This is a genomic window from Polymorphobacter multimanifer (assembly GCF_014205635.1).
GTDB lineage: Bacteria > Pseudomonadota > Alphaproteobacteria > Sphingomonadales > Sphingomonadaceae > Sandarakinorhabdus > Sandarakinorhabdus multimanifer.
The window spans coordinates 1-45888 of the sequence record NZ_JACIIV010000029.1 but is presented as its reverse complement, the minus strand read 5'-3'; the positions used below and the strand labels follow the sequence as shown (position 1 = coordinate 45888).

Below are 45888 nucleotides of genomic sequence, written 5' to 3'. Positions count from 1 at the left end.
CAAAGGGACAAGCCTAACCAATGGCCGGGTTTTACACCGCCCTCATCGACACGCCGCCGACGATCCAATGGCCTGGTTTGTCACCGCCGTGCACAGGTCAGCGTGTCCCAGGGCTCACCCGCCTTGGGAAATCGTGCAAACGTAAGCACATAAGTCTCCACCCAGGCCACCGTCCCGGTCTCGTCGAACTCATAATGGATGTTGCACAAATAATGCCCCATGGTGCCGGCACCGGCCAGCCGGGCGATGGCACCATCGACATAGGCCCGTGCCGGCCCGACATAGCTCGAGCCATGCTCCTCGATCGCATCGTCCCAGTAGCAGCTGTGGAGCAGGGGGCCATCGGTGCGATCGACACCCCGGGCATATCGCGCCAGGCAATCGGCAATGTCCTGCTTGGCGATGAGACTTTCCATTGTGTTGGCCATCATTTATCTCCCTGCACAGCCCTGGCCATCGCAGCGGCAAGGCCGCCGGGATCACGCGCCAGATGTGCCCTCACCGAAATGGCATGGGCATCGGTATCATGCTCGTTGATGCGGTGCCTTGCTGCCGCCAGCCCTGCCCGGCCGATGTCCCGCGGCGAAGACTTGGCGACATGCGTCACATGCGCCGCCATGCGGGTATCGACCGAGCCGACGATCAGTGCCGCCACATGCGTCCCCTGCGGCGCCAGCTCGGCACGCAGCGCATCGCAAGCCGCCCGAGCGGCGAATTTGGACGGGCTGTACCCCCCCATCCCCGGCACTGAAACAATGGCGCCGGCCGAGAGCACATTGACAACGGCACCGCCACCATTGGCCTTCAGCACCGGCGCAAACGCCCGCACCATGCTCACCATCCCGATGTAGTTGGTCTCGATTTCCGCCCGCAGCGCATCGAGCGACGGTGCCCCCAGCAAAGTCTGCATCGAGAAGGCACCGGCATTGTTGACGAGCAGGCTCACATCCCCAGCCAGCGCTGCGGCAGCCGACACCTGCGCCTCGTCGGTCACGTCGAGTTGCACCCCCACCAGCCGAGGGTCCCGTGCTGCCGCAGCTTGCGCATCTTCCAGCTTACGAGCGCCGATATAGACCTTCGCAGCCCCCGCCGCGAGCAGCTCCTCGACAAACCCTTCGCCGATGCCCCGGTTGCCGCCGGTCACCAGCGCCACACAGCCTTCGATCTTCATGCCGTTTCTCCCCACCAGGCGCTGTAGGCCAGATCATCGGGCTTCTTGCCGCCCCGAACCAGCTTCGCCGGATCGGGCGCGATCTGCCCGCGCCCCCAGCTTTCGGCGAGCGGCATCTCATGGTTCCATTCCCAGCTCAGCCGGCGATGCGCGATCTTCCAGCCATTCCCGCGATCCTCGAACTTGTCGAGGATCCGCGCCATCGTCAGGCTGTCGAATGGTTCCGCACCTTCGCGGCGCGAAAAGGTAAGCCAATAGCTTTCGGCGCGTGCCGTGTTCCCGGTCACCTCGACCATGATGTTGGTAACCATATGCGTCATCCGAGGGGCCGTCGGCAGTACCTTTGCCATACCCTTCAGATAATCGGCGGCCGGTCCCAGAAAGGTACCGCCATGATCCTCTATCGCATCGTCGTGATAAGCAGGCGCAATCAGCTCGATGTCCCCGCGGTCGGCCCCCTTGGCGTAGCGGATCAGCACATCGGTGATGGCGGTGCGCGCCAGCAATTCCTCGACGGTCATTCGGCTCTCCCCTTGGCATCGGCAAAAAGATCGGCAAACGCCGCCTCGGCACCGGTATAGCTGCGTGCCCCGGTGAGGTCGGCAAGCACGTCGGCATGGTCGGCCAGCCATTCCGGCGTGGCTTCGGCCTCCCCAAGCCCACGACTTTCCACCGAAATCGCCCGGCGAAACTGCCCGCCTCCCGCGACCCAGATCTGCCCGGTGGCGGTGCAGGCGGGCGATGCCAGCCAGCGCAGCGCGGCGCAGGTCCGGATGGGGGCCAGCAGACCGGCGGCGGCATCCGCGGTACCGGCGGTCATCGGCGTGGCGGCATAGGGCATCAAGATGTTGACGCCAATTCCATCGCGACGAAGCTCATCGGCGAGGCTCAGCGCATAGCCGTTGAGCGCGCCCTTCGATGCCGCGTAAGCCGGTCGTCCCTTGAGGCCATGCAGTCCGGCTGTGGAGGAGATGAAAATGATCCGCCCTCCCGGCCGTGACCGCAGATGCGGCAGAGCGGCCGTGACCAGCGCTGCCTGGGCGAAAAAGTTGGTTTCGAGGACCTTCCTCAGCGTCGCTTCGTCCAGCGCTCCGACCTTGGCGATCGGCCCGGTGATACCGGCGTTGAGCACTAGCACATCAATCCCGCCAAAGGCGGCAACGGCCGAAACGACCATCGCCTCAGCAGCGCCCGGTGCCGTGATGTCATGAAGGTCGGCCGCTGCCGTCCCTCCATCTGCTTCGATCTCCGCAACGGTTTCCGCGGCCGAATCGCTCATCCCAAGGCGCTGACGGTTGTTGACGAGTACTGAAAGCCCGTCGGCAGCAAGCGCGCAGGCAAATGCTGCTCCCAGGCCCTTGCCCGCCCCAGTGACGATTGCCACCCGTATGTCCCCATGTCCCATCATGCCAGACTAGCGGGGTCGGTATGGTCTTGAAAGCGCTAAACAGCCTCAGCGAGATCGGTCGGGATCGGTTCCAGCACAAACTCAACATCCCCCGCATCGAGCGGAGCGCGGCAGTGCGAGCAGACTATCTCGGGCTTGAGCACTGCACCACAAGCCTTGTGGGTGAGCAGCAGCGGTGGGCCTTCGGGTGAGACATAATAGCGATCTCCCCATACCAGCAGCATCAGCAGCGCGGGGTAATAGGCAACGCCCTTGCGCGTGAGTCGATACTCATTGCGGCCCGGCTGGCCAATCACGGCTGCCTGGCGGATGACGCCGCGAGTTGCCAGCCAATGCAGGCGTTCGGACAGGATATTGGTTGCCATTGCAGTGTCGGCACGGATGCCATCGAAACTGCGAATCCCGGTGAAGATCGAACGCAGGATGAGGCTCGCCCAGCGGTCCCCCATCAATTGGGCCGCTTCCCGGAACAACAGGCTGCCATCTCCAACCTGCTCGCGGAGTTGGCGGCGTCGGCTGTAAAGTGGCGCCATCCAGCCGACGCCCGGCCCTTCGAGCCAATCGACATTGGTGGCATCCACATCGCCTTGGCAGCCACCACAGGCAGCAACGGCACGAAACTCCATTCCGCACGTCTTGTGGGTCAGGCGGATCGTGCGGGCGCCAGCCGCATGATCGCCGCAGTCCTTTTCCCATTGCAGCAGTGCGAGGGCGACCGGATAGACCTCGCGACCTTTTTGCGTCAGCCGGTAGCGATAGCGCGGCGGGCGTTCATGATATTGCGCCTTTTCCAGCACACCGGCTTCCACCAGCTTCTTCAGCCGGTCTGACAGCAGCGCCTTGAGCAGGCCTGTCTCGCGCCAGAAATCGTCGAAGCGCCGCGCACCGAGAAAAGCTGCCTCAAGAATGAGCAGCGTCGGGGTATCCCCGACCACCTCGAGTGCCCGCCAAATCGAGCAGGTACGAATAAGAGTTGAGTCGCCCATTACAGCGCCAATCATAGCGCGGGAGTGGAAACCCCGCTACTTGTGAAAGTCTTCCTTCAGTCCCATCGCTGCGACCAGCTGTGCGCGATCATAATATTCGCGCCACACCTTCACATGGTTGCCCTCGACGGTGAGGATTCCGACCACTGGCACTTCGCCTGTGTGGCCCTTGTAGGTGAAGCGATCGACGCGCTCGATGATGACGGCGTCGCCAACGCGGCCGATGCGCTGGATATCGAGCGTGATCTGGGATATGCCGGCGCCCATGGCGTTGATCCGCGATGCGATCGCGGCACGGCCGACAACCGGCTCGATCATCATCGAATGCAGCACGCCGTCCTCGGCAAAAAGGTCTCCGACCAGCTGCCAGTTGCGCGTGTTCCAGGCGTCGATCATCTTCTCGACAACCGCGATTTTCGGATCAGTGCTCATGGTCTTCTCCTGCGCAAATGCCGGCGATGAGACCAGCAGGATCATCGCCATCACAAGCCCGATCAGTTGCCGCATCACCGCTCTCCCCAAATTTCGTTGCTGGGCAGAGCATCTGACAGTGCGACAATCGGGTCAACCATCAAAGTTGCACAATCGTACCGGCTGCTTTACCTTAGCGTCAACGAAAGGGGCTTATTCCATGGCACCGCCCGATTATTCCGCTCAAGTGCTCCGCGAGCCGCCCGTAAAGGTGACGCTTCAGCCGAGCAACCACCCCTATTTGAATGGCGCCTGGACACCATTGCGGGAAGAGGTGACCGTCGAAGAGTTGCCGGTGATCGAAGGCGCAATCCCGACCGATATCGACGGAATCTACATCCGCAACACCGAGAACCCGGTCCATCAGCCGCTCGGTCGTTATCATCCGTTCGATGGGGACGGCATGCTTCACCAGGTCAGTTTTTCGGGGGGCCGTGCCAGCTACCGCAACCGCTTCATCCGTACCCGCGGCTTCGAGGCCGAACAGGAGGCCGAGCGGGCCTTGTGGGGTGGGCTGATGGACGGCCCAGGCGTCAGCACTCGCCCCGGCTTCGGGGCGCATGGCCGGCTGAAGGATGCCAGCTCGACTGATGTGGTGGTCCACCGCTCGCAGGCGCTCACCACCTTCTACCAATGTGGCGAAGCTTATGCGCTCGATGCCGAGACGCTCGAAGCCGAAGGCATCGCGCCCTGGGTGCCGCTCGATGGCATCAGCGCCCATCCCAAGGTCGATCTCGAGACCGGTGAGCTTCTATTCTTCAACTATTCCAAGCATGCGCCTTTCATGCACTATGGCGTGGTCGATCCCGCCGGCAAGCTTGTGCATTATGTGCCGGTGCCGCTGCCGGGGCCACGGCTGCCGCACGACATGGCATTCACCAAGAATTGGTCGATCTTGAACGATTTTCCGCTGTTCTGGGATGCCGAACTGCTCAAGAAAGACATTCATGTCGCGCGCCAGCATCCGCTGCCGAGCAGGTTTGCGCTGATCCCGCGCCATGGCACGCCCGACCAGATCCGCTGGTTCGAGGCGGCACCGACCTATGTGCTGCACTTCCTCAACGCCTGGGAAGAGGGCGATGAAGTGATCATGGACGGCTATTTCCAGCACAATCCGATGCCGGCGCCGCTCAAGAACGCCGATGGCTATGGACACATGATGGCCTATGTCGACGAGCACAGCTTCAAGCCGAAGCTGCACCGATGGCGCTTCAACCTGGCCACCGGCGAGACGCATGAGCAATCACTCGATGACCGGATTCTAGAGTTCGGTACCTACAACCAGCGGATGAGCGGGCACCCCTACCGCTACGCCTACAGCACCACCACCAAGCCGGGTTGGTTCCTGTTCAACGGATTCGTGAAGCATGATCTGGAAACCGGCGAGAGCTGGTCCTTGACGTTGCCCGAGGGCCGCTATGCCAGCGAAGCGCCGTTTGCACCGCGGGTGAATGCCAGTTCGGAGGATGATGGCTATCTCGTCAGCTTCATCATCGACGAGAACCGTGGCACCTCCGAGTGCATCCTTGTGGATGCCAGGGACATCGAGGCCGGCCCGGTTTGCCGGCTGGCGCTGCCGCACAAGATCTCCAGCGGCACCCATGCTTACTGGGTGGAGAGGGTACACCTGCCGAGGTAAAAAGATGGCCTATTCCGCGGCTTCGGCGAACAGGGCCGGCTGGGCGGTGGCGAACACCATCTCGTCGGTCACTGCACCATCGCGCAGCTCCTGCCGGTCATGGGTGTAGCTTGCCGTCACCATCCATGGGGCGCGGTTGCCCGAGCGGGGCAGGGCATCGGCACCGCGCTGCACATAGCCCGAGCTCAGGTCCATCGCGAGCCTTTCGGGCACCACATCGGCGGCCGGCGTAGGCAGGGCGATGTCGGTCCCGGTCGCCTTCATGTGGTTCAAGATGCGGCACACATATTCGGCGATCAGGTCCGATCGCAGCGTCCAGCTGGCGTTGATGTAACCGAAGCTGACCGCAAGATTGGGAATGTGGCTGAACATCATTCCCTTGTACGCCAGGCTGTCGGCCGAACGACGCGGCACGCCATCGACGGTGATCGCCATGCCGCCGAGGGCTTCGAGTTTCAGGCCAGTGGCCGTGACGATGACATCGGCAGCAAGATGCTTGCCGGACTTGAGCTGGATCCCGGTCGTGGTGAACCGCTCGATATGGTCGGTGACAATTTCTGCCTTGCCCGAGCCGAGTGCCGTGAACAGATCGGCATCGGGCACCAGGCAAAGGCGCTGGTCCCAAGGGTCGTAGCGCGGGGTGAAGTGCGCCATGTCATAGCCGGCCGGCAATAGCGTCTGCAGCCGTTTGAGGAGTTGCCTGCGGATTTTGCCGGGGTTGGCGCGGGTCTGCCGGTAGAACCATTGGCCAAGCGTCACGTTCTTCCAGCGCACGACATCGTAGGCGGTCTGCGCCGGAAGCAGCTTGCGAAGGAGATTGGCAATTCCGTCTTCCGACGGGCGGCTCACCACCCACGTAGGCGAGCGCTGCAGCATCGTCACCTTCGCCGCCTGCTTTGCCATCTCGGGCACGAGCGTCACAGCCGTGGCGCCCGAGCCGATGACGACGACGCGCTTGCCTGCATAGTCGAGGCCTTCGGGCCAGAATTGCGGGTGGACAATGGCGCCGGCAAAATCCGCCTCGCCCTCCCATGTCGGGCGATAGCCTTCGCTGTATGAATAATAGCCCGAGCACATGAACAGGAAGCGGCAGCGAAGCTGCGCCGTGCTGCCATCCGCAAGTTGGGCGGTGACGGTCCAGCGCGCGGCGGCGCTGTCCCAGGCGGCGGCCCTGACCGTGTGGCCGAAGCGGATGTGCTTCTCGATGCCATGCTCGGCTGCAGTCTCGGCAATATAGCTGCGGATGCTTGGGCCATCGGCAATGGCCTTCGCCGCTGTCCATGGCTTGAAGCGATAGCCGAGCGTGTGCATGTCCGAATCCGAGCGGACGCCGGGGTAGCGGAACAGGTCCCAGGTGCCGCCGATGCGCTCACGCCCTTCGAGAATGGCGAAGCTGCGGTCCGGCGCATCGCGCATCAGATGGACGGCAGCACCGATGCCCGAGAGCCCGGCGCCGACAATCAGCACTTCATGCTCGGTGATGTTAGTCATTCAGCAGTTCCCTTGGTTGACGCAAGGGTAAGCAGGCAATCGGCACCATGCAAGCTGCCGGGAGTCGCAGGGGAAGTTCAGCAAAACGCCGAACGCGTTCGATCCCGCGAACGCCCCAGGCGCCGTTACATCACCGCCTGGGCATGCCCGGCATCTGCGGTGGCGGCCGGCGATCACGGTCGCGCCGCGGTAGTTGTGCCTGATAAGCAATTGCACAATGTTCGGAACAATAAGGGAAGTTTGCCTGCACCGGCTTGCCGCAGAAATGGAAATCAGCGTCACCGGGATGCCCGATCGGCCATTTGCAGATCTTCTCGTTGAGATCGAGCAAGGTCACGCGTGCGGCCTTGCCGGCGCGGCGCGCAGGCTTGGTCGCCGGCTTGGCAACGACATGGTTGGCCGCCAGAACGGGCGCGGGGGCAGCGGGCGAAAGGCCGGGTGGAGACGTAACCGCGGCTGTGGAAGGCAAAGCCAGAGCCGGGGAAGCAGCGGTTTCGTCTCCAGCTTTCACGGGGCTGGGTCGTGCCTCGAGCCCGAGGCGATGGGCCTTGCCGATGACAGCATTGCGGGTGACACCTTCACCGAGCTGTTCGGCAATCTGGCTGGCAGTCATGCCGCCTTCCCAGCCCGCCTTCAGTACGGCGATTCGTTCTTCGGTCCAGGCCATGAAAACGGAGATCCTTCAAAACTACCGGTGCCAACTTGATGCCTTGCTGCACACCGCCGGGAAACGCTATGTCCTTTGCATGGCCGCCCCAAAATCAGGATCCCACAACCCACCGTTGCAGCGTCATCCAGAGCCTGGCGTCGTCCTGATCGCATCAGTCAACTGGCAGGGTTTGCAAACCCTGTATCTGAAGGAGGTGCGGCGGTTTTTCAAGGTGCAGTTGCAAACCATCTGGGCACCGGCGATCACGACGCTGCTGTTTCTCGTTATTTTCTCGTTCGCGCTCGGCGGTCAGCGCGCCGAGGTTCTGGGCGTGCCTTTCGCCGATTTCCTGGGGCCGGGTCTGATTGTGATGGGCATGATCCAGAACAGCTTTGCCAATTCTTCGTCTTCGCTTCTGGTCGCCAAGGTGCAGGGGACGATCGTCGATGTGTTGATGCCGCCCCTGAGCGCGGGAGAATTGCTTGTCGCATTTGTCGGCGGTGCCGTTACCCGCGCCTGGTTGGTAGGGCTGGCAGTGTGGTTGGCGATGGTACTGGCGCCGGGCGTGCATGTGCCGGTGCGCAACATCCTGCCGATCATTTACTTCGGCTCAATGGGAGCGGTGATGCTGGCATTGCTCGGCGTCCTGACCGGAATTTGGGCCGACAAGTTCGACCATGCCGCTGCAGTCACCAACTTCGTCGTGCAGCCGCTGACTTTGTTGTCCGGGACATTCTACACCATCGACCGGGTATCGCCGCTTCTTGCGACATTGAGTGCAGCCAACCCATTTTTTCACGTGATCGACGGCTTTCGCAGTGGCTTCATCGGCACCGCCAATGGCGACATCGCCACAGGGGCAGGATTGTTGCTGGGCTGCAATATTGTGCTTTGGGTCGTCTGTTATCGAGTGCTTAGCTCAGGGTGGCGACTGCGCGCCTGATTGGCTGCGGCAAACCGCCCGTTCGCGCTAGCGCGGGTTGCAGGTGACGAGCCTTTCAGCTTAGCCAACGCGGTGGAAGTGCTTGGTGGGAATCATGCGACGAAGCTCTTCTTCATCAAAGGCTTGGGTGCTGCGGGTGATTTGCCTTGGCGTATCGTATAGGACTGACTGAGTTGATGAAACGCCATCCCATTCTTGTCGCCGGCCTGATGGCATTGATGCTCGCCGCGTGCGGCAGTGATGATGCTGCCGGTGCCAAAGGCGGACGGGGTGGTGACCGCCCCCCTTCATTGGTAAGCGCGGTTTCGGCTACATCCCAGGAGTTTGCGCCGCGGCTCGTGGCCCTCGGAACGGTGGCGCCACTGCAGACTGTCGATATCCGCACGCGGGCCGAGGGGGAAATCACCGCCATTCTTTTCAACGAAGGCGACAATGTGCGCGCCGGCCAGCTGTTGTTCCGGCTCGACGATCGCCAGGCACAGGCCCAGCTTGAGAGTGCTCGCGCGCAGCTTGCCACAGCGCGCGCGAATTCGGCACAGGCTGCCAGCGAGTTGAAGCGCGCCGAGGCGCTGGTGGACAAGGGCTTCATCACCGGATCGGTGCTCGACCAAAGACGCGCGTTGTCGCAAGGCGCCCAGGCTTCGATCAGTTCGGCTCAGGCTGCAGTGCGCAACGCCGAGGCGGCGCTCACCTTTCTCAATATTCGCGCGCCGGTGAGCGGTCGGACAGGAGAGCTCAACTTCCGTCTCGGCGCCAATGTTCGCCCGGCCGATCTGTTGCCGCTGGTCACGATCAACCAGCTTTCGCCGATCTCGGTTCGCTTCCTCGTGCCGCCGCAGGACATTGCACAGGTGCGGGCGGCAATGATGGCCGGGCCAGTGCCTGTTGATGCGAGGGTGCAAGGCGCGGGCGGCCTTCAGCCGCCGTTGGCCAGAGGCGTGCTTGCTTTTCTCGACAACAATGTTGATCCAGGCAATGGCTCTGTGATTGCCAAGGCGGAATTTCGCAATCCCGATGCGGCACTCTGGCCGGGGGCCATCGTCAATGTCGCCATGCCGATGGGCACGCCGAGCGCGCAAATCGCGCTTCCGGAATCTGCAGTGCAGACAGGCCAGGACAAGCCGTTTGTCTGGTTGATCGCGGCTGATGGCTCGGTTTCGATGCGCAATGTCGCCGTCAAGGGCCGCGCTGATGGCACTGCCTATCTCGCGAGCGGATTGCAGCAGGGTGAGCGCGTGGTCACCGATGCGCTGGCGCGATTGAAGGCCGGGGACAAGGTGAGGACGCGCGGCGGGCCTGATGGCGCAGCCCAGCCGCGAACTGCGGCGGCCGACCGTCCGGCGGTGGCTGGCTGATGGGCTGGGCACGCTTCTTCGTCGAGCGGCCGGTGGCAACCGTGCTGCTGACCTTGGCAATCATGTTCGCGGGCTTCTTCGGCTATCGACAGTTGCCCGTGTCGGCACTGCCCGAGGTCGATCTGCCGACGATCGAGATCCGGGCCAGTCTGCCTGGCGCCAACCCTGCCACCATGGCGACAGCCGTGGCGACGCCGATTGAGCGAAGGCTGTCGACGATCGCCGGCATCGACCAGATTACATCGACCTCATCCACCGGTGGGACCAACATCACCGTGCAGTTCGCGCTCGATCGCGACATCGACAGTGCGGCGCTCGATGTGCAGTCGGCACTTTCAGCGGTTACCCGCCAGTTGCCGCCCGAGATGCCGTCCCCGCCGACGTTCCAGAAGATCAACCCAGCCGACCAGCCGGTACTTCTCTTCTCGTTCCGCGATCCGTCGCGACCGTTGAACGAGCTGCAGACGCTTGTCGACACGCTGGCAGTCCCCCGGCTTTCGACGCTGCCAGGCGCCGGCAATGTGCAGACCTATGGCAGCCGGCGTTTTGCGATCCGCATCCAGTTCAACCCCGAAGCACTCACCGCGCGCAATCTGACGGCGGATGACGTGCGCCAGGCGGTGGCAGCGGCGAACAGCAATATCGCTGTGGGGGTGATCAACGGCGGTGCGCGCAACTACATTCTCAACGCCACCGGCAACATCGAGAAGCCGGAAGAGTTTGCGCAGATCATCGTTGCCACCCGCGGCGGCCTGCCGGTGCGCGTCGGCGATGTTGCGTCGGTCATCAGCAGTTTCGAGCAGCGTCGCGGCGGTGCCAAGTTCAATGGCGAGGCTTCGCTCACGGTGGCCGTCACCCGGCAGCCCGGTGGCAATGTCGTCAAACTCGTCGACGAAGTGAACCGCGTGTTGCCGATGATCAAGGATGCAATGCCGCCAACGGTCGAGATCACCAATATCCTGGATCGTTCGGAATCGGTGCGTCACTCGGTTGCCGATGCGCAATACACGCTGATCGGCACGGCACTGCTGGTCATCCTTGTCATCTATCTGGTGCTGGGCGATGCGCGAGCGACCGCCATCCCGGCGATCGTGCTACCGGTTGCGGCGATCGGCACCTTTGCCGGCATGTACATGTTCGGTTTCAACCTCGACAACCTCTCGCTGCTAGCGCTGACGCTCGCCACGGGCTTTGTTGTCGATGACGCGATCGTGGTGCTGGAAAACATAGTTCGGCACGTCGAGGATGGCGAGGCCCCACGGGAAGCCGCTGTGACGGGCGCCAACCAGATCACCTTTACCGTCATCTCGATCTCGGTTTCGCTTATCGCGGTGTTCATTCCGTTGCTCTTCATGGGCGGTGTCATCGGCCGGCTGTTCTTCGAGTTCGCAGTGACGATGGCAATCGCCATTGCCGTGTCCGCTTTGCTTTCGCTCACGCTCATCCCCATGGTGGCTGCGCGCTTGCTCAAGCCGGGGCATCAGGAGCCGAACAGCCGGATTGCCAGGGCTTCGACCAACGGGTTCCAGCGGCTGACCAACGGCTATATGCGGGCCTTCGACAGCACGCTTCGGCACCGCAAACTTGTTGGCCTATTCACAGTGGCCTCGATCGGCGTTGCCATCTGGGGTTTCACCGTCGTGCCCAAGGGATTTTTCCCAACCGAAGATACGGGCAGTATCTTCATCGGTACCGAAGCGGCGCCCGACACTCCCTATGACCAGATGTTGGCCAAGCAGGACAAGATTGCCGCGATCCTCGCTGAAGACCCAGCGGTGGCGCGGGTGAATTCGATTGTCGGCGGTGACAACAGCTACCGGGGCCGCTTGTTCGCACCACTTGTGCCCCGCAGCGAGCGCGATTCGGCTGAAGAGGTGCAGACGCGTCTTCGAAGGGCGCTGAACAGCGAACCGGGTTTTGGCGCCTTCCCCAACATTCCCCAGAACCTGCAACTGGGTGGGCGCGGCTCATCGTCGAACTATCAGTATACGCTCTCGGCGGTCGACAAGGAGGAGCTGTATGGCTTTGCGCCGAAGATGGAGCAGGCGTTGCGCGCCATGCCGGCGTTTGTCGACGTGTCGTCGGATTATCAGACTGGTGGCCGTGAAGTGATGGTCGACATCGACCGCGACGCTGCCAACCGGCTCGGGGTTTCGGTGGCGGCGATCCGGCAGACGCTTGCTTCGGCATATGGCAACCAGCAGATCTCGACCGTCTATACCGATGTCGACAGCTATCAGGTGATCATGGAGATCGCCGACTCCGAGCAGTTGACGCCCGATGGCCTAGGGCGGCTGATGGTGCGCGGGCAGTCGCTCGATGGGCAGGCAGCGGTCCTGGTGCCGCTCTCGGCGGTTATCAAGGTGCAAATCAGGGGCGCGCCGCTGGTTGTGGCGCACCAGAGTCAGTTGCCCGCCGTCACGCTCAGCTTCAACCTCGCCAAGGGCGTCGCGCTCTCCCAGGCCAAGCCGCTGATCGATGGAGCGCTTGCCGATCTCGGGGTGCCCGCGACCATTTCGGGATCGTTCGGCGGCAATGCGCAGCAATTCGAAAGCTCGACCGGCTCGATGCCGATCCTGTTCCTGGCAGCCGTCATCGTCATCTACATCGTGCTTGGCGTGCTCTACGAAAGCTTCGTCCACCCCATCACAATTCTTTCCGGTCTGCCGGCCGCGGGTATCGGCGCGGTGTTCTTCCTCTGGCTGCTCGACATGCCGCTCGATGTGATCGGTATCATCGGGGTGGTGCTGCTGATCGGCATCGTGAAGAAAAACGCCATCATGATGATCGATTTTGCGCTGGAAGGGCAACGCAGTCATGGCTGGACGCCGGCGCACGCAATTCGTGAAGCCGCCAACAAGCGCTTCCGGCCGATCATGATGACCACTTTTGCCGCAATGGCCGGCGCACTGCCGCTCGCACTCGGCATCGGCGCCGGTGCCGAGCTTCGCCAGCCGCTGGGTGTGGCGGTGCTGGGCGGTTTGGTTGTCAGTCAGGTGCTGACGCTGTTCATCACGCCAGTCGTCTATCTTGCCATTGAAGGCGCGATGACACGCTGGCGCGTGCGCCGCGGTGCTGCCGATGTGCGGGAATTGCCGCGCGAGACGCTGCCAGCGCAAGTGCCTGATCCGGGCCGGGTGGCAGCCGAATAGGTGCTGCCGCAAAGGCAGTCGGTCAAGTCTTCAGTGCGCCGAGGGTGCGCTCGATCTGGGTCCACAAGCTGGTGATGCCGCGTGCTGCGGGAGTGCCCGCCTTGGCCGCGAGCAGAGGCAACCGCGTGCTTGCCATGGCTTCCACGGCCGCCGCATAGGGGATGACAGCCCGCTCGGGGTGTTCCGCGACCCGCTCGCGATGCAGCGTCTTGCGGCGATCGACCATCGAGAACACAGGCAGGACGGCAGGACCGTTCTTGTGTTCGCGGCCGAGATGATCGGTCAACTGGGCGAACGCGCGCTCGGAGAGCGGCGTGGGGATGAGCGGCACCACGAGAAGATCGACGGCGCGGAACAACTGGTCGGCAAGCTCGGTAAGACCTGGCGGGCAATCGAGGATGATCCGATCATAATCCTTCTCGAGGGACTTCAGCAGCTTCTTAAGACGCTTGGCTTTTTCATCGAGCAACTGTGCTTCGAGGTGCCTGAGCGAGCGATCGGCTGCAAGAACATCGAGACCGGGAAACTCGGTCGGCTGGATCAATGGCGCAAGCTGGCCATCGGCAAAGGCCTTGCGCGCCGATCCGGCAGCCCCGAGCCGCATCGTGAAGGTGGCAGCGCCCTGCGCGTCCAGATCCCATAGCAGGGTTCGACGGCCGGACAGGGTGGCGCTGGCATGTGCAAGATTGACCGCGATGGCGGATTTTCCGACGCCGCCCTTGACGCTGAAAACCGCGATACTGCGCACCGTATCAGGCGGCCAGCGCGTCCGCGAGTCGTGCGCGGATGCCGAGCAGGACCGCGCGAGTGGTGGGATTCAAGCCGGTATGGGCTGCGGCCTCGAAGCCGGATATGACAACACCCTCTGTAGGGCCAGCGCCGCTGGATGCTGCGGTGGCGGCAACAGTCGGAGTGGCAGCGCCGGGTTTCAGGCCCTCGAGCAATTGCTGGGCACCGCGAATGGTCATCCCCTGATCGTGAAGCAGTGAGCGAATGCTTTCGAGAAGGGCCATGTCCTCCGGCCGATAGTAGCGGCGGCCACCACCGCGCTTGAGCGGCTGCAGGGCAGAAAAACGCGTTTCCCAGAAGCGCAGGACGTGTTGCGGGACGCCGATGACCTCGGCGGCCTCTCCGATCGTACGAAACGCGGTGGCCGCCTTGCCTGAAGTGCCTGCCCTCGCCATCGTTTCAGCTGTTGATTGCCTGGCGAAGCAACTGGCTCGGGCGAAACGTCAGAACGGTGCGTGGCTCGATCGGCACTTCAACGCCGGTCTTGGGGTTGCGGCCGATGCGAAGGCCCTTTGAGCGCAGCACAAAGCTGCCGAACGAAGAAATCTTCACATTGTCACCGGCGAGCAGCGCATCGGCAATCGAATCGAGGACATTCTCAACGAGTTGAGCCGAGTCGGCACGTGAAAGCCCGATCTCGCGATGAACAGCGTCCGCAAGTTCTGCCCTGGTCACGCTGCCTGGTGTGATGGAACTGATCTCTGCCATGGTCATGTTTCCCCCAGCGCAAGCGGGCATGATAGCTGTTCAGCTTCGACTTTACCAGCGGACAGCAGCAGCACCCCAAGTGAATCCGCCACCCATCGCTTCGAGCAGGAGCAACTGGCCTGGCTGGATACGCCCGTCGCGCGCCGCGGTGTCGAGTGCGAGCGGAACCGAAGCTGCCGACGTGTTGGCATGATCCTGCACCGTCACGATGACCTGCTCAGGGGCAAGATCGAGCTTGCGTGCTGTTGCTTCAAGAATGCGAAGATTGGCTTGATGCGGCACCACCCAATCGACATCGGCAGGAGACAGCCCGGCAGCGGCGAGCGTCTCGTGCATCACCGCGGCGAGGTTGGTGACCGCATGGCGGAACACTTCCTTGCCCTTCATCCGCAGCTTTCCGACGGTGCCGGTGCTTCCGGCACCGCCATCGACATAGAGCAGCTGGTTGTGGCGGCCATCGGCATGGAGGCGCGTGGCAAGAATGCCGCGGTCCGATGACGTACCCCCGCCCTCGAAGGCGGAGAGCACCACGGCGCCGGCGCCGTCGCCGAACAGCACGCAGGTGGCGCGATCCTCCCAGTCCAGCAGGCGCGAGAAGGTCTCGGCACCGATGATCAGCGCATGCTTGTGTGCACCGGTCCGCAGCATCGCATCGGCGACCGTGAGGGCATAAAGGAAGCCCGAGCAGACTGCCGCGACGTCGAAAGCGACGCAATCGTCGATGCCGAGCTTGGTCTGCACAATCGTGGCGGTGGCGGGGAAGGTCTGATCAGGCGTTGCAGTGGCGACGATGATGAGATCGATGTCGCGCGGCTGCAGCCCGGCGCTCTCCAGTGCGCGGCGAGCGGCAGCGGTACCGAGGTCGGACGTGAACTCGTCCGCAGCAGCGATGTGGCGCTGGCGGATACCGGTGCGTTCGACAATCCAGTCGTCCGATGTATCGACCTGGGCCGCGAGGGTCGCGTTGGTGAGGATGTGCGCGGGTAGATAGCTGCCGGTACCCGTTATGCACGAGCGTATCATCGTCGGGCGGATCATGCTTCGGCAACAGTGGACTCAAGCGGCGTATGCGGGCGGCGGGCCGAGAAATTGGCGAGATCCTGTGCAATCCGCTCGCTGACGTTGTCAACGACCAGATCATGCGCCACGCCGATGGCATTGGCGAGACCGCGGATGTTCGCCGAGCCATGGCTTTTGACGACCAGCCCGTTCAGGCCGAGCAGCACGGCGCCATTGTGCGCATTGGGATCAAGGTGCGCGCGCAGCGCTCGCAAGGCGCCTCGCGACAGAAAGTAGCCGAGCTGGGTGAGCCAGGAAGAGCGAAACGCCTGGGCGAGCAGCCCGGTGACGAGCTTGCCGGTGCCCTCGGCGGTCTTGAGTGCGATGTTGCCCGAGAAGCCGTCGGTGACGATCACATCGACATTGCCCTGGCCGATCTTGTCGCCCTCCACAAAGCCTTCGAAAACCATTGGCAGATCGACGCTGCGCAACAAGGCTGCGGCCTCCTTGATCTCTTCCGTGCCCTTGAGCTCTTCCTCGCCGATGTTGAGGAGTGCAACGCGCGGTCGGTCGAGCCCGAGCACGGTGCGCGCAAAGGCAGCACCCATGATCGAGAATTGCACGAGATTTTCAGTGTCGCATTCGGTGTTGGCGCCAAGATCGAGCACCACCGAATCGTTCTTGAGGGTCGGCAGCAGCGCTGCGAGCGCCGGACGATCAATGCCCTTCATGGTCCGAAGCGAAACCAGCGACAGTGCCATCAGCGCACCTGTGTTGCCGGCCGATACAGCGGCATGGGCGGCGCCGTCCTTTACCGACTGTATCGCCATTCCCATCGACGACGTGCGGGAGCGACGGAGCGCCTGGCTCGGCTTGTCTGTGCCCAGAACGACCTCGTCGGTGTGGACGGTCTCGGCCGCTGCGGCGAGGCGCGGCAACCTTGCGAGTTCGGCGGCTATACGGTCCTGCGGACCGTGAAGGCGAAAGCGCAGCTTCGGGTAGCGCTCTGCAGCCATGTCGGCGGCGGCAAGCACGTCGGCAAGGCCAGCGTCTCCGCCCATCACATCAAGGGCGATGACCGGCGCCTGTACTGGCTTAGCCGTTGTCCGGGCGATCATGCGGCGGGCAGGCCCCGACCGCGCCTCAGGCCTGGACTTCGGTAACTTCGCGGCCGTTGTAGAAGCCGCAGGCGCCGCAGAGGTTGTGCGGGAGCTTCAGCTCGCCGCAATTGGGGCATTCCTGATGGCCGACGGGCACCAGCGCGTGGTGGCTGCGGCGCATGTTGCGACGGGAAGGCGAGGTTTTGCGCTTTGGAACGGCCATGAGGCACCTGTATGACGGGTCGAACAAGAGCTTGCCGGATCAATTTGGCGACAGCGAAAGACCATCGCCGGGCAAGCCGGAGAGCGAAGTGCGGCGGTATAGGGATTTTTCGGTCGCGTGCAAGGGGAAAGGGTGATTAGAGGCTTCGCGTGCTGACTTTGCTCGACATCAGGAATGTGGTTCTCATCGAGGCGCTGCGGCTTGAGCCGGGGGTCGGGCTGGCCGTGCTGACGGGGGAAACGGGGGCTGGAAAATCGATCCTGCTCGATGCGCTCGGGCTGGCGATGGGTGGGCGCGGCGATGCCGGGCTGGTGCGCGCCGGCGCCGATTCGGCAAGGGTGACGGCGGCGTTCGAGGTGCCCGAGAGGCATCCGGCACGCGCACTGCTTGCCGAGCACGAGATCGATGCCGAAGGGCCGATCATGCTCAAGCGCGTGATCAAGGTCGATGGCGGTGGCCGCGCCTGGATCAACGACCAGCCGGTAGGTGTTGCGTTGCTCCGTGAGGCTGCGGGGCTGCTCGTCGAGGTGCACGGCCAGAACGACGAGCGCGGGCTGCTGGCAGCGAGCGGCCATCGGGCGCTGCTCGATGGCTTCGGCGGGCTGGGGGAGGCTGTTGCGGGCGTGCGGGCAGCCTGGGCGGGCTGGCGCGATGCCCAGGCAGCGCGTGACGCCGCACTGGCGGCGCTCGAGGCCGACCGCAAGGACCGCGAATGGCTTGAGCACGCGATCGGCGAACTGACCGCACTGGGGGCCGAGCCGGGGGAAGAGGTGAGCCTCGCCGATGCGCGCGCCGGCATGCAAAAGGGCGCGCGGCTGGCCGACGACCTTTCTGCAGCTGCGACACTGATGGGCGAGGGGTCCGACAAGCTTGCGCAGGCCGGGCGGCGGCTCGACCGGATGGGGGGCGAGCACGTGCTGCTCGGCGAGGCGCTGGAGGCGCTTGACCGCGCGCTGGCGGAAGCGGGCGAGGCCGAGGTGAAGCTGGCGGCTGCGGTGGAGGCTCTGGAGGCGGATCCGGCACGGCTGGAGGCGACCGAGACGCGGTTGTTCGAGATCAGGGCGATGGCGCGCAAGCACCGCACAGAGGCCGATGCGCTGCCGGAACTGCTGGACACGCTTACTGCGCGGGCAGCGGCTCTGGTGGCGGGCGAGGATGGGCTTGCCGGGCTGGAGGCGAGGGTGAAAGCCGCCGACGCCGCCTATGCTGCGGCGGCCGATGCGCTGGGGGCGGCACGGCGGGAGGCTGCCGGGCGGCTCGATGCGGCGGTCGCTGCCGAACTGGCGCCGCTCAAGCTGGGCAATGCGCGCTTCCGCACGATGGTGACGGCTTTGGAGGCGGGCGGCTGGGGCGCCGATGGCCGCGAGCGGGTGGCGTTCGAGATTTCCACCAATCCGGGGGCCGATTTTGCGCCGCTCATCAAGATCGCCAGTGGCGGCGAGCTTTCGCGTTTTGTGCTGGCGCTCAAGGTCGCGCTGGCGGCGCAAGGATCGGCGGGCACGCTGATCTTCGACGAGATCGACCGCGGGGTGGGCGGGGCGGTGGCGAGTGCCATTGGCGAGCGGCTGGCGCGTTTGGCCGAGCGCACCCAGGTGCTGGTGGTGACCCACAGCCCGCAGGTGGCGGCGCGTGGACGCCAGCAGCTGATGATCAGCAAAGCCGTGGAGGCCGGCATCACCCGCACTGATGTGGTGATGCTCGATGGTGCTGGGCGGCTTGAGGAAATCGCAAGGATGCTGTCTGGTGCCGATGTGACTGACGAGGCGCGCGCGCAAGCGGCCCGGCTGTTGGGGGAGTAGATGGCATGACGGACTGGATGCTTGGGCGCCGCGCCCTGCTGGCAGGTGCGGGTGCGCTGGTGGCGGCACCGGCGGTCGCGCGCACGACAGGTGGTGACCGCTGGCCGGCGCTGCGGGCGCTGGTGAGCCGCTACATCGCCGAGAAGAAAGTGCCGGGGGCGGCGGTGGCAATCGTGCGGCCGGGGCGGTTCCGGCCGGACTGGATCATCGAAGGCGAGGATGCGTTCACCGGCGGGCGGCCGGTGACGAAGGACACGCTGTGGCGCATCTATTCCATGACCAAGCCGCTGACCGGCATGATGGCGATGGCGATGGTGGCGGAAGGCAAGCTGCGGCTCGACCAGCCGATCGGCGACGTTCTGCCCGAATTTGCAGCCATGCGGGTGCAGACCGACCCGGCGAACAGCCTGGCCTCGCGGCCCGCCGAGCGGCCGATCCTGTTGCGCCATTTGCTCACCCATACTGCAGGGCTTGGCTATTCGATCAACGGTAACGGACCGCTCGAGAAGGAATACAAGCGGTTGGGGTTGCAGCCGGGCTCATCGAACCGGTTTCTGGCGCCCGGAGACGGTGCGATTCCCGATTTGCAGACCTTCGTGAAGCGGCTGGCCACGCTGCCGCTGCGCAGCGAGCCCGGCACGGGCTGGCATTATTCGGTGGCCAATGATCTGCTCGGCGGGCTGATGGAGCGGGTGGGAGGCGCGCCGCTCGATGTGCTGATGCAGCGGATGCTGTTGAAACCATTGGGCATGGATTCGACGCGCTTCCAGGTGCGCGCGGCCGATGCCCGGCGGCTCTCCACCAACTATGCGTGGATCGGGCTCGACGGCAAGCCGCTGGCGACGCCGCAGCCGATCGATACGCCGGTGGATTCGGACTGGCTGCGGCCGCCGGCAATGTTCTCCGGAGGCGGCGGGCTGGCCGCTTCGGCGAGCGATTATGCGCGCTTTGCGCAGATGCTGGTCAATGGTGGCGGTTTCGAGCGTGGCGTGGTGCTGCGCGAGACGACCGTGCGGCAGGGGATGAGCAATCTGATGCCGCCCGGGGTGTTCTACGAGAAGATGGATGGCTTCGGCGCCTCGGGGCGGTTGACGCTGTTCGATACGCTGAAGGTGGCGCCCGACGGGTCGCCGGCGGGCAGCTATGGCTGGGGCGGGGCAGCGGGGACGCTGTTCCAGGTCGATCCGGTGCGCGGTGTGGGCGTGGTGGTGATGCTGCAATATCTGCCGCAACAGCGCTTTCCGCTGCCGAAGGAACTTCAGGTGGCGCTCAATCAGGATCTGGCGTGATCCGAACCATCGCCCGGCTTCTGCTCGGGATCATCTATGCCGGCGTCGGCATTGTGCATTTGCGAAGCCCCGAGGGCTTTCTGCCGATCATGCCCGAATGGGTACCGTATCCGCTGCAAGTGGTTCAACTGACAGGCGTTTGGGAGTTGGTGGGGGCTGCACTGCTGCTCTGGCCTCGTACAATCGGGTTTTTGGCGCGGGCCAACTGGTGGGGTGGGGTATTGATGGCGGCTTATGCGGTGGTGGTTTACCCGGCCAACATCAAGCATGCGATGGAGATGGTCGAAGTGGGCGGCAACACGCTCGGCTGGGGCTATCATGGCCCGCGGCTCGCCTTTCAGCCGGTGTTCGTCTGGTGGGCGCTGTGGGCCGGGCGGGTGATCGACTGGCCGTTCGCCGCCAGGGTGCGCTGAGTTCGTCGGGCCTGGGTTGCCTCGAGGGTGGTGGAGATGACCGGAAAATCGGGGTCTTGAAGGGATCTCTTGGCCATGCAGACGGATCGGCAGGGGTGTTTCTTGGGGCAAATCAGGGTTGTTTTGGGCTGGTCTGCAGCGGATTTTGGGACCGCAGGCCGTCGCTGACGAGGGCTGCGGCCGTGGCGGCGACGATGTCGGGGTCGGTCACGTCGTCCCAGACGCCGAAGCGCAGGCCCAGGAAGACGTTCATGCCCATGATCGCCCAGGCGCGCACCTGCATGTCGCCCTCGCTGATTTCGCCGGTGCCGAAAGCGCGGGTCAGCGAGGCGGCATAGCCCTCGGCGATATCGACATAATGCTTGCGATAGGCGTCTTCGGCCACGAAGGCGCTTTCGTCGATGATGCGGTAGAGCGCCTTGTGCTGGCGGACGAAGCGCAGGAAGGCGGCGATGCCGGCGCGCTCGCCCGAAAGCCGGTCGGGGGCGGCGAGGATGACCGGGGCCACTGTCTCGCGGACCTGGGCGGACATGTCGGCGACCAGCGCCCGGAAGATCGCCTCCTTGGAATCGAAATAGGTGTAGAAGCTGCCGATCGCCGCCCCCGCACGCTGGGCAATGCGGGCGATGCCGGCCTCGTGATAGCCGCGCTCGCCGAACTCTTCGGCTGCGGCATCGAGCAGGGCGCGGTGCGTGCGCCGGCCACGATCGGTACGCGGCGTCTTGTCGGCGGCTGACGGCGCCGGTTCGTGTCCTTTCAGTGACAGTTTCGTGCTGCTACGCATCGCGTCCTCCAACGCTAGTTGAATAGTGGTTCAGGTTTCAGTATGGCAACCCTTAAGTGGCATCAGCCGCACATATTCAACTGGGGAGTCCGCGCCATGGCCGACATTTTCAACCTTCGTTCCGCGCTCGTTGCCGGCGTTGCTCTGGCAGCGCTCGTACCTGCCACGCCGGTGTTCGCACAGGCTGCCGACACGATGGTGACCGAGGAGGACGAGATCATCGTTTCGGCGCGCCGGCGTGACGAGCGGCTGATCGATGTGCCGGTGGCGGTCTCGGCGTACAGCCAGGCCGATCTGGAGCGGCTGCAGGCGATCGACCTTGCCGGCATCCAGGGCACGGCCCCCAATCTCAACATCGTGCAGGGCCGCGGCTCAGCCACCAGCGCCAACATCTTCATCCGCGGGATCGGCCAGCCCGATGCGCTGCAGACCTTCGATCCGGCCGTGGGTGTCTATGTCGATGGTGTCTATCTCAGCCGCATCCAGGGTGCGCTGCTAAGCCTCGGCGATGTCGAGCGGATCGAAGTGCTGCGCGGGCCGCAGGGGACGCTTTATGGCAAGAACACCATCGGCGGGGCGGTGAGCATCATCAGCCGCAAGCCCGATCTGAACGTTCTCAAGGGCCAGGCTTCGGCGCTCTATGGCAGCTACAACCAGATCCTGCTCAACGGCTATCTTTCGGCGCCGCTGGCGGCGGACAAGCTGGCGCTGTCGGTCGCGGCGCAGTGGGACAAGCGCGATGGGATCGTGACCGACCCACGAACGGGGCGCAAGTACAACGACCGTGATTCGCTGACTGGCCGCGCCATCCTGCGCGCGCAGCCGACCGAGCGGCTCGAGCTGCTGCTTTCGGGCGACTATACCCGCCAGCGCAACGCGCTGACCCTGGGCTATGCCACCGCGCCGCTGGCAGGCATCCGGCCCATTCCGGCCAATCCCTATGGCCAATATGACTACAAGGCTTCGACGAGCTTTCGCGGCGATGAGGGCCAGCGGCTCGACCATTGGGGGACCAGCCTCACGGCCAACTTCGAACTCTCTGACGCATTCACGCTGTCCTCGATCACGGCCTATCGCAAGCTTCGCCCCGATCTATTCATCGACATCGATGCCACCGAGGCGGAACTCGGCGATGTCTTTGTCGGCATTGCGCAGGAGCAGTTCAGCCAGGAACTTCAGCTCAAGTGGAACACCGAGCGTTTCAGCGGGGTCGTCGGCCTCTACTATCTCGACGAAGTGGTTCGTTCGCACCAGGAGGCTTATGCCGATGATCTCCTCGGCATTCCCTTCACGCGATTGATCGACGATCGGCAGCGGACACGCAGCTATGCCGCCTTCGGGCAGGCGACCTACGACCTGACCGACCAGTTCGCGGTCACCGCCGGTCTGCGCTACACGCATGAGGACCGGGTTTATGACCGGCTGACCACGGTCGCAACAAGTGCTGCGTTCCAGCCGTTGTTTCCGCCGTTCAGCTTCCCCGGAAGCCTGCCGGCGCCGTTCAACAACGACAACAAGGCCAGCTTCGGGGCCTGGACGCCGACGCTGACGCTGTCGTTCAAGCCGACGCCCGACACGCTGCTCTATGGCTCGGCCTCGCGCGGGTTCAAGTCGGGCGGCTTCAACGGTCGCGCCAATTCGATCAACGACCTGACGGTCGTGGTGGGTGGCGTGCCGACGATAGTCACCCAGTTCCGGCCTGAAACGGTCTGGACCTATGAGGGCGGTGCGAAGGGCAGCTTCATGAACGGCCGCGTTCGACTGTCCGCCAACGCCTTCCTCAGTGACTACAAGGATTTCCAGGCGCGGGTCGGGGGCGGCTCTCTGGCAGTCTTCCCGGTTCTCAATGCTGGCGAACTGCGGATCTGGGGCCTCGAAGGCGAGGCCGCTGTCCGCCCCACCGATCGCTGGAACGTGCGCGTTTCGGTCGGCTATCTCAACGCCGAATATCGCGAGTTCAACGATGGTCGCCGTCCGCCGACCTTCTCGTGCAACCCTACCGGCAATGCCATCACCTGCGAGCCGGCGTTCGCGCCGCCGCTCACGCTCACGCTGGGCAGCGACTACACCATTCCGCTCGGTAGCGCCGGCGGCCTGACCTTCGGCGGCGACGGGCGCTTTGTCGATGCGCACTTCCTGAGCGTGGACAACCGCAGCAACCTGCGCGAGCCGGGCTATTGGGTGGCCAATGCCTTTGTGCAGTTCGATTCGGCCGCTGGCTGGTATCTGCGCGGCGGGGTGAAGAACCTGTCGAATTCGCTGTACCGGACCGATGGGCAGGAGTTCAGCTCGGTGGGGAACATCCAGACGGTGTATTTCGGCGATCCGCGGACGTGGAATGCAACGGTGGGGTTCCGGTTTTAGGCGCCGCGCGGCGAGCGCGCGCGCCGCGCGCCGACTCGCGCAAGCCCGGCCAGCGAGGCGGCCAGCCTCGCTGGCCGAGCTCGTCTGACGTCAGCCGCGGCTTTGCCGCGGCGCTGCCTTCTCTTTAACTGTAAACGCAGCAGAGCACCCCCACCCCGCTCGCGCCAAGGGCGCGAGTCGCCCTCCCCGCAAGGGGGAGGGAGCTTTTAGCGAAGGCTGTCGCGCGCGCCGGACAGCCGCGCAATCGCCTCATCCAGCACCGCGTCCCGCTTGGCGAAGCAGAGGCGCAGCGTGGTCGTGACCGGCTGTTCGGCATAAAAGGCCGAGACGGGGATGGTGGCCACCCCGGCCGCCAGCAGCCGTTCGGCGGCTTGGGCATCGCCGAGCGAAATGCCCGAGGCGGCAAGGTCGATCGAGACGAAATAGGTGCCCGCACTCGGCAGCATGGCATAGCCGGCTGCGGCGAGGCCGGCCACCAGCCGATCGCGCGAGCGCTGGAAACCGGCGCGCATGGCTTCGAACCATTCTTGCGGTTTGCCCAGGCCATGGGCGATGCCGAGCTGGAGCGCGGGCGGGGTGGTGAAGGTGAGGAACTGGTGGGATTTGGCGAGCACGGCGGTGAGGGCGGGGGCGGCGCACATCCAGCCGACCTTCCAACCGGTGAGCGCGAAGATCTTGCCGCCCGAGCCGATCTTGACGGCGCGATTTCGCAAGGCCGGCACCGAGAGCACGGAAACATGCTCGGCGCCATCGAAGTGGACATGCTCCCAGACTTCGTCGGAGAGGATTACAGCGCCTGAGCGGGTCGCAAAGCCGGCGAGAAGATCGAGGGCTGCGCGGCCGAAGGTCGAGGCGCTGGGGTTGAGGGGATTGTTGACGATGACCAGCCGCGTCTTTTCCGAGAAGGCGGCAGCGAGATCTTCGGCGTTGAACTGCCAATGCGGGGGGCGGAGTGTTACCAGCCGCGGCACGCCGCCGGCGCGGCCGACGAGCGGCAGATAGGCATCGTAGAGCGGCTGGAACAGCACCACCTCGTCACCCGGGGAGACCAGCGCGAAGATGGCGGCGGCGAGCGCCTCGGTGGCGCCCGAGGTGATGGTGATCTCGCGCTCCCAGTCGAGGTCGATGTTCTGATGTGACTGGTAGTGGGTGGCGACGGCCTGGCGCAGGGCGGGGATGCCGGGCATCGGGGGGTATTGGTTGTGACCGGTGAGGATCTCGGACGCGGCGGCATCGAGCACGTCTTGCGGCCAGCCCGAGTCGGGAAAACCCTGGCCGAGGTTGATGGCGCCGGTGGCGCGGGCGCGGGCCGACATGGTTTCGAAGATGGTGGTCGGCATGGCGGTGTAGAGCGGGTTCATGGGGCGAGTTGGGCGGGACGCAGCGCGCAAGTCAATGCCCCTCTCCCATGCCGCGCGGGCTGGTGCTAGGAGGCAGGCATGGCGGGTGTGCGCGGGCCGGGGTCGGCCGATCCTTCGATGATGACGGCAGCAGCGGCAGCGGCCGAACTGGCGTGGCTGGCGACCGAGATCGCCCGGCACGACCGCGCCTATCATGGCGAGGATGCGCCGGAGATTGCCGACGCCGACTATGATGCGCTGGTGCAGCGCAACCGGGCGCTGGAGGCGGCGTTTCCGCAAGCGGTGCGTGCCGACAGCCCGAGCCGACGCGTGGGGGCGGCGGTGGCGAGCGGGTTCGGCAAGATCAGCCATGCGCGGCCGATGCTCAGCCTCGACAATGTGTTTTCCGATGCGGAAGCGCAGGAGTTCGTGGCGCGGGTGCGGCGCTTCCTGGGGTTGGCGGCCGACGAGCCGGTGCTGCTGGCGGCGGAGGCGAAGATCGATGGCCTCTCCTGCTCGCTGCGCTTCGAGCGCGGGCGGCTCGTGCATGCGGCGACGCGCGGGGATGGTGCTGTGGGCGAGGATGTGACTGCCAACATCGCGCATGTGCGCGGGCTGGTGCATGTGCTGCCCGAAGGGGCGCCCGAGGTGGTGGAGGTGCGCGGCGAGGTCTATATGACACATGCAGATTTTGCAGCGCTGAATGCGCGGGCGGCGGAGAGCGGCGGCAAGATCTTTGCCAACCCGCGCAATGCGGCCGCCGGATCGCTGCGGCAGCTCGATGCGCGGATCACCGCGAGCCGGCCGCTGGCGTTCATCGCGCATGGCTGGGGGGAAATGAGCGCGCTGCCGGCGGACACGCAGAGCGGCGTGATGGCGGCCTTTGCCGGATGGGGTTTCGACATCGGGGCCGACCGGATGGCCGGGGCGACGATCGAGGCTGCGACGGCGTTTGCGGCAGCACTTGAGCGGCGGCGGGCCGAGCTGGCGCATGACATCGACGGGGCGGTGTACAAGCTGGAGCGGCTCGATTGGCAGGCGCGGCTGGGGCAGGTGGCGCGGAGCCCGCGCTGGGCTGTGGCGCACAAGTTTGCCGCCGAACAGGCGGAGACGGTGCTGACCGCGATCGAGATCCAGGTTGGGCGGACGGGGGCGCTGACGCCGGTGGCGCGGCTGGCGCCGGTGACAGTGGGGGGCGTGGTGGTGACCAATGCCACGCTGCACAATGAGGACGAGATCGGCCGGCTGGGGGTGAAGCCGGGAGACCGGGTGCGCGTGCAGCGGGCGGGGGATGTGATTCCGCAGGTGCTCGGTGTGGTGGTGGATGGTGGCGGGGCGCCGTTCGTGTTCCCCGATGCATGCCCGGTGTGCGGCAGCCATGCGGTGCGCGAGGAAGGCGAGGTGGTGCGGCGCTGCACCGGCGGGCTGACGTGCCGGGCGCAGGTGAGCGAGCGGCTGCGGCACTTTGTGTCGCGCGGGGCTTTCGACATCGAGGGGCTGGGGGTCGAGCGGATCGAGCTGTTTGCGGCGGCCGGGCTGATTGCGCGGCCGGGGGACATTTTTCGGCTGAAGGAGCAGCGCGAAGCGATCCTGGCGTGGAAGGGCTTCAAGCCGGTGTCGGTGGACAAGATGCTGGCGGCGATCGAGGCGCGGCGGTCGGTGGGGCTCGACCGGTTCATCTTCGCGCTCGGCATTCGCCATGTGGGGGAGGTGACGGGGCGCGATCTGGCGCGGGCGTTCGGCAGTGCCGAGGGGTTGCGGGACGCGGCGATTGCGGCGGGGACGGACGCCGAAACGCTGGCGCGCCTGACCGAGATCAGCGGTATCGGGCCGGTGGTGGCGGGGGCGCTCATCGACTTTTTTGGCGAGCCGCACAATCTGGAGACGTTCGAGGATCTGCTGTGCCAAGTGCGCCCCGAGCCGCTGGCGGCGGCGCTGCAGACGGCGCTGACGGGGAAGACGGTGGTGTTCACGGGGAGCTTGGCGGGGTTGAGCCGGGACGAGGCGCGGGTGCAGGCGGAGGCGCTGGGGGCGCGGGTGGCAGGGAGTGTGTCGGCGCGGACCGACCTGGTGGTGGCGGGGGCCGATGCGGGATCGAAGCGGGCGAAGGCGGAAGCGCTGGGGGTGAGGGTGATCGACGAGGCGGGCTGGGCGGCGATGGTAGCGACTGCGGCGGGATGACGCTTTTGTTGCATTATGCTTTAAATGCATAGCTGACGCACTTGCAGCACGGCTGGTGGCGGCGCTGGAAATCACTATCTCCACTTCCCCGATAGGAATTGACCTGTCGGGATTTGGAGTGTCGATCATGAAGGTCGTTTTTGACGGGCTTTCGCCCGAGCCGGTCGCAGCGCAGCCGATGGTTGCTGTTGCCCGCAATGAAACTCGTGCGCCGAAGAAGTCGCGCGTGCAGCTTCGCCCGATTGCCGCCGATGCGCGGCTGTTCCACGCCTTCTACGCGTGATCGTTCAGCTGCGGGGACGCGTCAGCACCAGCGTTGGCCATTCGGCCCGGTGATGCTGGCGCGCGCCCTGAAGCGGCGAAAAGGGCACAAGGCCCTGGTTTAGATAGGCGCGCTGGACGGCGCGCTTTTGCACATCGAGCAGCCCCGCGAGGACGAGTATGCCGCCTGGCGCCAGCGCGGGCGCGATCGACGCCGCCATGGCGATGAGCGGGCCGGCCAGGATGTTGGCGATGATGAGATCGAAGGGGGCCCGGGCGCGCAGCGCCTGATGCGCCATGCCGGCGGCGGTGATGAGGCTGACCTGGCCCGCGCCTTCGCCGTGCTGAAGGCGGTTTGCCGCCAGATTTTCCCGCGCCACGCGCACCGCCACCGGATCGATATCGGTGGCGATGGTGCGGGCGCGCGGCCAGGCGCGGGCGGCGGCCATGGCGAGGATGCCGGTGCCGGTGCCGAGATCGGCGATATTTGCGAAATCATGGTTGCGGCGGAGTGCGGAGAGCGCGGCGAGGCAGCCGTGGGTGGTCATGTGCTGGCCGGTGCCGAAGGCGAGGCCGGCTTCGATGCGAAGCGCGATGTCGCCGGGCTGGCGTGCGCCCAGGTGATCGGTGGTGAGCGCCACGAAGCGGCCGGCGCGGACGGGCTCGAGGCCGATCTGGCTCATCGTGACCCAGTCTTCTTGCGGAAGCGGCTCGAGGCTGTGGCTGGTGGCGGAGGGGGCGAGGGTGCGGATGCGCTTTACAAGGGCCTGGTCGGGTTTGGCGTCGAAATAGGCGAGCATCACCCAATCATCGGGGGCGTGCGGATCGGGCTCGTCGACCATGATGGTGGGGGGGTCGAGCAGATCGATGAAGGCTTCGTCGGCGTTGGGGAGCGCCTCGGCTTCGGCGCGGGTGCAGGCCATGCGCAAAACCCAGCCTGCCTGATTCTGGCAACTCATCGGACGTAGCTCGCGCCGTTGATGTCGAGGGTGGCGCCGGTGAGCGACGGGGGGGCGTCGGTGGCGAGCCAGCGGATGGTTTCGGCGACTTCGTCGACACTGGCGACGCGGCCCAGCGGGATATCGGCGAGCAGCTTGTCGCCGCCGCGCGAGGCCAGATATTCGTCGGCCATGCCGGTCATGGTGAAGCCGGGGGTGATGGCGAAGGCGAGGATGTTTTCGCGCGCATAGCCGCGGGCAATGGTTTTCGTCATCGCCAGCATGCCGCCCTTGGCGGCGGCGTAGTGCCAGTGATTGGGGCTGTCCCCGCGGTGGCCGGCGCGGCTGGCGACGTTGACGATGCGGCCGCCGCCTTGCGTGCGGAAGTGGCGGACGGCGTGGCGGCAGAGGTCGGCTGCGGATTGCAGGTTGATGGCGAGGCTGCGCGCCCAGGTGTGGGCGAAGGCGGCTTCGTCGCCGTCAATGTCGACGGCTTCGAAGACGCCGGCGTTGTTGACGAGGACGTCGATGTGGCCGCCGGCAGCGTCGAGCGCTGCGGCCCAGAGCGCGGTGGCCGACCCTGCTTCGGCAAAGTCTGCAGCGATCGTGCCATCGGCGCCGGTGGTGGATTGCGCGATGACCGTGTGGCCGCGTGCTGTGAGGAGGGTGCGCGCTGCAGCACCAATGCCGCGCGATGCGCCAGTGAGGAGGATGTTCGCCATGCCCCGGCTTATGCGCCGGGCATGGGCGTGTGCAACAGCCAGTTTTGGATGGCGGCGATGGCCTGTGCTTCGCGGGCTTCGAAATCGCCGCCGATCGGCACCGGGGTGATCCGGCGCTCCTCGAACTCGGCTTCGATCATCGCCTGGAAGCGCTTGCGGTCGGCGCCGCCGAACTGGCGGGTGCCATCGGCAATGAAGGGCACATCGGGGGCGAAGAGCAGGTAGAGCCCGGCGGTGGCGGGGATTTTGGCGAGCAACGTGCTGCCGCCGTGCAGCATCCGTGCCCAGGCGGCGGTAGTGACGATGTCGGTATCCTCGATGATGAGCCTGGGCGCCATGGCCTCGATCGCGGCCAGCCCGGCGCGGTGACCGTGCGCGATGGCGAGCAGCACGTCCGGCGTGAAATCGGTGCCGAACAGCTCGGCATGGGTGCGGCCGAACTCGGGCATGACCATGCCGCCGAAATGCGCGGCGAGCCTTGGCGCCAGCGTCGATTTGCCGGTGCTTTCCACACCGGTGAGGCAGATGCGGGGGATGTTCATGCGGCGCGGCGCCAGAGCTGCCAGATCCACAGCGCAAGCACGAGAAACACGCAATAGAGGGCGGTGGTGATCCACAGTCCCTGGCTTGCATACAGCGCCACCGAGACGGCGTTGACGACGACCCAGAGCGGCCAGGCTTCGACGCGCCGGGCCATGGTGAGCAGTTGGGCGGTGATCGACAGGCTGGTGTTGCCGGCATCGAGGAACGGGGCGGCGGCGGTGGTGAAGTGGCTGGTGATCAGGCCGAGCAGCAGGGCAAGGGCGAGGGTGGCGGCGGCTGCGCCGAGGCGCGCGCGCGAGGACAGGCCGGACACCGGGACCTTGTCATCCCTGCCGGCGACCTGCTGCCATTCGCGCCAGCCCCAGACCTGGGTGGCGATGAAGAAGCCCTGCAGCAGCACGGCGCTGAACAGCCGTGCCTCGAGGAAGACGACGGCATAGAGGCTGACCATGACCAGCCCGAACGGGAAGTTCCAGACCGACCGGCGGGCGAGCAGCAGACTATTGGCGAGGCCGAAGGCCGCGGCGAGCGCTTCAAGCGGGGGCATGGCTCAGGCTTGCAAAAAAACAGCCCCGGCCAGGCCGGGGCTGATGTTGTGGCGCTTGCGCGGATCAGGATTCAGCGCTGCCACATCCTGCCGCACAAATCCTGCCGGGCTTTGCTCAGAAGCGGTAGCGGACGAGACCGCCATAGGTACGCGGCTGGTTGCGATAGCCCGAAAGGCTGCCGGCCTGGGCGACCGATGGGAAGATGGTGGTGATGTAGGCGGCGTCGGTCAGGTTGCGACCCCAGGCGCTGACTTCGAAGCCCCCGCCCAGTGCCAGGGTGACCGAGGCGTTGAGCGATTCGACTTCGCGGCTGATGTTCGAGCCCTGGGCAATCGGAACATTGCTCTCATGCTGGTAATCGGCGTGGAAGATGAGCCGCGTGGTGTCCGACAGATTGGCTGTGTAGTTGCCGCCAACCGAGAGCGAGAACTCCGGGATGCCGGCGGGCCGCTGGCCGGAAAGATCGGTCGGGACGGTGCCGAAGGTGGGGTTGAGCGCCGAGCCACCGGTGAAGCTGTCGAACGTCGGGTTGAGATAGGTGAGCGATGCCGTGATGTTGAGGGCGCGGATCGGTGTGAAGCTGGTGTCGAGCTCGAAACCGAAGGTGGACTGCTTCTCGGCGTTGGCAAGGACGAAGCCGGTGCCGGTAAAGATGTTGCCCTGGAAGCCCTTCAGTGCCTGCTGGAAGACCGCGAGGTTGAAGCCGAAGCCATCGAACTGGCCCTTGAGGCCGAGCTCATAGACTTCCGCATCTTCCGGGCCGGCAAAGCGGGTGCCGCTGGTGAGGTTGGGCACGGCGAGGCCGGCCGCGCGAACCGGCGACGATGGCGGGTTGGTGACGGGCGAGCCCGGGATGAAATTTGCCCGCGTCGGCCGGCTGTCCCGCGACAGGTTGAATGACGACGCCTTGAAGCCGGTTGCGTAGGTGGCGTAGCCGCTGATGTTGTCGTTGAACTTGTAGGCAAGCCGCAGGGTGTACGACAGATCATTGTCCCGGGTCCTGCCGTCCTCGACCGCGTTGGGGAAGTTGAGGAACTGCGGCAGGAACTGCAGGGCCTGCAGGCCGAGCAGCGGGTTGACGGCCGGGTTGGCAGCAAGCGACGGGGGAACGCCGAGCAGCGTCCCGATGGCGACCAGATCGAGCGACGAGAAGACATCGGTGCTGCGGACATCGGTCACAACGTTCTTGCGATCGCGGGTGTAATTGAAGCCGGCGGTGAGGGTCAGCTGGTCGGTGAGCGAGAAATCGGCCTGGCCGAATGCCGAGATGGCGCGGTTGCGATAATCATAATTTTCGAAAACGCCCTGGCCTGCACCGCCGAGGCTGCCGACCGGCGCGACGCCGATCCGCTCGAGCAGCGTGTACGCCGGCCCTGCGGGCAGTGGCCCACCGGCAGGAATGTTGCCGGCGAGCAGGCTTGCATAGTTGCGAAAATCCCGGCCAAGGCTCAACTGCGGCGAGAACTCGATGTTCTCGTGGAAGTAATAGGCGCCGAGCAGGAAGTTGAAGAAGCCATCGAAGTTGGACGCGATGCGCGCTTCGGCGGTGTAGGTGTCGATATCGGTCTCGGCGCTGTTGCGACCGATCAGATCGGCGCTGGTGAAGTCCGAATCCTGATTGGTGAAGCTGCGCACGGCGCGATAGGCACCGATGAGGGTGAGGTCGAACGCGCCGACAGCCAGATCGGCCTGACCCGACAAGCCGTAGTTCTCGATCTCGTTCTCGGAATCGAAGTTGGTGGTGCTGGTCAGGGCCAGCGGATTGGCGGAATCGATGCGGCCGCCGAGCGCGCGAACCGCACCACCGGTCGGGCCATCGACGATGTTGACGACGGCGCAGCAATTCTCGTCGATCTTGTCGTAATCGCCGATGAAGCGGATCTTGAAATCGTCGCTCGCCTGGAAGAGCAGCGAGCTGCGGACACCCCAGCGATCACGCTCGTTGAACTCGGAGCCCGAGGCGAGATCGGTGATGAAGCCATCCCGCTTGTTGATGTTGCCGCCGATGCTGAAGGCGATGTTCTCGCTGATCGGGCCGGTGATGTCGGCGCGGGCGATGATCGCATTGAAATTGCCGTAGGAGAGTTCGGCATTGCCGCCGAACTCGAACTGCGGCTCGCGGGTGACGATCGAGATGATGCCGGCCGAAGCGTTCTTGCCGAACAGTGTCGACTGCGGGCCGCGCAGCACTTCGACGCGCTCGATGTTGGGAAGATCGCCGATCTGGGCGGCGGAGCGCGAACGATACACACCGTCGATGAAGACGCCGACGGAAGGCTCGATGCCGGGGTTGTTGGCGCCGTTGCCGAAGCCGCGGATGATGAAGTTGGTGTTGGCCGAGCTTTGCAGCTGCGAGACGCGAAGGCTGGGAACGAGCGTCTGCAGATCGAGAAGGTCCCGCACCTGCGCCTGTTCGATCTGTGCGCCGGTGGTGACCGACACCGAGATCGGCGTGTCCTGCAGGGTGGCGGCGCGCTTGGAGGCGGTGACGATGATCAGGCCTTCGTTCTCGTCGATTTCGGCCTGGGCGGCGACCTCCTGCGCAGAGACGGCTGTGGCGAGCAGGCTGACGCCCGCGAGAATGGCGAGACGGAATCCAATGGGACGCATGATTTGAGAACCTTCCCCGAGCATCGGCAGATTGATGCGGTTTTTGCGCATTCGAATGGCCGCCTTATGCATGGAGGCCATGGTATCGGGAAGGGGGGTTGTGAAATTGTTACACACGCACCCGCCATTGGCACCTTGGTGCGGCTGTTTTGCAACACTCGGCTAAAACATGGGGGCTCCGCCACCCGTGACTTTGGAGGGTGTGCCGCCGGGGCGTTGCGGCCTAGCATCGGGCCAAGGGAGACCGGCCATGACGAATTGGGTGACGACCAGGGCGCAGGTGAAGGCGTTTGTGGAGCAGCATGTCTATCCCGCGGAGGATGTGCTCGACAATGGTGTGCCGGGGGGAGCGCCCGACGAGGCGATGGCGGTGATGCGCGGGTTGATGGCCGAGGCGAAGCGGCAGGGGCTGTGGGCGCTGGGGCACCCGAAGCACATTGGCGGGCAGGGGATGCCGTTTCTCGATTATGTCTATGTAAATGAAGTGATCGGCCGATCCCAGCATGCGCAGGTGGCGCTGGGGACGCACTCGCTGCAGGACTCGATCATGCTCGACCTGTATGCGGCGCCCGAGTGGCGAGAGGCCTATCTGGCGCCGCTGGTGGCGGGCGACATCTTTCCGAGCTTTGCGATGACCGAGCCCGACATTGCCTCCTCCGACCCGACGCAATTGATGACGCGCGCGGTGCTGGATGGCGATGAATGGGTGATCGAGGGGCGCAAATGGTTCACCACGGGGGCTGCGGGAGCGGAATATACGACGGTGATGTGCCGCACCGAGGGTGATGATGTGGCGCCGCACAGTGCTTTCAGCATGATCGTGGTGCCGACGAAGACGCCCGGATATCGCATCATTCGTGACACGCCGGTGCTGGGGCTGAAGCACGGGCTGTCGGGGCATTATGAGGTGGCCTATGAGAATGTGCGGGTGCCGGCGGGCAATCTGCTGGGGACGCGGGGGGCGGGGTTCAGGATTGCGCAGCAGCGGCTGGGGCCGGGGCGGATTTTCCATTGCATGCGCTGGCTGGGGCAGGCGCAGCGGGCATTCGACCTGATGTGCCGGCGGCTGCACGAGCGCACGGCGTTCGGCGAGAAGCTGGCGGACAAGCAGCTGATGCAGAAGCATGTGTTCGACAGTGCGGCCGAGATCCAGGCGTGCCGGCTGCTGACGCTCGATGCGGCGCGCAAGATCGACGCCGGGGACGAGGCGCGGATCGAGATCGGCATGATCAAGGTGGTGGGGGCGCAGATGGTGCACAATGTGGCCGACCGGGCGATCCAGGTGTTCGGCGCCAAGGGGCTGACGCCCGACACGCCGCTGCACATCATCTACCGCCATGCCCGCGAGGCGCGGATTTATGACGGGCCCGATGAGGTGCATATCACGTCGGTCGCGAAGCGGTTGCTGAAGGCTTATGCGGGGAATGGGCCGGGGATCGACTTCGGCGAGCGCGATGGCGAAGTGGTGACCCGTGACGCCGCACGACCGTGACCGGTTGCAGATGGTGCTGGCGCGCGCCGCGCGGGTGCCGGTGCGGATCGAGCGGATGGTGGCGCTGACGGGGGGGGCTTCGTCGGAGACGTGGAGCGTGGATGCGCAGCGGGGCCGTGAGCGGTGGCCGCTGATCGTGCAGCGGGCGGCGGCGGAGCCTGAGCCGGGGACCTTGGCGCGCGCGGCGCAGGCGGGGGTGCAGGCGCTGGCCGGGCGGCATGGCGTGCCGGTGGCGGGGGTTGTGGCGGTGTTCGGCGAGCGCGACGGGCTGGGCGACGGCTTTGTGATGGACCGACTGGAGGGGGAGGCGCTGGCGCCGCGCTGGCTGAAGGACGAGGGGTTTGCCGGGGCGCGTGCGGCGCTGACCGGGCAATGTGCGGCGGTGCTCGCGCGGCTGCATGCGGTGCCGGTGGCGGAAGCCGAGGGGCTGCGGGGGGGATCGACGAATGCGCAGCTGTTGGCGATGTTCGAGAATTACCGGCGGTTCCGGGTCGACCTGCCGGTGTTCGACCTGGCCTTTGCCTGGATTGCCGAGCGGTGTGGCGATGCGCCGGCGGATGCGATCGTGCATGGCGATTTTCGCTCGGGCAATCTGCTGGTGGGGCGCCAAGGGCTGGTGGCGGTGCTCGATTGGGAGCTGGCGCATCTGGGGAGCGGGGCGGAGGACCTGGGCTGGCTGTGTGTGAATGCCTGGCGCTTCGGGGTGTGGCAGAAGCCGGTGGGGGGCTTTGGCGAGCGCGAGGACTTGTACCGGGCCTATGCCGACGCCGGCGGTGCGGCGATCGACCGCGCCCGGGCGCATATGTGGGAGGTGTGGGGGACGCTGCGATGGGGGCTTGCCTGTTTGCAGCTGGGACACGACCATGTGTCGGGCCGGGTGCGCTCGGTGGAGCGCGCGGCGATCGGCCGGCGGGTTTCGGAGGTGGAGGCGGATCTGCTCCACCTCATCCGCTTCGGGAGTGTGTGATGGCCGAACAGATCGAGATGCAGGCGTTGGTGGAGGCGGTGGCGGACTTCGTGCGCGGGCTGCAGCTGGAGGGCCAGGCGGCGTTTCATGCGCGGGTGGCGGCGGGCGCGCTGGGGATTGTGGCGCGCGAACTGGCGCAGGCGCCGCGTGCGGCGGAAGCGGCGGCGCTGGCGGGGTTTCTGGGGCGTGAGGCGCCGCTGGATACGATGCGTGCGGAGCTGTGCGGGCGGCTGCGGATGCGGCAGCTGACGCCCGAGACGCCGGGCCTGGTGGAGGCGCTGACGGCGGCGACGCTGGCGCGGCTGCGGGTGGACAATCCGCGTTATCCGACGCTCGAGCGGCTGGGTGCGGCATGAGGGTCGGGCGGCGGACGGTGATGGGGGCGGGGTTGGCGGCGATGGCGGGTGGGGCTGTGGCGCAACCCGTCGGCGTGCTCGATGATGTGTCGCTGGTGCCCGACGAGGAGCGGATGGTCGAGGTGCCGGGCGGGCGGGTGTATGTGCGGGTGAATGGCCGGCTGGCAGGCGGGCGGCTGCCGATCGTGCTGCTGCACGGCGGGCCGGGGAGCAGCCATGCCGGGCTGATCAATGCCACGGCCCTTGCCGCCGACCGGGCGGTGATCCTGTATGACCAGCTCGATTGCGGGCGGTCCGACGCGCCGGGGGACCCGGCGAACTGGACGATTCCGCGGTTTCTGGCCGAGCTGGAGGCGGTGCGGCTGGCGCTCGGGGTGGCGCGATGGCACGTCTATGGGGCGAGCTGGGGGGGCACGCTGGCGCTGGAATATGGGGCGCGCCAGCCGGCGGCGCTGGGCGGGCTGGTGCTGCAATCGCCGCTGGTCTCGACTGCGGTGTGGCTGCGCGATGCGGCGGCGCTGAAGGCGGGGATGCCGGCGGAGACGCAGCGGCTGCTCGATGCGTGCGATGTGCCCGGCGCGGCGCCCAAGGACGCGTGCGACGCGGCCACGCAAGCCTTTTATGCGCGGCATGTGCGGCTGCGAGCGGTGCCCGAGGCGCTGGCGGGCTATGCGCGCAGTGTGCGCAAGCCCGGCGATTCGCGCATCTATGAGGCGATGTGGGGGCGGGCGGAGTTCACGGCCTCGGGCACGTTGAAAGCGTATGATGGCCGGCCGCTGCTGGCGCGGCTCGATGGGCCGCGCACACTCTTCCTGGCGGGCACGCAGGATGAGGCGATTCCGGCGACGATCAACGGCTTTGCGGGGGCGGTGCGCGGCGGGGCTGCGTTCCGCGAGGTGCCCGATGCGGCACATGCGCTGTGGAACGACAATCCGCGCGCGCTGATGGCAGTGCTGCGGCCCTGGCTGGCGGCGCAGGACAGGGTGTGAGCCGGCGCGAGCTGCCTGCCCGACCGGTGGACAGCGCGGCGGCGGCCCCCTCGCCGATCCTCACCGCGCCGATCCTGCCGACGCTGATGCGGCTGGCCTTGCCGAACATGGGGGCGATGCTGGCGGGCTCGGCGGCGACGATTGCCGAGACGGCCTATGTGGGGCTGCTCGGCGTGGGGGCGCTGGCGGGGATGGCACTCGTGTTTCCGCTCATCATGCTGCAGGGCATGTTTTCGGCCGGCGCCATCGGCAGCGGGGTTTCGGCGGCGATCGCACAGGCGCTGGGGGCCGGCGAGCGGGCGCGGGCCGAGGCGATTGCCGCGCATGCCGTGTGGCTGGCACTGGTGGCGGGCGGGCTGACGTCGCTGCTCATGCTGCTGCTGGCGCGGCCGCTGCTGATGCTGCTGGGCGGACGCGGCGTGGCATTGGACGAGGCGGTGGCCTTTGCCGGCGTGGCCTTTCTGGGGTCGGCGATGGTGTGGATGCTCAACCTGCTGGCGGCGGTGCTGCGCGGCGTCGGCGCCATGGCCGCCCCGTCGGCGGTGCTGCTGCTGGCGGCGGTGCTGCAGGTGCTGGTCGGCGGCGGGCTGGGGCTGGGGCTGGGGCCATTGCCGCGGCTCGGCATGGCCGGGGTGGCGGCGGGGCAAGTGGTGGCATCGACCGCCGGGGCGCTGCTGCTCCTGGGCGTGCTGCGGCGCGGGCGGACGGGCTTGCGGCTCGATCTGTTCGGCACGCCGCTCAGCCGGGCGCGCTTTGCCGACATTTTGCGCGTTGGCGGGCCGGCGTTGATCTCGCCGCTGCAGACGATCTTGACGGTGCTGATCCTGACCCGGCTGGTGGCCTCTTTCGGACCGGATGCGCTGGCGGGCTATGGCATCGGCACGCGGCTGGAATTCCTGATGGTGCCGATTGCGTTTGCGGTGGGCGTCGCATCGGTGCCGATGGTGGGGGGTGCGATCGGCGCGGGCGATGTGGCGCGGGCGCGGCTTGTGGCCTGGACCGCCGGCGGCATTTCGGCGGCGATGCTGGGGGCCGTGGGGCTGGTGTTGGCGATCGTGCCCGATGCCTGGACGCTGATGTTCAGCGATGCGCCGGCGGTGCGTGCGGCGGCATCGGGCTATTTCCGCGGCGCGGGGCCGGGCTATGCCTTTTATGGCGCCGGGCTGGCGCTGTATTTCTCGTCGCTGGCGGCCGGGCGCGTGAAGGGCGTGGTGCTTGCGGGCACGGTGCGGCTGCTGGTGGTGGGGCTGGGAGCGGCGCTGATCCTGCGCAGCGGCATGGGGCTTTCGGCGGTGTTCGCGCTGGTGGGGCTGGGGATGCTGGCCTATGGCGCGGCGACGGCGCATGCCGTGCGCATTGCCGACTGGAGACGCCGATGACCGACCGCTCGATCGATCCCACCACCGATCAGGTGCGCGCCCTGCGCGATGCGGGACCCGAGGGGCCGGTGGTGATGCTCAACCTGCTCAAGTTTCGCGCGGTGGCGGAGTATGGGGCTGATGACAACGAGCCGGCGATGAGCGGGGCGGCGGCCTATGCCCGGTATCAGACCGCGTTCGTGGAGACGGTGGGGGCGGTGAGCAACGCTCAGGTGCTGTATGACGGGCCGGTGGGACAGGTGTTCATCGGGATGGCGGGGACGCCGGAGACCGATTGGGACAAGGTGCTGATCGTGCGCTACCCGAGCCGGCAGCATTTCCTGGCGATGATGGCCGATGCCACCTACCGGGAGGCGCTGCGCCACCGATATGCCGGTTTGGCGCGGACGGTGTTGCTGCAGTGCGGCGATCATCAAGGATGAACGGTTGCGCGGGTGCGGGGAATGACTAAACTGCGCCGACTGAATTTCTGACGAGAATTGGGAGTTTGATGGCCGGCCGTCCGATATCTCCGCGGCCGTTGTCGCCGCACATGACCATCTGGAAGTGGCGGGTGCATGCCGTTGTCTCGATGACGCATCGCATCACCGGCAATGCGATGGCGATGGGGGCCGTGGTGCTGTTCCTGTGGTGGCTGATTGCCGCGGCGACCGGGCCGGAGGCCTATGCGCTTTTCCTGTCGGTGGCGACGGGCTGGTTCGGCATCCTCGTCGGCATCGGCTTCACCTGGGTGTTCTACCAGCACATGGCATCGGGCATCCGGCATCTGGTGATGGACACCGGACAGAATTTCGATCTGGCTGCCAACCGCGCCTCGGCGTTCACCACCTTCATCGCTTCGGTGGTGCTGACAGTGGCGACCTGGGCGATCATCTTTACCACCAAGGGATTTTGACCATGGGTGCCGGAACCGAACTCGGCCGGGTGCGGGGGCTGGGGTCTGCCAAGGACGGGGTGCACCATTGGTGGCTGCAGCGGGTAACCGCGGTGGGCAATCTGGTGCTGATGCTGTGGCTGATCTTCTCGCTGGTGCGGCTGCCGTCGCTCGACCATGCCAGCGTGGTGCTGTGGCTGCGGCAGCCTGTCGCTGCGGTCCCGATGCTGCTCCTCATCGTCTCGGTGTTCTGGCATTTCCGACTGGGTGTGCAGGTGTTGCTTGAAGATTACAGCCATGGTGCGGCGCGGGTCATCGGCATGCTGGCACTGAATTTCTATGTATTGGCAGGGGCGGCCGCAGGTGTTTTCGCCGTCCTCAAGATCGCACTCGGAGCGGCGTAAATGGCTGAAGCCTATCAGATCATCGATCATGTCTATGATGCCGTCGTGGTGGGCGCCGGGGGCTCGGGGCTGCGAGCGGCGATGGGGATTGCCGAAGCCGGGTTGAAGACGGCGTGCATCACCAAGGTGTTTCCGACGCGCAGCCACACCGTGGCGGCGCAGGGCGGGATTGCAGCTTCGCTCGGCAACATGGGTCCCGACCATTGGACCTGGCACATGTATGACACGGTAAAGGGCTCCGACTGGCTGGGCGACCAGGATGCGATCGAATATCTGTGCCGCGAGGCGCCGGCGGCGGTTTACGAGCTCGAGCATTTCGGGGTGCCGTTCAGCCGCACCGAGGCGGGGCGCATCTATCAGCGGCCGTTCGGCGGCATGATGCAGAACATGGGCGAAGGCCCGCCGGCGCAGCGCACCTGTGCCGCCGCCGACCGCACCGGCCATGCGATGCTGCACGCGCTCTACCAGCAGAGCCTGAAGTATGCGACTGACTTCTATATCGAATATTTCGCGATCGACCTGATCATGGTCGATGGCGAGTGCCGCGGCGTGATCGCCATCAACATGGACGATGGCTCGATCCACCGCTTCCGCAGCCACAAGACCGTGCTTGCCACCGGCGGCTATGGGCGCTGCTATTTTTCGGCGACGAGCGCGCACACCTCGACGGGTGACGGCGGCGGCATGGCGATCCGTGCCGGCGTGGCGATGCAGGACATGGAGTTCGTGCAGTTCCACCCGACGGGCATTTACGGCGCCGGCGTGCTCATCACCGAAGGGGCGCGCGGCGAGGGCGGCTATCTGACCAATTCGCAGGGCGAGCGCTTCATGGAGCGCTATGCACCGAGTGCGAAGGACCTGGCGAGCCGCGATGTGGTGAGCCGGTCGATGGCGATGGAGATGCGCGAAGGCCGTGGCGTGGGCAAGGAAGGGGACCATATCTTCCTCCACCTGAACCATATCGACCCGGCGGTGCTGCACGAGCGGCTGCCCGGCATTTCCGAGACGGCAAAGGTGTTTGCCGGGGTGGATGTGACGCGCGAGCCGATCCCGGTGACGCCGACGGTGCATTACAACATGGGCGGCATCCCGACCAACTATCATGGTGAGGTGGTGACGCTGAAGGACGGCGACCCGGATGCCGTGGTGCAGGGCCTGTTCGCGGTGGGCGAGGCGGCGTGCGTGAGCGTGCATGGCGCCAACCGGCTGGGATCGAACAGCCTGATCGACCTGGTGGTGTTCGGTCGAGCGACCGCGCACCGGATCGGCGAGACGCTGAAGCCGGGGACGGCGCATGCGCCACTGCCGAAGGACTCGGCCGACCTGGCACTGGGGCGGCTCGATGGCTTTCGGCATTCCAAGGGCGGCTCGCCGACGAGCGAAGTGCGGCTGGCGATGCAGAAGACGATGCAGGCGAATGCTGCGGTTTTCCGCACCTCGGAAATTCTCGACGAGGGGACGCGCAAAATCGACGCGATCTACCAGCGCATGGCCGATATCGGCATTGCCGACCGCAGCCTGGTGTTCAACACCGACCTCATCGAGACGATGGAGCTCGACAACATGATCGGCCAGGCGGTGCTGACGATGCACATGGCGCAGGCGCGGCACGAGAGCCGCGGTGCGCACATGCACGAGGATTATCCCAAGCGCGATGACGAGAGCTTCATGAAGCACTCGCTGGGCTGGTTCCGCGATGGCTCGGTGGAGCTGGCGCAGCGGCCGGTGCACGAATATACGCTGACCAGCGAGATTCAGTACATCAAGCCGAAGGCGCGGGTTTACTGATGGCGAAGGTCAACTGATGGCTTTGGGCCCGGCCATTCTGCTCGACGTCGCGCTGAACCCGCGCGTTCAGGATGTGGCGGGCAAGCTGTTCAATTCGGTGTATTCGCGCATTTTCAAGGCTGGACCTGTGAAGCCTGCGGCGCCAGACCTGATCGAGCTGCGGGCGCTTGCACCCGCCGAAAAGCTGGTCGCCGAGCGGCTGATGGCCATCGAGGGCCAATTGGCACGGATGCCGACCGACGACGAGATGGCCACCGCCTTTGCGTCGCTGCAGGCGGAAGTTCGGCTGGGCCAGAAGCGGATGTGGCTGGGGATTGCCGGCTTTGGTGCGTTGGATTCCTTTCTTCTTTTTGCCCTTTATCTGCGATGAGATCTTCCGATGGCTGAATTTTCCCTCCCTGCGAACAGCAAGATCAGCAGCGCCGGCAAGCGCTACCCGGCACCGGCCGGGGCGAAGAATGTGCGCGCGTTCAAGGTGTATCGCTGGAACCCCGATGATGGGGCGAACCCGCGCTACGACACCTATGAGCTCGACCTCGACGAGACCGGGCCGATGGTTCTGGATGCGTTGATCAAGATCAAGTCCGAGGTCGACAGCACGCTGACCTTTCGGCGGTCGTGCCGCGAGGGGATTTGCGGATCGTGCTCGATGAACATCGATGGGCTGAACACGCTGGCGTGCACCCAGGCGATTGCCGACATCAAGGGCGAGGTGCGCGTGCTGCCGCTGCCGCACATGGAGGTGGTCAAGGACCTGGTGCCTGATTTCAAGCACTTCTATGCGCAATATGCCTCGATCAAGCCGTGGCTGCAGACGGTGACGCCGACACCCAGCGGTGAAGAGCGGCTGCAGAGCGTGGAGGACCGGTCGAAGCTCGACGGCCTTTACGAGTGCATCCTGTGCGCATGCTGCTCGACGGCGTGCCCGAGCTATTGGTGGAACAGCGACAAGTTTCTGGGGCCGGCGATCTTGCTGCAGGCGTATCGCTGGCTGGCGGACAGCCGCGACGAGATGACGGGTGAGCGGCTCGACCAGCTTGAGGACCCTTTCCGGCTGTATCGCTGCCACACGATCATGAACTGCTCGAACGTGTGCCCCAAGGGGTTGAACCCGGCGAAGGCCATCGCGGAGATCAAGCTGATGATGGTCGAGCGCGCCGGCTGATTTCGGGGTCTGGGGCCTAAGGCCCCAGCCGCCGGAGGCCCCTTGTCTGTTGCAGCGCAGCAGCCTAATCCGGGGTGATGGCACGTGAACGCATCCCCGAAGGTCCCAATGCTGGCTGGACGCGCTGGCGGCGTGATCCGGATGGGCGCTTTGCGTCGCTGCTTGGCGATTTCCTGTTTCGCGAGACCGAGGCCGGCGATGTGGTGTGCCGGATGGAGACCGACCGGCGGCATTCGAATGGCCTCGGCTATGTGCATGGCGGCTTCATCATGTCGTTCATCGACATGGCGATGTTCTCGTTCATCTTTCGGCAGCTGGAGAACAGTGCGGCGGTGACGCTGAGCTGTGCGACCGATTTCTTGAGTGCCGGGATTGTTGGCAAGCCGATCGAGGCGAGTGGCGAGATCTTGAAGGAAACCGGCAAGATGCTGTTCGTGCGTGGGTTGGTGACGCAGGACGGGGTGAATGTGGCGAGTTTTACCGGCACGATGCGCAAGATTGCGCGGCTGCCGCGGCCCGAGGGCGATGGTGCGGCCGAGCGGCCGGTGAGCACGCAGGTCGATTGATCGCGGCATGGCGCGGGTGCTGGCCGCTTATCAAGGGCTGCTCGACCGTGGCGAGCTTCGGCCCGATGCGGCGCAGGCGGCGGTGGCAGTGCGGCTCGATGCGCTGGCCGATGCGCTGGAGCGGCCGGTGGAGAAGCCCGGGTTTTTTGCGCGGCTGAAGGGCGAGACGGCGGCGCCGGTGCGCGGCGTGTATCTCCATGGCGGGGTGGGGCGCGGCAAGTCCATGATGATGGACCTGTTTTATGCGCATCTCGATGCGAGCCCGAAGCGACGGGTGCATTTCCATGAGTTCATGCTGGAAATCCATGCGCGGCTTCATGCCGAGCGGGGGCATGGTGGGGCCGATCCGTTGCGCAAGGTGGCGGCGGAGGTGGCAGCGGGGGCGCGGCTGCTGGCATTCGACGAGATGCAGGTGAAGGACATTGCCGATGCGGCGATCCTGGCGCGGCTGTTCGAGGGGTTGTTTGCGGCCGGGGTGACGGTTGTGGCGACAAGCAACCGGGTGCCTGGGGACCTCTACAAGCAGGGGCTCAACCGCCAGCTGTTCCTGCCTTTCATCGCGTTGATCGAGGCGCGGTGCGATGTGCTGGGGCTGGATGGGCCAACCGATTACCGGATGGCGCGGCTTGGTGGTGCGCCGACCTGGCATGTGCCGAACGGGCCGGCGGCGGCCGATGCGATGGCGGCGGCGTTCTTCCGGATGACCGATTATCCGGTCGAGGACCGGGCGATGGTGCCGACCGAGACGATCGACGTGCCGGGGGGACGGACCTTGTTCGTGCCGAAGTCCTTGAAGGGGGTGGCGGTGTTCTCGTTCAGCCGGCTGTGCCGAAAGCCGCTGGGGGCGGCGGATTACCTGGCGGTGGCGCGGCGCTTTCACACAGTGTTCCTCGTCGGCATTCCGGTGATGGGACCGGAAAGCCGCAACGAGGCGACGCGGTTCATCACGCTGATCGACGCGCTTTACGAGCAGAAGGTGAAGCTGATCGCGGCGGCGGATGCCGAGCCGGCGGGGCTATATGTGCAGGGGGACAATGTGTTCGAGTTCGAGCGGACGGTGTCTAGGGTGATGGAGATGCAGTCGGTGGATTATCTGGCGCTGGGGCATGGGAGCTGAGGCGAGGGTGGGAGCCTGCGGCGGTTGAGGCGTTGGGCCGCAGACCTCGTTTTCTTGGGCCATCGAATGCTTTTGACGCTTTAGGTCGCGAGCTGATGAATGGTCATGACCCTAAAAGTGCCGACCGTTGACGTTGCACTCAGAGTGGACGCTGAAGCCGACATTCCTTAGACATCGTTGACTTGGCGGGTTTTGGGCCGATTGCAGACTGCGAGGCTCTGGGCCCGCATCTGCTAAAGCAGCCATTCCGGCGGCTGCACGGAAAAGCGCAGTTCCAGAACTGTGAGACTGGTTCGATTGCCAGCCTAGCTGCCTGGCAGGGCCGATCTCCCTACCGACCCTCGCCATAGGCCTTCTGACGTGCAAGGCGTTCGGCGTAGGCGCGGATCGGCCTCTCGAGTGGCGGCAGCAGCTCATGAAATCCGTCATGCAACCGCTGCGCCATGCGATCGAGACCGCTGATAAGTCGGTGAACGTCTTCCATGCTTTCGCATATGTGCTGCTTTAGCCGCACGCTCGTATCGCCCGACGCATCCAAATAGGCTTGATCGACCTCTCCGCCCTTATGCTCACAAACGTGCCGGCGCAGGAACATGCGCTTTAGGAACGCAACCTCGCCCGTTGCTAAGCCCGTAATCAGGTTGATATCGAACCACTGCAGCACATCGAGGGTCGCGTCGAGATCATGGCACCGGCCGCGCTGCAGACGTTCGGCACGTCGCTTCGACAGGGGCACGACATCAAGGAATTGTTTGGTATATTGGCCGACGAGATTGTCGAAAGCCGAAACCGCATCCCACACCGCTTGTCCGCTCTTTTCCGCTGTTGCGATAGTGCGCAATGCGGCCATGTCGGATCGGAACACCGCCAGATCATTGCGCGTGCCGCACGCCGAGCAATAGGCAAAGCGCCCGATCACGTCATTGTACTCGTTGCAGGCCGCGCAGGTGAATTTATGTTGCTGGCTTTCCTCGGACACATAGAATGGGGGTCTCTCACCTTCCTGACCGGCGGCATCGGCCACAGCGTCCATGTCGATGGTGATGCTTACATCTTGATCGGCGTTCAGCGCCTCGGTTAGGGCATGACACGAATGTGCGACATAACGCTGCTGCGCGTCCGACAGGAAGTTGAAGGGTTGATCCTGAAATCAGCAGTAAGGGCAGAGCTGCGGCCATGGCCCGCTGCGCCAATAGCCCCTACACGCAGGACAATGGTGGCCGAATTTTCCGTGGCTGTCCGACCCGATTATAATCATGTAGCAGCCACCGACCGGAGGCAGCTCATGCTGGCCGCCAATCCCGCCCAAATTTACTGACGCAATGGGAATCCCCTGCTGAAGCGCCCAGACGGCGATCATGGACATGAGGTTTGGGCGTGAGCCGCTGTAGGTCTGCTGATGTTCTCGTCGGCCCTGCTCGTCCGTCCTGACACTGACGGTGATTTTGCCACCCGAATGGGCAATTTCTTCAAATTCCGCCATCTCGCTCCCAGGCCGTTCGAGCCTTGAGAAACGACGGCGCGAATACTCTAGCATGGTGACAGCTTGCTGCGCCGTATTTTCACGGACCCTAGCACCCACATTCTGGGGAGCCAAGTTTCAGTCACCATTCACATGTAGGGTCGGTGTCCGCTCTGTGAAGAGATAGCTATAAGCACGAATGACCGACTTTAGAGCGGCAAGCTGCCGATTAGCTTTGCGCAGGCAACCGTCCATTCTGTAGTTCTTGGTATTGGGAAAAGAACCCGCATCTGATCAAACGATTGTGAATGTCCGATCCGTGAGCCCGCGTCTTATGCGGTGCGAAAACCAACTCATAGGGTCTGGCGACTGTATTGGCGGTCAAGCTGGTTTTTGCCATCGGGTGCTGGATTTGAGGATGGCGTTGGCGGCGACGACGAGTTTGCGGGCGAC

The 45888-nt window shown here is 65.3% G+C and carries 45 protein-coding genes; 23 read left to right on the top strand and 22 right to left on the bottom strand.

The window, feature by feature from the left end; all coding sequences use genetic code 11:
* Nucleotides 1-80: 80 nt before the first annotated feature.
* The 6 genes from FHS79_RS15905 to FHS79_RS15880 form a co-directional block, all read right to left on the bottom strand.
* Nucleotides 81-431, bottom strand: coding sequence for a nuclear transport factor 2 family protein (locus tag FHS79_RS15905; RefSeq protein ID WP_184202371.1), 351 nt, complete (start codon nt 429-431; stop codon nt 81-83).
* Nucleotides 428-1171, bottom strand: a complete 744-nt coding sequence (locus FHS79_RS15900) for an SDR family NAD(P)-dependent oxidoreductase (protein WP_184202369.1) — start codon at nt 1169-1171, stop codon at nt 428-430. The genes FHS79_RS15905 and FHS79_RS15900 overlap by 4 nt, the downstream gene beginning before the upstream one ends.
* A complete protein-coding gene (locus FHS79_RS15895) occupies nt 1168-1692 on the bottom strand; it encodes a nuclear transport factor 2 family protein (RefSeq protein WP_184202367.1) in 525 nt (174 codons plus the stop codon). Before FHS79_RS15895 ends, FHS79_RS15900 begins: the two co-directional genes overlap by 4 nt.
* On the bottom strand, nt 1689-2555 hold the full coding sequence (locus FHS79_RS15890) for an SDR family NAD(P)-dependent oxidoreductase (RefSeq protein ID WP_184202365.1): 867 nt from the start codon (nt 2553-2555) through the stop codon (nt 1689-1691). The genes FHS79_RS15895 and FHS79_RS15890 overlap by 4 nt, the downstream gene beginning before the upstream one ends.
* Nucleotides 2556-2614: 59 nt before the next feature.
* Nucleotides 2615-3514 carry a winged helix-turn-helix transcriptional regulator gene (locus FHS79_RS15885; RefSeq protein WP_243453417.1) on the bottom strand — a complete coding sequence of 300 codons (900 nt, stop codon included), beginning with the start codon at nt 3512-3514 and terminating at the stop codon, nt 2615-2617.
* Between the two features lie 87 nt (nt 3515-3601).
* On the bottom strand, nt 3602-4072 hold the full coding sequence (locus tag FHS79_RS15880) for an SgcJ/EcaC family oxidoreductase (protein ID WP_184202361.1): 471 nt from the start codon (nt 4070-4072) through the stop codon (nt 3602-3604).
* A 124-nt stretch (nt 4073-4196) separates the two neighbouring features.
* Here FHS79_RS15880 and FHS79_RS15875 point away from each other — a divergent pair, with 124 nt between their 5' ends.
* Nucleotides 4197-5675 (top strand): carotenoid oxygenase family protein, encoded by a 1479-nt coding sequence (locus FHS79_RS15875; RefSeq protein WP_184202359.1) that lies wholly within the window; start codon nt 4197-4199, stop codon nt 5673-5675.
* A 9-nt stretch (nt 5676-5684) separates the two neighbouring features.
* Here the strand turns inward: FHS79_RS15875 and FHS79_RS15870 are convergent, their stop codons facing one another.
* A complete protein-coding gene (locus FHS79_RS15870) occupies nt 5685-7166 on the bottom strand; it encodes a flavin-containing monooxygenase (RefSeq protein WP_207792395.1) in 1482 nt (493 codons plus the stop codon).
* 130 nt (nt 7167-7296) lie between these two features.
* Nucleotides 7297-7833, bottom strand: coding sequence for a GcrA family cell cycle regulator (locus FHS79_RS15865; RefSeq protein WP_184202357.1), 537 nt, complete (start codon nt 7831-7833; stop codon nt 7297-7299).
* A gap of 79 nt (nt 7834-7912) precedes the next feature.
* Here FHS79_RS15865 and FHS79_RS15860 point away from each other — a divergent pair, with 79 nt between their 5' ends.
* From FHS79_RS15860 to FHS79_RS15850, 3 genes are all read left to right on the top strand, one after another.
* Nucleotides 7913-8758 carry an ABC transporter permease gene (locus FHS79_RS15860; RefSeq protein WP_184202379.1) on the top strand — a complete coding sequence of 282 codons (846 nt, stop codon included), beginning with the start codon at nt 7913-7915 and terminating at the stop codon, nt 8756-8758.
* Between the two features lie 176 nt (nt 8759-8934).
* Nucleotides 8935-10113: an efflux RND transporter periplasmic adaptor subunit gene (locus FHS79_RS15855; RefSeq protein WP_184202355.1), complete on the top strand. Its 1179-nt coding sequence runs from the start codon at nt 8935-8937 to the stop codon at nt 10111-10113.
* A complete protein-coding gene (locus tag FHS79_RS15850) occupies nt 10113-13265 on the top strand; it encodes an efflux RND transporter permease subunit (RefSeq protein ID WP_184202353.1) in 3153 nt (1050 codons plus the stop codon). Before FHS79_RS15855 ends, FHS79_RS15850 begins: the two co-directional genes overlap by 1 nt.
* Before the next feature lie 22 nt (nt 13266-13287).
* Here FHS79_RS15850 and FHS79_RS15845 read toward each other — a convergent pair whose 3' ends face one another.
* The 6 genes from FHS79_RS15845 to rpmF are packed head-to-tail and all read right to left on the bottom strand — an operon-like array spanning nt 13288 to nt 17084.
* Nucleotides 13288-14013 carry an AAA family ATPase gene (locus FHS79_RS15845; RefSeq protein WP_184202351.1) on the bottom strand — a complete coding sequence of 242 codons (726 nt, stop codon included), beginning with the start codon at nt 14011-14013 and terminating at the stop codon, nt 13288-13290.
* Between the two features lie 4 nt (nt 14014-14017).
* A complete protein-coding gene (locus FHS79_RS15840; RefSeq protein ID WP_184202349.1) occupies nt 14018-14449 on the bottom strand; it encodes a MerR family transcriptional regulator in 432 nt (143 codons plus the stop codon).
* A gap of 4 nt (nt 14450-14453) precedes the next feature.
* Nucleotides 14454-14762, bottom strand: coding sequence for an integration host factor subunit alpha (locus FHS79_RS15835; protein WP_184202347.1), 309 nt, complete (start codon nt 14760-14762; stop codon nt 14454-14456).
* A gap of 51 nt (nt 14763-14813) precedes the next feature.
* Complete coding sequence (locus FHS79_RS15830) at nt 14814-15785, bottom strand: beta-ketoacyl-ACP synthase III (RefSeq protein WP_207792394.1); 972 nt, start codon at nt 15783-15785, stop codon at nt 14814-14816.
* An 11-nt stretch (nt 15786-15796) separates the two neighbouring features.
* On the bottom strand, nt 15797-16879 hold the full coding sequence (plsX, locus tag FHS79_RS15825; RefSeq protein WP_184202345.1) for a phosphate acyltransferase PlsX: 1083 nt from the start codon (nt 16877-16879) through the stop codon (nt 15797-15799).
* 25 nt (nt 16880-16904) lie between these two features.
* Nucleotides 16905-17084, bottom strand: a complete 180-nt coding sequence (gene rpmF / locus FHS79_RS15820) for a 50S ribosomal protein L32 (RefSeq protein WP_184202343.1) — start codon at nt 17082-17084, stop codon at nt 16905-16907.
* A 149-nt stretch (nt 17085-17233) separates the two neighbouring features.
* Here rpmF and recN point away from each other — a divergent pair, with 149 nt between their 5' ends.
* The 3 genes from recN to FHS79_RS15805 are packed head-to-tail and all read left to right on the top strand — an operon-like array spanning nt 17234 to nt 20585.
* Entirely contained in the window at nt 17234-18883 is a 1650-nt protein-coding gene (gene recN, locus FHS79_RS15815) for a DNA repair protein RecN (RefSeq protein WP_184202341.1), read from the top strand.
* 5 nt (nt 18884-18888) lie between these two features.
* Nucleotides 18889-20172: a serine hydrolase domain-containing protein gene (locus FHS79_RS15810; protein ID WP_184202339.1), complete on the top strand. Its 1284-nt coding sequence runs from the start codon at nt 18889-18891 to the stop codon at nt 20170-20172.
* The gene (locus FHS79_RS15805; RefSeq protein ID WP_184202338.1) at nt 20169-20585 is read left to right on the top strand and encodes a DoxX family protein; all 417 of its coding nucleotides are present in this window, start codon (nt 20169-20171) and stop codon (nt 20583-20585) included. Before FHS79_RS15810 ends, FHS79_RS15805 begins: the two co-directional genes overlap by 4 nt.
* Before the next feature lie 112 nt (nt 20586-20697).
* Here the strand turns inward: FHS79_RS15805 and FHS79_RS15800 are convergent, their stop codons facing one another.
* The gene (locus FHS79_RS15800; RefSeq protein WP_184202336.1) at nt 20698-21369 is read right to left on the bottom strand and encodes a TetR/AcrR family transcriptional regulator; all 672 of its coding nucleotides are present in this window, start codon (nt 21367-21369) and stop codon (nt 20698-20700) included.
* A gap of 96 nt (nt 21370-21465) precedes the next feature.
* On the opposite strand from FHS79_RS15800, the gene FHS79_RS15795 reads away from it, so the two are divergent.
* Nucleotides 21466-23733, top strand: a complete 2268-nt coding sequence (locus FHS79_RS15795) for a TonB-dependent receptor (RefSeq protein ID WP_184202334.1) — start codon at nt 21466-21468, stop codon at nt 23731-23733.
* A 206-nt stretch (nt 23734-23939) separates the two neighbouring features.
* Here FHS79_RS15795 and FHS79_RS15790 read toward each other — a convergent pair whose 3' ends face one another.
* Nucleotides 23940-25094 carry an aminotransferase gene (locus FHS79_RS15790; RefSeq protein ID WP_184202332.1) on the bottom strand — a complete coding sequence of 385 codons (1155 nt, stop codon included), beginning with the start codon at nt 25092-25094 and terminating at the stop codon, nt 23940-23942.
* A 117-nt stretch (nt 25095-25211) separates the two neighbouring features.
* Here FHS79_RS15790 and ligA point away from each other — a divergent pair, with 117 nt between their 5' ends.
* Together ligA and FHS79_RS15780 are read left to right on the top strand one after the other, a co-directional pair.
* A complete protein-coding gene (gene ligA / locus FHS79_RS15785; RefSeq protein WP_184202375.1) occupies nt 25212-27254 on the top strand; it encodes an NAD-dependent DNA ligase LigA in 2043 nt (680 codons plus the stop codon).
* Nucleotides 27255-27309: 55 nt separating this feature from the next.
* Nucleotides 27310-27537 (top strand): hypothetical protein, encoded by a 228-nt coding sequence (locus FHS79_RS15780; RefSeq protein WP_184202330.1) that lies wholly within the window; start codon nt 27310-27312, stop codon nt 27535-27537.
* A gap of 4 nt (nt 27538-27541) precedes the next feature.
* On the opposite strand, the gene FHS79_RS15775 is transcribed toward FHS79_RS15780, so the two are convergent.
* From FHS79_RS15775 to FHS79_RS15755, 5 genes are all read right to left on the bottom strand, one after another.
* Nucleotides 27542-28438 carry a 50S ribosomal protein L11 methyltransferase gene (locus FHS79_RS15775; RefSeq protein ID WP_184202328.1) on the bottom strand — a complete coding sequence of 299 codons (897 nt, stop codon included), beginning with the start codon at nt 28436-28438 and terminating at the stop codon, nt 27542-27544.
* Nucleotides 28439-28470: 32 nt separating this feature from the next.
* On the bottom strand, nt 28471-29175 hold the full coding sequence (locus FHS79_RS15770; RefSeq protein ID WP_184202326.1) for an SDR family NAD(P)-dependent oxidoreductase: 705 nt from the start codon (nt 29173-29175) through the stop codon (nt 28471-28473).
* An 8-nt stretch (nt 29176-29183) separates the two neighbouring features.
* Nucleotides 29184-29717 carry an AAA family ATPase gene (locus FHS79_RS15765; protein WP_184202324.1) on the bottom strand — a complete coding sequence of 178 codons (534 nt, stop codon included), beginning with the start codon at nt 29715-29717 and terminating at the stop codon, nt 29184-29186.
* The gene (gene pnuC / locus FHS79_RS15760; protein ID WP_184202322.1) at nt 29714-30265 is read right to left on the bottom strand and encodes a nicotinamide riboside transporter PnuC; all 552 of its coding nucleotides are present in this window, start codon (nt 30263-30265) and stop codon (nt 29714-29716) included. The genes FHS79_RS15765 and pnuC overlap by 4 nt, the downstream gene beginning before the upstream one ends.
* A gap of 115 nt (nt 30266-30380) precedes the next feature.
* A complete protein-coding gene (locus FHS79_RS15755; protein ID WP_184202320.1) occupies nt 30381-32876 on the bottom strand; it encodes a TonB-dependent receptor in 2496 nt (831 codons plus the stop codon).
* A 250-nt stretch (nt 32877-33126) separates the two neighbouring features.
* Here FHS79_RS15755 and FHS79_RS15750 point away from each other — a divergent pair, with 250 nt between their 5' ends.
* The 13 genes from FHS79_RS15750 (at nt 33127) to zapE (ending at nt 43973) form a co-directional block, all read left to right on the top strand.
* Entirely contained in the window at nt 33127-34368 is a 1242-nt protein-coding gene (locus FHS79_RS15750) for an acyl-CoA dehydrogenase family protein (RefSeq protein ID WP_184202318.1), read from the top strand.
* Entirely contained in the window at nt 34349-35335 is a 987-nt protein-coding gene (locus FHS79_RS15745; RefSeq protein WP_184202316.1) for a phosphotransferase family protein, read from the top strand. Before FHS79_RS15750 ends, FHS79_RS15745 begins: the two co-directional genes overlap by 20 nt.
* Nucleotides 35335-35691 carry a DUF6285 domain-containing protein gene (locus FHS79_RS15740; RefSeq protein ID WP_184202314.1) on the top strand — a complete coding sequence of 119 codons (357 nt, stop codon included), beginning with the start codon at nt 35335-35337 and terminating at the stop codon, nt 35689-35691. Before FHS79_RS15745 ends, FHS79_RS15740 begins: the two co-directional genes overlap by 1 nt.
* Nucleotides 35688-36680: a proline iminopeptidase-family hydrolase gene (locus FHS79_RS15735; RefSeq protein ID WP_184202312.1), complete on the top strand. Its 993-nt coding sequence runs from the start codon at nt 35688-35690 to the stop codon at nt 36678-36680. The genes FHS79_RS15740 and FHS79_RS15735 overlap by 4 nt, the downstream gene beginning before the upstream one ends.
* Nucleotides 36677-38059, top strand: a complete 1383-nt coding sequence (locus FHS79_RS15730) for an MATE family efflux transporter (protein WP_207792393.1) — start codon at nt 36677-36679, stop codon at nt 38057-38059. The genes FHS79_RS15735 and FHS79_RS15730 overlap by 4 nt, the downstream gene beginning before the upstream one ends.
* Nucleotides 38056-38481 (top strand): DUF1330 domain-containing protein, encoded by a 426-nt coding sequence (locus FHS79_RS15725; RefSeq protein WP_184202310.1) that lies wholly within the window; start codon nt 38056-38058, stop codon nt 38479-38481. Before FHS79_RS15730 ends, FHS79_RS15725 begins: the two co-directional genes overlap by 4 nt.
* Nucleotides 38482-38549: 68 nt before the next feature.
* Nucleotides 38550-38954 (top strand): succinate dehydrogenase, cytochrome b556 subunit, encoded by a 405-nt coding sequence (gene sdhC, locus FHS79_RS15720; RefSeq protein WP_184202308.1) that lies wholly within the window; start codon nt 38550-38552, stop codon nt 38952-38954.
* Nucleotides 38955-38956: 2 nt separating this feature from the next.
* Nucleotides 38957-39337 (top strand): succinate dehydrogenase, hydrophobic membrane anchor protein, encoded by a 381-nt coding sequence (gene sdhD / locus FHS79_RS15715; RefSeq protein WP_184202306.1) that lies wholly within the window; start codon nt 38957-38959, stop codon nt 39335-39337.
* Nucleotides 39338-41125, top strand: coding sequence for a succinate dehydrogenase flavoprotein subunit (gene sdhA, locus FHS79_RS15710; RefSeq protein ID WP_184202304.1), 1788 nt, complete (start codon nt 39338-39340; stop codon nt 41123-41125).
* Nucleotides 41126-41198: 73 nt separating this feature from the next.
* On the top strand, nt 41199-41495 hold the full coding sequence (locus tag FHS79_RS15705; protein ID WP_184202302.1) for a hypothetical protein: 297 nt from the start codon (nt 41199-41201) through the stop codon (nt 41493-41495).
* A 9-nt stretch (nt 41496-41504) separates the two neighbouring features.
* The gene (locus FHS79_RS15700) at nt 41505-42290 is read left to right on the top strand and encodes a succinate dehydrogenase iron-sulfur subunit (RefSeq protein ID WP_184202300.1); all 786 of its coding nucleotides are present in this window, start codon (nt 41505-41507) and stop codon (nt 42288-42290) included.
* A 77-nt stretch (nt 42291-42367) separates the two neighbouring features.
* Complete coding sequence (locus FHS79_RS15695) at nt 42368-42856, top strand: PaaI family thioesterase (protein WP_184202298.1); 489 nt, start codon at nt 42368-42370, stop codon at nt 42854-42856.
* A 7-nt stretch (nt 42857-42863) separates the two neighbouring features.
* Nucleotides 42864-43973: a cell division protein ZapE gene (gene zapE / locus FHS79_RS15690; protein ID WP_184202296.1), complete on the top strand. Its 1110-nt coding sequence runs from the start codon at nt 42864-42866 to the stop codon at nt 43971-43973.
* A 331-nt stretch (nt 43974-44304) separates the two neighbouring features.
* Here the strand turns inward: zapE and FHS79_RS15685 are convergent, their stop codons facing one another.
* Nucleotides 44305-45006, bottom strand: coding sequence for a hypothetical protein (locus tag FHS79_RS15685; RefSeq protein WP_184202294.1), 702 nt, complete (start codon nt 45004-45006; stop codon nt 44305-44307).
* Between the last annotated feature and the right edge of the window lie 882 nt (nt 45007-45888).

Coding starts and splice junctions, on each gene's coding strand:
- FHS79_RS15905 (WP_184202371.1), bottom strand. CDS start 431: ATGATGGCCAACACAATGGAAAGTCTCATCGCCAAGCAGGACATTGCC.
- FHS79_RS15900 (WP_184202369.1), bottom strand. CDS start 1,171: ATGAAGATCGAAGGCTGTGTGGCGCTGGTGACCGGCGGCAACCGGGGC.
- FHS79_RS15895 (WP_184202367.1), bottom strand. CDS start 1,692: ATGACCGTCGAGGAATTGCTGGCGCGCACCGCCATCACCGATGTGCTG.
- FHS79_RS15880 (WP_184202361.1), bottom strand. CDS start 4,072: ATGCGGCAACTGATCGGGCTTGTGATGGCGATGATCCTGCTGGTCTCA.
- FHS79_RS15875 (WP_184202359.1), top strand. CDS start 4,197: ATGGCACCGCCCGATTATTCCGCTCAAGTGCTCCGCGAGCCGCCCGTA.
- FHS79_RS15870 (WP_207792395.1), bottom strand. CDS start 7,166: ATGACTAACATCACCGAGCATGAAGTGCTGATTGTCGGCGCCGGGCTC.
- FHS79_RS15865 (WP_184202357.1), bottom strand. CDS start 7,833: ATGGCCTGGACCGAAGAACGAATCGCCGTACTGAAGGCGGGCTGGGAA.
- FHS79_RS15860 (WP_184202379.1), top strand. CDS start 7,913: ATGGCCGCCCCAAAATCAGGATCCCACAACCCACCGTTGCAGCGTCAT.
- FHS79_RS15855 (WP_184202355.1), top strand. CDS start 8,935: ATGAAACGCCATCCCATTCTTGTCGCCGGCCTGATGGCATTGATGCTC.
- FHS79_RS15850 (WP_184202353.1), top strand. CDS start 10,113: ATGGGCTGGGCACGCTTCTTCGTCGAGCGGCCGGTGGCAACCGTGCTG.
- FHS79_RS15840 (WP_184202349.1), bottom strand. CDS start 14,449: ATGGCGAGGGCAGGCACTTCAGGCAAGGCGGCCACCGCGTTTCGTACG.
- FHS79_RS15835 (WP_184202347.1), bottom strand. CDS start 14,762: ATGGCAGAGATCAGTTCCATCACACCAGGCAGCGTGACCAGGGCAGAA.
- FHS79_RS15830 (WP_207792394.1), bottom strand. CDS start 15,785: ATGATACGCTCGTGCATAACGGGTACCGGCAGCTATCTACCCGCGCAC.
- plsX (WP_184202345.1), bottom strand. CDS start 16,879: ATGATCGCCCGGACAACGGCTAAGCCAGTACAGGCGCCGGTCATCGCC.
- rpmF (WP_184202343.1), bottom strand. CDS start 17,084: ATGGCCGTTCCAAAGCGCAAAACCTCGCCTTCCCGTCGCAACATGCGC.
- FHS79_RS15810 (WP_184202339.1), top strand. CDS start 18,889: ATGACGGACTGGATGCTTGGGCGCCGCGCCCTGCTGGCAGGTGCGGGT.
- FHS79_RS15800 (WP_184202336.1), bottom strand. CDS start 21,369: ATGCGTAGCAGCACGAAACTGTCACTGAAAGGACACGAACCGGCGCCG.
- FHS79_RS15795 (WP_184202334.1), top strand. CDS start 21,466: ATGGCCGACATTTTCAACCTTCGTTCCGCGCTCGTTGCCGGCGTTGCT.
- FHS79_RS15790 (WP_184202332.1), bottom strand. CDS start 25,094: ATGAACCCGCTCTACACCGCCATGCCGACCACCATCTTCGAAACCATG.
- ligA (WP_184202375.1), top strand. CDS start 25,212: ATGATGACGGCAGCAGCGGCAGCGGCCGAACTGGCGTGGCTGGCGACC.
- FHS79_RS15775 (WP_184202328.1), bottom strand. CDS start 28,438: ATGGCCTGCACCCGCGCCGAAGCCGAGGCGCTCCCCAACGCCGACGAA.
- FHS79_RS15770 (WP_184202326.1), bottom strand. CDS start 29,175: ATGGCGAACATCCTCCTCACTGGCGCATCGCGCGGCATTGGTGCTGCA.
- FHS79_RS15765 (WP_184202324.1), bottom strand. CDS start 29,717: ATGAACATCCCCCGCATCTGCCTCACCGGTGTGGAAAGCACCGGCAAA.
- pnuC (WP_184202322.1), bottom strand. CDS start 30,265: ATGCCCCCGCTTGAAGCGCTCGCCGCGGCCTTCGGCCTCGCCAATAGT.
- FHS79_RS15755 (WP_184202320.1), bottom strand. CDS start 32,876: ATGCGTCCCATTGGATTCCGTCTCGCCATTCTCGCGGGCGTCAGCCTG.
- FHS79_RS15750 (WP_184202318.1), top strand. CDS start 33,127: ATGACGAATTGGGTGACGACCAGGGCGCAGGTGAAGGCGTTTGTGGAG.
- FHS79_RS15740 (WP_184202314.1), top strand. CDS start 35,335: ATGGCCGAACAGATCGAGATGCAGGCGTTGGTGGAGGCGGTGGCGGAC.
- FHS79_RS15735 (WP_184202312.1), top strand. CDS start 35,688: ATGAGGGTCGGGCGGCGGACGGTGATGGGGGCGGGGTTGGCGGCGATG.
- FHS79_RS15725 (WP_184202310.1), top strand. CDS start 38,056: ATGACCGACCGCTCGATCGATCCCACCACCGATCAGGTGCGCGCCCTG.
- sdhC (WP_184202308.1), top strand. CDS start 38,550: ATGGCCGGCCGTCCGATATCTCCGCGGCCGTTGTCGCCGCACATGACC.
- sdhD (WP_184202306.1), top strand. CDS start 38,957: ATGGGTGCCGGAACCGAACTCGGCCGGGTGCGGGGGCTGGGGTCTGCC.
- sdhA (WP_184202304.1), top strand. CDS start 39,338: ATGGCTGAAGCCTATCAGATCATCGATCATGTCTATGATGCCGTCGTG.
- FHS79_RS15700 (WP_184202300.1), top strand. CDS start 41,505: ATGGCTGAATTTTCCCTCCCTGCGAACAGCAAGATCAGCAGCGCCGGC.
- FHS79_RS15695 (WP_184202298.1), top strand. CDS start 42,368: ATGGCACGTGAACGCATCCCCGAAGGTCCCAATGCTGGCTGGACGCGC.
- zapE (WP_184202296.1), top strand. CDS start 42,864: ATGGCGCGGGTGCTGGCCGCTTATCAAGGGCTGCTCGACCGTGGCGAG.
- FHS79_RS15685 (WP_184202294.1), bottom strand. CDS start 45,006: ATGGACGCTGTGGCCGATGCCGCCGGTCAGGAAGGTGAGAGACCCCCA.